Origin of the sequence: Lentimicrobium sp. S6 (assembly GCF_013166635.1) — a bacterium.
Classification (GTDB): Bacteria; Bacteroidota; Bacteroidia; order Bacteroidales; family UBA12170; genus UBA12170.
On record NZ_JABKBZ010000001.1, the window covers coordinates 173,015 to 230,685 of the forward strand.

48 protein-coding genes (2 of these 48 running past the window's edge) are annotated in these 57,671 nt (G+C 36.3%); 9 read left to right on the forward strand and 39 right to left on the reverse strand.

Annotated elements, in window-relative coordinates; genetic code table 11:
• From HNS40_RS00745 to polA, 14 genes are all read right to left on the reverse strand, one after another.
• Positions 1 to 169: the start of a TonB-dependent receptor gene (locus tag HNS40_RS00745; protein ID WP_172276195.1), read on the reverse strand. 2,132 nt of this gene lie to the left of the window's left edge; the window shows 169 of its 2,301 coding nt (coding positions 1-169); its start codon is at positions 167 to 169; its stop codon lies beyond the left edge, outside the window.
• Positions 170 to 377: 208 nt separating this feature from the next.
• A complete protein-coding gene (locus HNS40_RS00750; RefSeq protein WP_172276197.1) occupies positions 378 to 722 on the reverse strand; it encodes a hypothetical protein in 345 nt (114 codons plus the stop codon).
• A gap of 167 nt (positions 723 to 889) precedes the next feature.
• Complete coding sequence (locus HNS40_RS00755) at positions 890 to 1,597, reverse strand: SDR family oxidoreductase (protein ID WP_216664146.1); 708 nt, start codon at positions 1,595 to 1,597, stop codon at positions 890 to 892.
• An 18-nt stretch (positions 1,598 to 1,615) separates the two neighbouring features.
• Complete coding sequence (locus HNS40_RS00760; protein ID WP_172276199.1) at positions 1,616 to 3,316, reverse strand: glycoside hydrolase family 9 protein; 1,701 nt, start codon at positions 3,314 to 3,316, stop codon at positions 1,616 to 1,618.
• A 152-nt stretch (positions 3,317 to 3,468) separates the two neighbouring features.
• On the reverse strand, positions 3,469 to 4,176 hold the full coding sequence (locus tag HNS40_RS00765; RefSeq protein WP_172276201.1) for a hypothetical protein: 708 nt from the start codon (positions 4,174 to 4,176) through the stop codon (positions 3,469 to 3,471).
• On the reverse strand, positions 4,177 to 4,878 hold the full coding sequence (locus HNS40_RS00770; RefSeq protein WP_172276203.1) for a hypothetical protein: 702 nt from the start codon (positions 4,876 to 4,878) through the stop codon (positions 4,177 to 4,179). It lies immediately after the preceding gene.
• Complete coding sequence (locus HNS40_RS00775; protein WP_172276205.1) at positions 4,878 to 5,726, reverse strand: ABC transporter ATP-binding protein; 849 nt, start codon at positions 5,724 to 5,726, stop codon at positions 4,878 to 4,880. Before HNS40_RS00775 ends, HNS40_RS00770 begins: the two co-directional genes overlap by 1 nt.
• Positions 5,723 to 6,382: a TetR/AcrR family transcriptional regulator gene (locus tag HNS40_RS00780; RefSeq protein WP_172276207.1), complete on the reverse strand. Its 660-nt coding sequence runs from the start codon at positions 6,380 to 6,382 to the stop codon at positions 5,723 to 5,725. Before HNS40_RS00780 ends, HNS40_RS00775 begins: the two co-directional genes overlap by 4 nt.
• A gap of 214 nt (positions 6,383 to 6,596) precedes the next feature.
• Complete coding sequence (locus HNS40_RS00785) at positions 6,597 to 7,235, reverse strand: hypothetical protein (RefSeq protein ID WP_172276209.1); 639 nt, start codon at positions 7,233 to 7,235, stop codon at positions 6,597 to 6,599.
• A 204-nt stretch (positions 7,236 to 7,439) separates the two neighbouring features.
• Positions 7,440 to 7,709 (reverse strand): VF530 family DNA-binding protein, encoded by a 270-nt coding sequence (locus tag HNS40_RS00790; protein WP_172276211.1) that lies wholly within the window; start codon positions 7,707 to 7,709, stop codon positions 7,440 to 7,442.
• Between the two features lie 12 nt (positions 7,710 to 7,721).
• Entirely contained in the window at positions 7,722 to 8,573 is an 852-nt protein-coding gene (locus tag HNS40_RS00795) for a restriction endonuclease (protein WP_172276213.1), read from the reverse strand.
• A gap of 78 nt (positions 8,574 to 8,651) precedes the next feature.
• Positions 8,652 to 9,848 (reverse strand): M28 family peptidase, encoded by a 1,197-nt coding sequence (locus tag HNS40_RS00800; protein ID WP_172276215.1) that lies wholly within the window; start codon positions 9,846 to 9,848, stop codon positions 8,652 to 8,654.
• 135 nt (positions 9,849 to 9,983) lie between these two features.
• Positions 9,984 to 10,952 carry an alpha/beta hydrolase gene (locus HNS40_RS00805; protein ID WP_172276217.1) on the reverse strand — a complete coding sequence of 323 codons (969 nt, stop codon included), beginning with the start codon at positions 10,950 to 10,952 and terminating at the stop codon, positions 9,984 to 9,986.
• Positions 10,953 to 10,973: 21 nt separating this feature from the next.
• Positions 10,974 to 13,760, reverse strand: coding sequence for a DNA polymerase I (gene polA, locus HNS40_RS00810; protein WP_172276219.1), 2,787 nt, complete (start codon positions 13,758 to 13,760; stop codon positions 10,974 to 10,976).
• Positions 13,761 to 14,064: 304 nt separating this feature from the next.
• On the opposite strand from polA, the gene HNS40_RS00815 reads away from it, so the two are divergent.
• Positions 14,065 to 15,153 (forward strand): chorismate mutase, encoded by a 1,089-nt coding sequence (locus tag HNS40_RS00815; RefSeq protein WP_172276336.1) that lies wholly within the window; start codon positions 14,065 to 14,067, stop codon positions 15,151 to 15,153.
• A 61-nt stretch (positions 15,154 to 15,214) separates the two neighbouring features.
• A complete protein-coding gene (locus HNS40_RS00820; RefSeq protein WP_172276221.1) occupies positions 15,215 to 17,296 on the forward strand; it encodes a tetratricopeptide repeat protein in 2,082 nt (693 codons plus the stop codon).
• 24 nt (positions 17,297 to 17,320) lie between these two features.
• Here the strand turns inward: HNS40_RS00820 and hisS are convergent, their stop codons facing one another.
• From hisS to HNS40_RS00855, 7 genes are all read right to left on the reverse strand, one after another.
• On the reverse strand, positions 17,321 to 18,688 hold the full coding sequence (hisS, locus tag HNS40_RS00825) for a histidine--tRNA ligase (protein WP_172276223.1): 1,368 nt from the start codon (positions 18,686 to 18,688) through the stop codon (positions 17,321 to 17,323).
• Positions 18,689 to 19,366: 678 nt separating this feature from the next.
• On the reverse strand, positions 19,367 to 22,420 hold the full coding sequence (locus HNS40_RS00830) for a DUF2723 domain-containing protein (RefSeq protein ID WP_172276225.1): 3,054 nt from the start codon (positions 22,418 to 22,420) through the stop codon (positions 19,367 to 19,369).
• Between the two features lie 20 nt (positions 22,421 to 22,440).
• The gene (locus HNS40_RS00835; RefSeq protein WP_172276227.1) at positions 22,441 to 23,226 is read right to left on the reverse strand and encodes a bifunctional 2-polyprenyl-6-hydroxyphenol methylase/3-demethylubiquinol 3-O-methyltransferase UbiG; all 786 of its coding nucleotides are present in this window, start codon (positions 23,224 to 23,226) and stop codon (positions 22,441 to 22,443) included.
• A gap of 1,978 nt (positions 23,227 to 25,204) precedes the next feature.
• Positions 25,205 to 26,254, reverse strand: coding sequence for a CapA family protein (locus tag HNS40_RS00840; RefSeq protein ID WP_172276229.1), 1,050 nt, complete (start codon positions 26,252 to 26,254; stop codon positions 25,205 to 25,207).
• 725 nt (positions 26,255 to 26,979) lie between these two features.
• The gene (locus tag HNS40_RS23050; RefSeq protein WP_172276231.1) at positions 26,980 to 27,558 is read right to left on the reverse strand and encodes an alkylphosphonate utilization protein; all 579 of its coding nucleotides are present in this window, start codon (positions 27,556 to 27,558) and stop codon (positions 26,980 to 26,982) included.
• A 2-nt stretch (positions 27,559 to 27,560) separates the two neighbouring features.
• A complete protein-coding gene (locus HNS40_RS00850) occupies positions 27,561 to 29,294 on the reverse strand; it encodes a Na/Pi cotransporter family protein (protein ID WP_172276233.1) in 1,734 nt (577 codons plus the stop codon).
• 109 nt (positions 29,295 to 29,403) lie between these two features.
• Entirely contained in the window at positions 29,404 to 31,434 is a 2,031-nt protein-coding gene (locus HNS40_RS00855; protein WP_172276235.1) for a glycoside hydrolase family 65 protein, read from the reverse strand.
• Positions 31,435 to 31,693: 259 nt separating this feature from the next.
• Between HNS40_RS00855 and ahpC the strand changes: the two genes are divergently transcribed.
• Positions 31,694 to 32,257 carry an alkyl hydroperoxide reductase subunit C gene (gene ahpC / locus HNS40_RS00860; RefSeq protein WP_172276237.1) on the forward strand — a complete coding sequence of 188 codons (564 nt, stop codon included), beginning with the start codon at positions 31,694 to 31,696 and terminating at the stop codon, positions 32,255 to 32,257.
• Positions 32,258 to 32,349: 92 nt separating this feature from the next.
• Positions 32,350 to 33,900 carry an alkyl hydroperoxide reductase subunit F gene (ahpF, locus tag HNS40_RS00865; protein WP_172276239.1) on the forward strand — a complete coding sequence of 517 codons (1,551 nt, stop codon included), beginning with the start codon at positions 32,350 to 32,352 and terminating at the stop codon, positions 33,898 to 33,900.
• Between the two features lie 127 nt (positions 33,901 to 34,027).
• Here the strand turns inward: ahpF and HNS40_RS00870 are convergent, their stop codons facing one another.
• The 4 genes from HNS40_RS00870 to HNS40_RS00885 all read right to left on the reverse strand — a co-directional run bounded on the left by HNS40_RS00870 (position 34,028) and on the right by HNS40_RS00885 (position 38,147).
• On the reverse strand, positions 34,028 to 34,528 hold the full coding sequence (locus HNS40_RS00870) for a hypothetical protein (protein ID WP_172276241.1): 501 nt from the start codon (positions 34,526 to 34,528) through the stop codon (positions 34,028 to 34,030).
• Between the two features lie 3 nt (positions 34,529 to 34,531).
• Positions 34,532 to 34,996: a DUF1456 family protein gene (locus tag HNS40_RS00875; protein ID WP_172276243.1), complete on the reverse strand. Its 465-nt coding sequence runs from the start codon at positions 34,994 to 34,996 to the stop codon at positions 34,532 to 34,534.
• 64 nt (positions 34,997 to 35,060) lie between these two features.
• Positions 35,061 to 35,708 (reverse strand): outer membrane beta-barrel protein, encoded by a 648-nt coding sequence (locus HNS40_RS00880; protein WP_172276245.1) that lies wholly within the window; start codon positions 35,706 to 35,708, stop codon positions 35,061 to 35,063.
• A 282-nt stretch (positions 35,709 to 35,990) separates the two neighbouring features.
• The gene (locus HNS40_RS00885; protein ID WP_172276247.1) at positions 35,991 to 38,147 is read right to left on the reverse strand and encodes a S46 family peptidase; all 2,157 of its coding nucleotides are present in this window, start codon (positions 38,145 to 38,147) and stop codon (positions 35,991 to 35,993) included.
• Between the two features lie 862 nt (positions 38,148 to 39,009).
• Between HNS40_RS00885 and hemW the strand changes: the two genes are divergently transcribed.
• On the forward strand, positions 39,010 to 40,137 hold the full coding sequence (gene hemW, locus HNS40_RS00890) for a radical SAM family heme chaperone HemW (RefSeq protein WP_172276249.1): 1,128 nt from the start codon (positions 39,010 to 39,012) through the stop codon (positions 40,135 to 40,137).
• 50 nt (positions 40,138 to 40,187) lie between these two features.
• On the opposite strand, the gene HNS40_RS00895 is transcribed toward hemW, so the two are convergent.
• From HNS40_RS00895 to HNS40_RS00920, 6 genes are all read right to left on the reverse strand, one after another.
• Positions 40,188 to 41,039, reverse strand: a complete 852-nt coding sequence (locus tag HNS40_RS00895) for a hypothetical protein (RefSeq protein ID WP_172276251.1) — start codon at positions 41,037 to 41,039, stop codon at positions 40,188 to 40,190.
• Positions 41,040 to 41,168: 129 nt separating this feature from the next.
• Complete coding sequence (locus HNS40_RS00900; RefSeq protein WP_172276253.1) at positions 41,169 to 41,450, reverse strand: DUF427 domain-containing protein; 282 nt, start codon at positions 41,448 to 41,450, stop codon at positions 41,169 to 41,171.
• A gap of 344 nt (positions 41,451 to 41,794) precedes the next feature.
• Entirely contained in the window at positions 41,795 to 42,778 is a 984-nt protein-coding gene (locus HNS40_RS00905; protein ID WP_172276255.1) for an L-histidine N(alpha)-methyltransferase, read from the reverse strand.
• A gap of 32 nt (positions 42,779 to 42,810) precedes the next feature.
• Positions 42,811 to 44,094, reverse strand: coding sequence for a rhodanese-like domain-containing protein (locus HNS40_RS00910; protein ID WP_172276257.1), 1,284 nt, complete (start codon positions 44,092 to 44,094; stop codon positions 42,811 to 42,813).
• Positions 44,095 to 44,328: 234 nt separating this feature from the next.
• A complete protein-coding gene (locus HNS40_RS00915; protein ID WP_172276259.1) occupies positions 44,329 to 44,802 on the reverse strand; it encodes a thioredoxin family protein in 474 nt (157 codons plus the stop codon).
• 2 nt (positions 44,803 to 44,804) lie between these two features.
• The gene (locus HNS40_RS00920) at positions 44,805 to 45,416 is read right to left on the reverse strand and encodes a peroxiredoxin-like family protein (RefSeq protein WP_172276261.1); all 612 of its coding nucleotides are present in this window, start codon (positions 45,414 to 45,416) and stop codon (positions 44,805 to 44,807) included.
• Positions 45,417 to 45,512: 96 nt separating this feature from the next.
• On the opposite strand from HNS40_RS00920, the gene HNS40_RS00925 reads away from it, so the two are divergent.
• From HNS40_RS00925 to HNS40_RS00935, 3 genes are all read left to right on the forward strand, one after another.
• Positions 45,513 to 47,243, forward strand: a complete 1,731-nt coding sequence (locus HNS40_RS00925; protein WP_172276282.1) for a tetratricopeptide repeat protein — start codon at positions 45,513 to 45,515, stop codon at positions 47,241 to 47,243.
• Between the two features lie 163 nt (positions 47,244 to 47,406).
• A complete protein-coding gene (locus tag HNS40_RS00930; RefSeq protein ID WP_172276284.1) occupies positions 47,407 to 47,562 on the forward strand; it encodes a hypothetical protein in 156 nt (51 codons plus the stop codon).
• A gap of 6 nt (positions 47,563 to 47,568) precedes the next feature.
• The gene (locus HNS40_RS00935) at positions 47,569 to 49,731 is read left to right on the forward strand and encodes an Omp28-related outer membrane protein (protein WP_172276286.1); all 2,163 of its coding nucleotides are present in this window, start codon (positions 47,569 to 47,571) and stop codon (positions 49,729 to 49,731) included.
• A 66-nt stretch (positions 49,732 to 49,797) separates the two neighbouring features.
• Here HNS40_RS00935 and HNS40_RS00940 read toward each other — a convergent pair whose 3' ends face one another.
• The 4 genes from HNS40_RS00940 to HNS40_RS00955 form a co-directional block, all read right to left on the reverse strand.
• Positions 49,798 to 50,040, reverse strand: a complete 243-nt coding sequence (locus tag HNS40_RS00940) for a GlsB/YeaQ/YmgE family stress response membrane protein (protein WP_172276288.1) — start codon at positions 50,038 to 50,040, stop codon at positions 49,798 to 49,800.
• 63 nt (positions 50,041 to 50,103) lie between these two features.
• A complete protein-coding gene (locus HNS40_RS00945) occupies positions 50,104 to 51,279 on the reverse strand; it encodes an endonuclease/exonuclease/phosphatase family protein (protein WP_172276290.1) in 1,176 nt (391 codons plus the stop codon).
• 233 nt (positions 51,280 to 51,512) lie between these two features.
• The gene (locus HNS40_RS00950) at positions 51,513 to 52,247 is read right to left on the reverse strand and encodes a T9SS type A sorting domain-containing protein (protein WP_172276292.1); all 735 of its coding nucleotides are present in this window, start codon (positions 52,245 to 52,247) and stop codon (positions 51,513 to 51,515) included.
• 254 nt (positions 52,248 to 52,501) lie between these two features.
• Complete coding sequence (locus tag HNS40_RS00955; RefSeq protein WP_172276294.1) at positions 52,502 to 53,200, reverse strand: Crp/Fnr family transcriptional regulator; 699 nt, start codon at positions 53,198 to 53,200, stop codon at positions 52,502 to 52,504.
• A 149-nt stretch (positions 53,201 to 53,349) separates the two neighbouring features.
• Between HNS40_RS00955 and HNS40_RS00960 the strand changes: the two genes are divergently transcribed.
• Complete coding sequence (locus HNS40_RS00960) at positions 53,350 to 53,784, forward strand: OsmC family protein (RefSeq protein WP_172276296.1); 435 nt, start codon at positions 53,350 to 53,352, stop codon at positions 53,782 to 53,784.
• 54 nt (positions 53,785 to 53,838) lie between these two features.
• Here the strand turns inward: HNS40_RS00960 and HNS40_RS00965 are convergent, their stop codons facing one another.
• The 4 genes from HNS40_RS00965 to HNS40_RS00980 all read right to left on the reverse strand — a co-directional run.
• A complete protein-coding gene (locus HNS40_RS00965; protein ID WP_172276298.1) occupies positions 53,839 to 54,354 on the reverse strand; it encodes a DUF6265 family protein in 516 nt (171 codons plus the stop codon).
• 73 nt (positions 54,355 to 54,427) lie between these two features.
• Positions 54,428 to 55,402 (reverse strand): electron transfer flavoprotein subunit alpha/FixB family protein, encoded by a 975-nt coding sequence (locus HNS40_RS00970; RefSeq protein ID WP_172276300.1) that lies wholly within the window; start codon positions 55,400 to 55,402, stop codon positions 54,428 to 54,430.
• 17 nt (positions 55,403 to 55,419) lie between these two features.
• Positions 55,420 to 56,169: an electron transfer flavoprotein subunit beta/FixA family protein gene (locus HNS40_RS00975; protein ID WP_172276302.1), complete on the reverse strand. Its 750-nt coding sequence runs from the start codon at positions 56,167 to 56,169 to the stop codon at positions 55,420 to 55,422.
• Between the two features lie 385 nt (positions 56,170 to 56,554).
• Positions 56,555 to 57,671 carry the 3' portion of an acyl-CoA dehydrogenase family protein gene (locus HNS40_RS00980; protein ID WP_172276304.1) on the reverse strand. 23 nt of this gene lie beyond the right edge of the window, so 1,117 of the gene's 1,140 nt are visible here — the last part of the coding sequence; its start codon lies off the right edge, out of view; its stop codon occupies positions 56,555 to 56,557.

Consider the following 57,671-nt stretch of genomic DNA (forward strand, 5'->3'; position numbering starts at 1 on the left):
TAATGGAATAGGATTTCTTTTTTGTTTGTATGGACTCGAAGCTCAAATGAGCATAAGGAATGGGTTTTAGAGTTTCGATATCAACAATTTCAATCGTGCTTTGTGCTATTCCCTGTAGAGCAACTAGTAATATAGTTGAGCTCAACAAAAATGCAATAATGCTTTTCATAGTGTTATTTTATTAACAATAATTTATCAGGTAATACTTCTGATGGTCCGTGACCTAAGAATGATGGTTTTATTGGTCCATTTTCTAGCACAGAGATTTCTTAAGGACTAAGAAATTGATCTTTTAATATTTTGGGTATACAAACCTATCACTTGATACCAAATTGGTATTCAGAAGGGGTTTCAGGAATATTAAAAGATCTAATAAACTAAAGGATGGCTGGGGGTCCCCGCAAGCATCGGGTGTCTATGTATACCTGTTTGGCAGGTGTAGAAACATTTAGACTAGTCAATAAAGTATAAGCGGTATGTATATTTTTATTAATACTAGTTTCTGAAGCAAAAACATTAGAATGAAAATCTATTTTTAAACCAATGGTAGTATCTTTTTTGGAGAAGGTTTTATTCTCAGTTTTAATAAATGCTAAACTTTCAAATACATGGTCTCCATGCATTCTCTCCACGTGAAACTGAATAATAGAGGCAAAGGAAACCCAGAGAATTGCAAAAGCAATCACTAAATTAAAACCATTCTGTTTCCTCTGTTTATTCATGAAGCTAAATAGCAACAAAAATTCTGTTATTTAAGTAACAGAACACCAATATCTTTCTTATTTAATTTTGTTATAAATTAGGAAATGGTCCGAGTGAAATTCTTAAATGATAAAACTAAATGGTCAAAATAGAGCAATAAAATACTGTCTTTTTATTTATTGGCAAGCTATTTCATATGATGGTCAATGGCTGAGAAAAAATGTCCATTGGGGCCGTCATCACCTATTAAAGCAGGCGCTAATGCACCGGGTAAAACTGCTTCTACAGGATGGTCAGCAAATTCTCCACCTAAATCTGTACGTAGCCAGCCTGGATCAAGAGTGTTGATTTTAACAGCGGTGTCTTTCAGTTTTGAGGCAATATCGTCAGTAAGTTTATTTACTGCCCACTTGGAGGCACCGTATGGAGCCAATTCAGGTTCATCTTTAATTCCAGAAGTCAGATTAATCACACGCCCAAAGTTTTGTTCCATCATATCTGGGATAAAAGCTGCACAAAGGCTATACATGGCCATCACATTTACCGTGAAGGATGCAGACCATTCTTCCCAGCTGTGCTTCCAAAAGTCTTGATGATAAGGACTCATGATGGCAGCATTATTATACAAGATATCTACTTTTACATTCAAATTCTTTACCTGCTTAATGATATTTTTCACCTGCGACTCCTCCGACAATTCACCATAAACTATATCAACCTTTATGGGATACCTTTTCAAAAGTTCTAGACTTGTTTTGCAGCTGTCTTTTTTTCTTCCATGAAGAATAATGTGACATCCTTTTTTTGCTAATCCTAGAGCGATTTGTTGTCCGACACCTCTACTGGAGCCAGTAATGAGGGCTGTTTTACCCTCGATATTTATCATTGAATACATCTTGTTTAGTTTTATGGGTTATTTTCTATTCTCTTGAAGATAGGCTAAAACATAAACTGCAGGAGCATTCCAGTTGATACAAACTTCGTTAGAGGCATAAGAAGCTTCCACATCCATATAAGATTTTGCTGAAAATTCTGAAGTATAGGACACCTGTGATTTATCTTGACGGTGAGCGTTTGGTCCACCTATGATAAAACCAGGAATAGGATCTTCAATGCCATCGGCACCACTAGGTCTGTGGTGAGGGAACATCACTCTTTTAGAACCAAAACCAGTTAAGAAACAATAGGCTGTTGCATTCTTTCCGTAGATATAGTCGTTGATTTGCTCTGCACCAATCAAATATTTCTCCTCTCCAGAAATTCTATGGGCCACACATAAAATCATAGCTTGATTGAGTACATCGCTATTAGAACCCCATTCGTATCTTTCCAAGGCGACTTGATATGGATTTTCTTTTATTTGAGCTAAAATACCATCCGCTAATTTCAAATGACTTTGTTTTAATTCTTGTGCGAGTTCTAGGTTTATCAAATCTGTGTTTTCCAATAAAGAGTGAAAAGCATTATTTCTAATAAAAAACTTCCAAGAATTAGTAAGCTGGTGTTGGTATTCTTGAGGGTATTCTAAAATATAATTTAAATATTTTTGGTCTTTTGTAGTAATGAATAATTCACTTGCAGCCCAATAAAAGTCATCTTCAAATATATCATCATCGTAAGGGCCTGTACTCACATCTTCAGGATTGCTATAAGCTATATCATTATTAGCCATGGCCCATTTCCAGGCTTTTTTTGAGGAGGCTAAAGCTTTTGAGGACCATTCGGGATCAATAGTTTGGTAGAGACGAGAAGCTTGAGCCAAAACAGCAGCAAAGTTTAATGTAGCATCAGTTCCTTTTCCTATAATCATGCGCTCTAGGTCATAGTTCTCAGGCATAATGAAACCGCTAAAACCTTTTGCCGTTAGTTTATGATAAACGCCGCCATCCTTATCTTGCATAGTACTGATCCAGTCTAACTCGTATTTTAACTCGTCCATTAAATCACTTACTGAATTTCCACTCTCAGGAATATTCAAGGCTCCATCTTTAATGGCTTCGGGATATTGCTCCACTAAATATAACATTTGCCCAGTTGATAAAGCAGCATTTACAATATATTTACCATAATCTCCTGCATCGTACCATCCTCCTGGAGAGTTTAATGTTCCTTCACTTCTTCCACTTGAAGGGTGATAAGTACAATTGTCATCTGGATGCCCAGCTGCTCTTGCGAATTCACCTCCGTGTTTTTCAACAATAGCCATGGAAGCTCTTTGAAAATAATAGCTTTTAATAGCAGAATGGAGCGCTTCTTGGTAAAGGTTTTCCTTTATTTCAAAAGGATATGATGCTAATTCATCATCTATCAGAATAGTATAATTCCCAGGTGTTTTAAATTCGGAAAAATCTCCCATCATTACTTTTTCACCCGATGCCTGCCATGTGCCTTTATGGATTAGCTTTCCTGAGAAAACTACTTCTTTTTGGGCATTGAGAAGTTCGAAGCTTTCACCTTCAATATCAGCCAAAACAAATTCCTTAACAGAATGAGGATAATATCCTATCTGATTTATTCTGATGGCATCAGATATGTTAGTTTTATTGGGCTTTGGGCCATTGCAAGAAAAAAGTGCAAACGCAAGAATAAGGCTTAGAAAAATAGTCTTTTTCATAGTATCGTATTTAGTGTCATTAGTTTTGTAGTTCGCTTATTTCTCATAAGAGATTAAGTTGGTCAAATTTACAATAAATACTAAAACCCCTTGCCTTTTCTGTTGATTTATTTATCTAAGTGATACTATATATGAGTTTTATGAAATTAAATTTAGGAGAAGTGTGATTTTGAGAAGCGCCATATTAAAAGATAAAGTAAGCCGATGGAAAGCCCAAAACCAATTATAATAGGCATTAGAATCATTTCTCCCAAAGCCATACTGTTCAGAGTTTCAAAAACCCAATAAGTAGGAATAATAGCAAAAGCCCAAGCGCAGCATGGAATAAAAAAACCAACCAAGGGTATAGAAACCAATAGATTCATAAGCTTAAACCAAGTCATTCCTTCCATTTTATTCTTTGAGAACAAAGTCACAGAAAGGCTGAGAAGAGGAGCAAATAAGCCGCAAAGTAGGGAAAACAAAATAGCATCCTCTATTTTAAAGATATAGAAGGATTGTACTTGGAGGAGTAGAAAGGTGACAAGCGCAGAGAGAGTAAATGGAATCACTTGTCGGCTTGCGATAAAACCCATTTTTGAAACGGGTAATACCCCGTAAACTTTAGCCACTTGTATGTCTTTTTCATGGATAAGAACCATGCTATATATAAAGCCAAACATGGTGCTGGTTTGTAAACTGGCCCCCATCAATATATAGGAAGCATAATGCTGAACAATAGGGTATTCCTCAATAAGAGCAGGCAATCCAAATAGCACCATAGCTATAATCAATAGTGGCATAGCTAAGAATATACGTAAACTGGAATCACGAAATATCAGCTTAAAATCTGTGATGGAAAGTAAAAGGAGATTTTTCATTTAGCTTGCTTTTATAATTCGTTTCACAAAGGTTCTATAAACCACAAAATAGAGGAGGGGTATCCAGATGATGCTAGAAAGATAAGCCCAGATTATTGGCCATATTTCAGTTTGAGTATCAAAAGAAAAAACAGTTAGGTCAAGTGGTCCTTGAATGGGAGAAAACTGGAATAAGGAAATATCGCTTAGACCAAAATAATTGAATAAAGGAAGACTGAATGTTAACATGAGTGGGATAGATCTAAGCATAAAGCTTAAGAATTCGGTCGTAAAGCTCACCACAAATAAACCCAGCAAACTGAATATGATGCAAGTAAAAAATACTCCAGCCGAAAAATGCAACCACTGAACATCAAAACCCAGGATAGCCAATGTCATTCCGCTGGCACAAGCCCAACCCACTATAGAAAGTGCTATGATTTTAGAGAGTAAATAATGATGATAAGAAACAGGTGTCACGAATAAAGCAGGCAATACATTTTCGTTATGTTCCATAATCACACTTAAACCTATAAAGAATAACCCAATAATAGCTGGATCAATGTAAATTAGTAGCGTTAAAAAGGGTTCTACATTTGGTAGATCTTTAATCAAATAGAAGATGAGCGCATAAATGGCTGTAACAGCAATGCTAATGGCAATCAGGTTGTTCTTATATAAAATGACAAATTGCCAACGGATTTGAGTGATAAAGCTCTTCATTATTTTAAGTTTTTGCCCGTTATTTTTATAAAAACCTCCTCTAAACTTGCTTCTTGAGTGTGTATTCTCAGAATTTCTTTTTCCTTTATAAACTTACCGAATTCCAAATTCTCTCCCAATTTAGTCAAAGGGAATTCTGCATTCTTTCCATTTTTCAATTCTACCTTTACCAGGTCCCTACCGTGTTGGAGTTTTAGATCTGCCGGTTTTTCGGTGATGATGATTTCTCCATCTACAATAAATGAAACCCTATCACAGAGTTCATCAGCAGTGGCCATATCGTGAGTGGTGATGAAAATGGTTTTACCTAGATTTTTTAAGCTGAGGATATGTTGTTTGATGGTTTGTGCATTTATTGGATCTAAACCCGAAGTAGGTTCATCGAAAAACAAGATATTCGGATTATGCATAATGGCTCTCACATAATTCAATCGCATTTTCATTCCTTTTGAATAGGAATCTACTGGCTTGTTCGCTTCTTTTTCTAATCCAACAATTTCTAATAAGGAGTTTAGGTTCTGCACTTTTTTGGAGGAATAAAAGGCGGAAAATAATTGAAGATTCTCCAAAGCAGTGAGTTTTCCGTAATGATTGGGCAATTCAAAACCCACTCCAATATCTTGAAAATAATCGCGACCCCATTCTTTTAAATCTTTATTGTCGATACTGATTTCCCCATTATAATTACCAATGATTTTATAGAGGATCTTCTGACAAGTACTTTTTCCAGCGCCACTTGGCCCAAGAAAACCAAATATTTCTCCTTTTTCTATTTCAAAATTTAGCCCTTTTAGAGTTGGAGTTTCTCCTTTTGGATAGCTATAATCTAGGTTTTTGACTTTGATCATGATTTGTTGAATGAAGGTTTTAGTAAAATAATATAGGCATCAATGGATTTTAATAAGGACTCTTGGGTTCCTTGCAATAAGGGGAGTTCCTGATCTAAATTCTTGCCCACATCAACCTGATGTATTCTCTCCATATACTCACCAATACTAATACTGATGGTATATAGAAAGTGAGCCATTGATAATAAAGGCACATCGTTTCTAAAATGCCCCTCCTCTATTTCTTTTTTAATCATGGCTTGCATCATGACTAATGCTTTTTCTTTCCAGCTTTTAGCCAATTCTTTTATAGCTGTTGAACTTGTTAGGAAGTTGATGTGGTAGAGGAAACGGCTTTGAAGAGGATGTTCTTCATCAAATTTAATTCCTTGAACATAAAGTTCGCGATAATAGCTCCAAAAATCGGGATAGTTGGCTCTGTTTAGATGCATGATGTATTGCATCTTGGTTTGTTCGCTTTCTTCCTTGAGATAAAGAAACAGATCTAGTTTGTCTTCAAAATATTGATAAATGCTTCCTTTGGCAATTCCAAGCTTCTTGACAACAGCTGTTATAGAAGCATCCTCATAAGAGTGATGACTAAATTCGAATAAGAATGCCTGAATGATGGCCTCTTTTTTCTCTTCTTTGAGTTTGAAAAATGTTTGTTTCGGCATGAATGTGACTTGGTGGTCACAAATGTATATTAATTTTTAATACAAAATGATTATGTGGTCATGTCTTTTTGCCACGAATGCCCGAATGGAATCTTAAATGAGTTATAATATTTCACGAATTTTTAATTACTAACTCCTGGTAGTGGAATTTTACACGCAAACTTGAGCTAGCTGGAAGTAGTATTTTCTTGTCTACTAAATTTAAATACTGAATTCAATCAAAATTTATCTTTATATCACCTTCTCTTAGAAGTTCAGCTTCTCCAAAATCATGAAATAAAATAATACTCTTATTTTCTGGTATCTCATCTGAATTTACATATTTAGTTATATGCAATTTATTATTCTTTTTCTTAATTAACAAACCAGGATCTGTACCTGAAATAAAACCTTTTGTTTTAGGATAAAGTTTTTTCAAAATAACAGTTTCACCATCATTGTCTATTGGTTTCAAAGTAAAACCACTGATATCATATGGTTTAATTCCACTATAAAATACAAATACTATTAATTCATCATTATAATGACAAAAGTATTCAGGCATTACTAGATCAAAATAAGATTCATTTCGTATTACACCCATTGTAAAGCAAGTATCTTTGGAATCATCATCTAATGAATGATATGCTGAAATAACAAACACGCTATATGAGTAAAAAAAAGGTCCACTGTTTTTGTCTTCTTCAATAAAATCATCGAGAACCTCTGAGATGTTTTTACCTGTAATACTAGAGCTGGTATTTTGAGCTACAATAATAGTTGTAAGCATTAGTAAAATTATTAGAAGTCTTGGTTTCATTTTATTTTTATCAGTTTTATCTTTGCGAATCAACCTAGCTAGTGTGGGATTCATCTGTAAATAGGGAATTATAATATATCTATAGCACTAATAGATTCATTTCTTAGCGTCCTTCGCGATTAATCTTAGCGTTCTCTGCGTGGAATTTTTATATGATTCTATTATTCTTCATCAACTGCTAGATTATTCGTGTAATCGCAGTAAAAAAGGTTAGAAATTTATTCGTGAATTTGTGGCCAAACTTCTAATACTCTAAAATTACTTCTTAACTTTCTGAGGAGGAATAATCCCATCATGAAGTAATTCCAAATACAGTTCTTCTACTTGCGCTTTGGCCCAAGGAGTTCTTCGTAGAAACTTTAGGCAGGAGCCAAAAGAGGGTTCAAATTGAAAGCAATTTATTTTGACTCTTGTAGCCATCATTTCCCAGCCATAATGCTCCTCCATATGTGCTAACATGTCTTTTAGCCTCACTCCGTGAAGTGGATTATTGGGTTGTTCTTCTTTTTGGCCTTCGTTCTTTTTCATGTTGGTCTCAAATTATCCGCAAATATGGTGTAATTCATCCAATAAACGGGTCTGTTTTTTAATAGGTAAATTTAGAGGAGTTAGTAGATCCTGGTTTTTCAACAACTGCTCACAGCTTATAATATCTTTGTCCATTAAACTCAGTTTTTCTTTCTTGGTGAGCTGAGTAAGAACAGTAATTGGGAATACCTTCACTCGTTCTATCATGTCTTTTAAACCATGGCCTTGAGGATAATCCCAGGCTAGGAGCTTCATACCACTGCAATTCCCATACTTTATGGAATCTGGCGAAAAGCGAGTGTTAGTTACCACCCATGCTTTAAAAGAAAGGCCTTCAAATTCGGGCATTTGTTCTCGCTTTCTGATGATGTCATTCACACGGGAACGCACATATAAGGGAACTTGTATGCTCACCGTTTTTCCTTGGTCTTTATGGTATTTGCATTCCATAATATGCTGAATATGTTTCTTGGTAGCTACCACATCCATCTCATGAGACAAACAGTGGCCATTAACCACCACGCCAACTTCTATTTCATATCCTTGCTTGGCAAAAAGCTGACCCATATATTGCTCAAAGGGATAGCCAGTTGGACCTAACTCAAAAATCGCCTTTTTGAGTTTGTAACGCATGGCTGAACTACCCTTGTCACGCTTGAGTAGTGAGAAAGCTCGAGAATATATTTTCTTAGTGGTGACGCCATCATAAACCCAATTTTCAATATCATGAACTACACGCATGATAGATTTTCTGTCGGCTCCCGAATTATGCAAAGAGCGTTCGAGTTTGGAAATCTCGAATATTTCCTCATCTCCAGAAGCTTTTCTGATGATGATATTTTTATGAAGGATTGTATTGGTCATATCTACAAATTTAGAATCCTCTTTACCCAAATAAAATTAGAAAAAGAGGATTCCAAAAGTACGAAATCTTATGCTTTATTATTTCACTAATAATTTTTCGGTATTACTAAAATTTGTTGCTTCTATCTTTACAAAATATAAGCCTTGAGATAAACCCTCTAGAGGAAGCTCAATTTGAAAAATTCCACTGGTCATTTCACCTTGATGTAATGTAGAAATAGTTTGTCCCATATTGTTAAGAAGGCTAACTTCTGTATATTGATTTTGTTCTAGATAAAAATTAATTCGAGCATTAGATATGGCAGGGTTTGGAAAGATTTCAATCTTCCCATTTTCAGTTTTTGGCATTTCAACGGTAGATGTATTCAATATAGGAGAACACATAGATGCTAAGCTACCAATACATAGTTTCGATGCTTCAAAGAAATAATCCATGTTCAAAATAGCAATTCTATCTTGCTCTGTATGATAATAAGGATTAAAATCACCACCATAATATTCTTCTATAATTAGAACCGCTGCATAGTCATTATTCCAAAAACTAGCATGGTCAGAATATACTGTTCCTGGCAATTCAAGAACGGGAACGATATCTAGTTCATAGATGTCATTTATTTCCACAATATAATCAGCCAATTGAGTAGAATTTGCAGTGTTAGAAGTATGAATTTCAAGTACCATATCCTCATCTTGATCCCAGGAAATCATATCCATATTGATAACGGAGTGAATGACATCTCCATTTGAAGCTGCTCTTGCTGCATAATCAGCACTACCGATTAAACCAATTTCTTCTTCATCCCAAAGTGCATAAATAATAGAATATTCAAACTCCATAGTACTTAAGATACGAGCAGCTTCAATAACAGCAGCAGTTCCACTAGCATTATCATCAGCACAGTAATAATCTACTGCATCGTAATGGCCACAAATCATATAATACTCGTCAGGATAAACTGTTCCTGGTTGCACTGCATAAACATTAATACCATCCAAACTATAGGCATCCCAAGTCGTTTCTAAACCTAGAGATTCTAAAGATTCGAAGATATATTGGGCAGCAAGGTTATTTCCCCAATTGCTCACTCTGTGTTCTATTGTTGTTGTTTCGCCATTTACAATGACTTCATCTTCACCACTTAGGTTCCTCATTTGATAGATAAGAGAATCTAAATTTACAGTATTGATGACGTTTTCAATCTGAGAGTCATGGCTTTGAGCAAAAGAAAAAAGGCCTGTAAAAAGGCAGATCAATAAAAAGGAAATGTGTTTCATGGTAGGTGTGTTTTGTGAATTTTCTAAAAAATAAGCAGGTGCTAAGATAAAAAAGAAAATCTTTAAGCACTGTACAATGACCAATATATCAGTAATTTGGAAAAATTCTAAGCAAGCATGATATTAATCCTATTCTTATGGATTATGTTGCTGCCTAATAAACGAAGCAATCCAGTTTTCAACTTCTTCATGTTGTTCAATAGAAGCACCAATAAAAGCATGATCCATGTTTTTAATTTCATGGTATTCATAGTTTAAGTGCCTTTCATCAAGCTTAGTTATCAGAACACTTGACTGCTGAAGAGGTACTATTCTATCTTGATTACCATGGATGATGAGTAGTGGAGGTATTTGGGGATGAAGATAGCTTATTGGAGAATATCGAGTTGTGAAAGCCTTGGTTTTTAGGCTGTCTGCTTTTGGGTTAAAACCAAATAATTGTTCGGGAATATTGATGCAAGCTTGTAGTCTTTCTGGAGCTTTTTCTATTAAAGAAGTGATGCTATCCACCAAAGTTGTCTCATATAAACTTTCCAAATGAGTAGGGCCATAAACATCTACTACATAATCAAGCTTGATTTCCGATTTAGAACTGGGAGAAAAATCATTAACATTGGAAAAGGCCACCATCAGAGCAATATGAGCTCCTGCAGACTCCCCAAAAACACCCACATTTTCTAAATCAAACTGATACTTATCAGCATGAGTTTCTACCCATTTTATGGCGTCAAAAGCGTCGATAATGCAAGCTGGAAAAGGAGATTGTTCTCGGCTTGCTAAGGTGTAATTTGCACTCACAATAGCATATCCGTTTTCTCGCAACTGGTTGATGGTTCCATTAAATCTATTGATATTGATGGCCTCTTTGGCTCCGCCTATCCAAGCACCACCATGATAGAATATTACAACTGGATGGTTTTGATAAACCTCCTGTGTAGGCATATAGATATCCAAATTCAGGTTAGCTTTATAATTCACCTGACGAAATACCTCACCTTTAATAATAGGGGCTTCATTGTAAATAAAGAAATAGGAAAAGCCTCCTGCGATAATCAAGAAAAAAGACAGGAGGATGAAAACAAAATTTCTCAGCTTCTTATTCATGAAAATTAGTTTTAAAATAGACTAATGTGCATCCAACCAATTTTCACCTGTATTCATATCCACAACTACTGGTACTTTGAGTTTTAGTGCTTCTCGCATTTCCCTTTCTACAATGACTTGCAATGTAGGAAGCTCCTCTTTTAAGGCATCAAACACCAATTCATCATGTACTTGTAATATCATTTTCGATTTCAGTCCTGCTTTTTGCATGGCTTCATAAATACGAATCATAGCTACTTTAATCATATCGGCAGAAGATCCTTGAATGGGAGCATTAATGGCATTTCGCTCTGCAAATCCTCTAACAATAGCATTTCTAGAGGTGATGTCTTTTAAATAACGACGACGTCCCATCAATGTTTCCACATATCCTTTTTCCTTGGCAAATGCTACAGTGGAATCCATGAAAGATTTGATGCCGCTGTATTTCTCAAAGTAGTTTTTGATGATGGTAGCAGACTCTTTTCTTGGAATCCCCAACCTCTCACTCAAACCAAAGGCAGAAATACCATAAATGATTCCAAAGTTGACTGTTTTTGCATTTCTTCTGATATCGCTGGTCACTTCTTCTAAGGGCACATCGTAAACTCGACTTGCAGTAGCCGTATGTATATCAATTCCTTCATTAAAATCGTGAATCATGGCTTCATCGCCACTCATACTGGCAATAATGCGGAGTTCTACTTGTGAATAATCCGCTGCAAACAAAATATGCTCTTCATCTTGGGGAACAAAGGCGCGTCTGATTTCTTTTCCTTTTGGGGTCCTAATCGGAATATTCTGAAGGTTGGGATTGGTGGAACTCAACCTTCCTGTAGCCGCCACTGTCTGATTATAGCTGGTATGGATTCTACCATCATTTTTATTCACCAATTCGGGTAAGGCATCAACATAGGTCGACTTGAGTTTGGTGAGGGAACGATAATCGAGAATATCGCGAATAATAGGGTGCTTACCTTCTAATTTCACCAAAATTTCTTCACCAGTACTGTATTGTCCTGTTTTGGTTTTTTTGGCTTTCTCAGATAGCATCATTTTGCCAAATAAAATGTCTCCCAGTTGTTTAGGGGAGGCTATATTGAAGGATTCGCCTGCGTGTTCATGAATTTGGGTTTCTAAAGCCCTGATTCCTATCGCTAGTTCCTCCGAGAATTTTCCTAAGGCAGAAACATCTAATTTCACTCCATTTCTCTCCATTTCTGCCAATACTTTGATTAGAGGCATTTCTACTTTGGCAAATAGCTCCAATAGATTTTTCTCGGCCAATAAGGGCTCGAAATGCATTTTGAGTTGCAATGTAATATCAGCATCTTCGGCAGCATATTTGGTGATGGTTTCCATGTCCACATCTCTCATGCTTCTTTGGTTCTTTCCTTTTTTGCCAATCAAAGACTCTATGCTCATGGGTTTGTAATTGAGATAGGTCTCAGATAATAAATCCATATTGTGGCGCATATCGGGTTGAAGCAGATAATGAGCAATCATAGTATCAAAAAGCTGACCTTGTACATCAATGCCATAGGATGCCAAGAAGGCAATATCAAATTTCAGATTCTGCCCAATCTTACCAATCTTGTCCGACTCAAATACCGATTTAAACTCATTCACTATTTTATTGGCCTCCTCTAAATCGTTTGGAAGTGGCACATAAACCCCGGTGTGAGGATTAAAAGAAAAAGACATTCCAACCAGCTCATCTGTTAAAGAATCCAGCCCCGTGGTTTCTGTATCGAAGCAAAAGGCCATAGCACTATTCAAAGTTTCTATCAAATTGGCTCTTTTCTGAGGAGTGTCTGCCACTTCATATTTATGCTCAATATCATCGATGGTTTTAAGAGTAGTCGCAAATTCTTCTACTACTTCTTCAGCACCACCAAACAGGTCGGTTTGCATTCCTGCCGAAGGAGCTGCAGCAATTGGGCTAGCTGTTTCTCCAAAAACTCGTTTAGCAAAGGTTCTGAACTCTAATTCGTTGAATAAGTCGTTTAGCTCTTCTCTTTTGGGTTCGTCCAATAACAGCTTATCCAATTCGAGTTCAACAGGAACATTCAACTCGATGGTGGCTAATCTTTTAGAGATTAATACAGCTTCAATAGCATCAGCTACTTTTATCTTCAATTTAGGATTCTTAATTTCATCCACATGAGCCACCATGTTTTCCACACTATCAAATTGTGCTATGAGTTTACGAGCAGTAACAGGACCTACTCCAGCAATACCTGGAATATTATCTACACTATCACCACTCATTCCTAGAAAATCGATAACTTGTTCGGGTCTTTTGACTCCAAAATTCTCACATATTTCTTTTGGACCTAAAACCTGAGCTGGGTTTCCGCTTTTGGCAGGTTTCACCATAAAAATATTCTCACTTACCAACTGTCCATAATCCTTATCTGGAGTCATCATAAAAGTATGAAGACCTGCTTTTTCAGCTTTTTTCGATAAGGTTCCAATCACATCATCAGCTTCAAATTTCTCCACCTCTATACGCTCCACTCCCATGCCATCGATTAGGCTTTTAATATAAGGGATGGCAGCAGTGATATCTTCTGGTGTTTTTTCTCTGTTGGCTTTATATTCAGGAAAGAAATCGCTTCTAAAAGTGAGGCCTTTGGGATCAAAAACTACCGCCATATAATCGGGCTTTTCATTTTGAATGACTTCTAGTAAAGTATTCGCAAATCCTAGAATAGCAGAGGTGTTAAGCCCCTTTGAGTTGATTCTTGGGTTCCTATTTAAGGCGTAATAAGCCCTGTAGATGAGTGCATAAGCATCTAATAAATATAGTCGTTTTGGTGTTGGCATATCTAGTTTTTAAATTGAGGGTAAAGATATGGCTTTTTGAGGAATGCCAACATTGAATAAAGTTAGATTTTGGGGTCTATAAGTATCTGTCATAAAAGGAGGATTCGGGCTTTATCAACAAACACTAAATAGAAGCTACACAAAACACATTTTTTTAGGTCTTTGATAAGAAAACGTCAAATATGAGGCTTTGGTAGTTTTGAAAAACAAGGAATTTACTTTTGTAAATGACAGTTTTCAAAACAAGAGTAACGAAGTGTTTGGCGTCTTCTTGAAAAGACTAAATAATCACTACTTTTGCAGCATGAGTCATGAATTGGATATTTTACCTTTAGAAGAATGGTGTAATGAGAGCCGCCAGCCCTTATATATTAGTGGACCTTGTAGTGCAGAAACTGAGGAGCAAACTATAGCTACTGCAAAAGAGATTGATACCATAGGGAAAGTGAAGATTTTTAGAGCGGGAGTTTGGAAGCCTAGAACTCGGCCCAATTCTTTTGAAGGAATGGGAGAGGAGGCTTTAAAATGGTTGCAAACTGTAAAAGCGGAAACATCATTAAAAACTGCAACAGAGGTGGCACATCCTAAGCATGTAGAATTGGCTTTAAAATATGGTGTTGATGTATTGTGGTTGGGTGCCAGAACAGTAGTGAATCCTTTCTCTGTGCAGGAAATTGCAGATGCGTTAAAAGGGGTTGATATTCCTGTGATGGTAAAAAATCCATTGAATCCTGATGTTTCATTATGGGTAGGTGCTTTAGAACGAATCAATCAGGCAGGAGTTAATAAGTTGATGGCAATTCATAGAGGATTCGATTTTCTGAAACGCTCCCCTTACCGAAACGCACCCATGTGGGAGATTCCCATTGAACTCAAACGAAGAATTCCAGAATTACCTATTATCGTTGACCCCAGTCATATTGCTGGAAAAAGAGACTTATTGTTTGATGTGGCTCAACGAGCATTAGATTTAGATATGAATGGTTTAATGATTGAAAGTCATATCAATCCAGAACAAGCATACACAGATGCTGCCCAGCAGCTTACACCGGAAAATCTGGGGATTATGTTGGAACGTTTAGTAGTAAGAAGGCAAAAAGGGAATTATGACTTCCAACATAAACTAGAAGAATACCGATCAGAAATTGACAAACTGGATGGAGTATTAATTGAAACCTTAGCCCAAAGGTTTAAAATTATAGATGAAGTAGGCGATTATAAGGTGAATAATAATATCGCTATTTTTCAGGTCAAACGATGGTCGAATATTCTATTAGACAGACTGGAAAATGGTGAAAATCAGGGTATAAGCAAGAATTTTTTATTAAAGGTCTTGCAATTGGTACATAAGGAATCTATCATTCGACAATCCAAGAAATATAAAGAGGAATAAGGGGCTTTTCTTTTTGCATTTTTCCATATATTTGACGTTTAGAATTTTATCCTGCTTACCTATGAAGAAGACGCATATATTTTTCATCCTCTTATTTGCTATTCATTCCTTTTCAATAGCAAATATCACTGACAGCTTGAAGATTATCCTTCAACATCCCCGAATTACTCCTATTGAAATGGCTGAAATACAGCAAGAAATAGCTCAGAACTATTTTGAGGAGAAATTATATGATAGCGCTGTGATTTATATAAGGAAATCGGTGCAGGCTTATGCTATTGAAGGAACATTACAACAACAAGCTTCTGCTTTGCAATTAAATAATAGGATTTTAAGTAAGCTGGGCTATAATAAGAAATATCTTCCTTCTCAACATCAATTGATTAAGCTTTTGATTCAAATTGGAGATTCTAATGCTTTGGTTTCTGGATACGACAAATTGGGCTATGCATTTCATCAGCTCTATATATTTGATAGTGCCATCTATTATTATAATGAGGCTTATAAAATAGGGTCACTACTAGGCGACCAAAAGTTTCTGATGGATTCTTATAATAATATCAGTCAGGTATATCAATATCAAGGAAATCATGAAAAGGAGTTAGAGTTTTGTAAAAAGGGTTTAAAACTAGCACAAGAGAGTGAAAACCTTTTTGATCAGGGAACCTTTTATCATAATGCCGCCATCGCCTTTAAATTTTTAGGCCAAAACGATAGTGGATTAATTTATGCAAAGAAAGCATTAGCCATTAATAAAAGTATTTCAAATACTGATAGAGAAGCTTTAAATAGAACGGCTATTGGGATGCTTTATGCCATGAATAACCAGATTGAAAAGGGGATGGAGCTATTCCTAGAGAATCTTCAATACCATACCAAAGTAGGTAATCAAATGGAGCTTCAAATGGATAACTATAACTTATCTTATAGTTATTATTTCCTAGGAGAATATGAAAGTGCCATTAAATATGCCTTTGAATGTTTGAGGATTTCTAAGCTCATTTCCGATGTAAACCTAGAAATGGAAGCATATGATTTATTATCACAATCCTACAATGGTTTAAAAAATGATTCCAAAGCATTAATGTATTTTAAGAAATACCATTCTTTAAATGATAGCCTAATCAGGAGTACCAATTTTGAAGTGCTTTCAAAGATTCAATCAGAATACGAATACGATAGAAATGAAAGCGAGATTAAACTTCTAAGTACTGAAAATCAATTAAAGGAGAGGCAGGTAAATAGTGTAATATCTACTTTGGTTATTATTGTGATTAGCTTAATCATTCTTATCGGTGTTTTGCTGGTATTATTTAGGAAATTCAGAAGGATAGAGGAGTTGCATGGAAAGCTCAATAAGAGTTATCATGATATTACAAAAAGCCATGAAAAGTTGAAGGAATTTGAAACCAATACTTCAAAAGAGTTAGCGTTTGCAAGATCACTTCAAGATAGTTTCTTTAATGACTCTTCTGATTTGGATAAAATATTTAAACATGTTTATTATAAATCCTATTCAGAAAAGCCTATTCAGAACTCCTTCCTATGGGGACATAAACTGGGTAATAAACTATATTGGGCCATAGTAAACATTGAACAAAAGCAGATTAAAGGAGCCTTCACTAGCATGTACCTTTATAATATGCTTAATAATGTATATTTTGATAAGAAATATTCTAATGTAGAGTCATTTATGAGATTTTTTATCAATAAGGTGGATGGGCCTTTTTCGGAGGAAGCTGATTTTGGAGGTATACAGATGTACTTTTCATGTTTAGATACCAAGAAACTAGAGCTGGAATTCGTAAATATTGGTGTTCAAACAGAATTGCTTAGAAATACCAAAGTTTGGAATTTCAAACCCGCTTCTATGACTATGGAATCAGATGCTCAGCAACAGTTAAAGGTTCATCATGTACAATTACAAAGTGACGATCAGTTAATGTTATTTAGTAAGAATTGGAGTCAAAGAAAAGATTCGGATGCCTACTCTGCCGCTTTCGCTATGGATAAACATACGGATATAGGATCTTCTGAAACGGAAAGAATAGAACAGTTTGTAAAAGAGATACAAAGTGATTCCGAAATAGATGAATTCATGTTTTTCCACCTATCTGGAATTAAAAGTAGTTTAGACCATTAATCTTGGTAACTCGAGGATTTGAGGTTATTTGCTGGCTAGTTTAATAAGTTCTTCCATGGTCATATTGCACTGTTCACCAGTTTCCATGTTTTTAACTGATAGGACATTTTTTTCCATTTCGTCTCCACCAATCATCACTACAAAAGGAACATTTTTATCATTGGCATATTTCATCTGCTTCTTCATTTTAGCTGAGCTAGGATAGAGTTCGGCATTGATGCCATTTTTGCGAAGTTTAGAAACTAATGGAAGACAGTATTTCTCTTCATCACTACCGAAGTTCACAAAGAATACCTGAACAGAATCCTCAGTATGTTCAGGATATAAGTCTAATTCGTTTAATACATCATAGATTCTGTCAGCACCAAATGAGATTCCAACACCACTAACATCGGGCATTCCAAAGATACCCGTAAGGTCATCATAGCGACCTCCTCCAGTAATGCTTCCAATGGCAACATCTAAGGCTTTTACTTCGAATATGGTTCCGGTATAATAGTTTAGTCCACGAGCTAGAGTGAGGTCTAGTTCTACTTCGTTTTTTACTTCTAATCCTTCCAGGTAGTCTAAAACAGTAGTCATTTCTTCTACTCCTTTTACTCCGATTTCGCTACTGGCTAAAAGCTCTTTTAGTTTTTGGAGTTTTTCAGCGTTGGTACCCGATAAATTGATGATGGGTTGTAATTGTTCTATGGCTTTAGGGGATACTCCTTTGACTTCCATTTCCTTATTTACGCCTTCTAAACCTACTTTGTCTAATTTGTCAATAGCTACAGTGATGTCAATGATTTTGTCAGCTTCACCTACAAATTCGGCTATTCCGCTTAAGATTTTACGATTGTTTAGTTTAATAGAAACATTAATCTTTAAATCTTGAAATACATCATCAATAAGTGAAACCAAATCCACTTCATTGAGCAGAGAAGTGCTTCCAATCATATCAGCATCGCACTGATAAAACTCACGGTAACGGCCTTTTTGAGGACGATCGGCACGCCAAACAGGTTGTATTTGGTAGCGTTTGAAAGGGAAGGTGAGCTCATTGCGGTGCTGCACTACAAAGCGAGCAAAAGGCACTGTTAAATCATAACGTAATCCTTTTTCACTAATTTTAGTAGTGAGTTTATTGCTGTTTCTCTTGTTCAACTGATCCTCAGAAACTTTCGAGAGGAAGTCACCCGAATTTAAAATCTTGAATAATAATTTATCACCCTCCTCTCCATATTTACCCATTAAGGTAGACAAGTTCTCCATAGCTGGAGTTTCAATGGCACTAAATCCATAACGTTTAAAATGCTTTCTAATAGTGTCGAAGATATAGTTACGACGAGCCATTTCATTCGGATTGAAATCTCTAGTTCCTTTAGGTATGCTGGGTTTTTGTTGTGCCATTTGTCTTATTTTTATTGGATTGCAAAAGTATAAAGAAAAGATGGAATAGTGGAGGAGAAAGTTTTTTTTGAATTTAATAGTAAACAGTGAAAAACGAACAATTATTAGCGAATCAATAGTGTCCTATTGATTAATAGAGATTTCTCGCTACGCATTGAAATGACGGTGTTTTGGCAAAGAACAGGAAGAAGGGGCTTGCTTTTGACATTGCAAAAAGCAAGCCCCTTCTTCCTCTCTATCACCTTATAATACGCTGTATTTCTGAACGAAATGCATTGAAGTGAAGAATCTTTTTTAATAGGAAACTTGCTTTGGACGGTATTGTTAGCGAACCGTGAATGACTTACAGTTAGTGGTTTTTAAATCTTGTTGATTAAGATGTCTTAAAAAGTATGCTATAAAAATGTAGCCATATGCCCTTTTGAAGAGGATATAGAGGGTTTTTGGATAGAATATCTTTTTCGAAGAGGATATAGAGGGTTTTGGAAATACAGAGTAGAGGATATGTGAGTTTAGCAATATTCTCCTTGTTTTTTGCTACCAAATATATACAAAAGCCTTACCAAAGCCTTTTGAAAATTAACTGCAGACAACTTTGGTAGGACTTTGGCATACCTTGTTATGGCTGAAAAAAAGGCCACCAAAATGGTAGCCTTTCAAATATCATAGGTAAGAGGACTAATAAAAATTAATCTCTTCTTTAAATGTACTGTCTATTTTGGTGCTTATATCTAGTTGTTTATACTGACGAGTGGATTGTGCCATACGTTGTAAAACACCTAAAGCTGTTTGTTGATCCTGCAATAATAGCTTTTTATACTCTGGACTTAATGAATTGATATAATTCAATTCATCCACAAAATAATCATATAAAATCTCTACTACCTCATTCCCTTTTTCAATAGCTCCAGCTTTATAATAAGCCTCGGCATAGGGTAACATATACATATCGTAATTTACCTTGTGGTGTGGATAGTTTTTTTGATAAGTATCTAATGCCTTAATGGCTTTTTCCATCTTACCTTGTTCTATCAATACTTCAGCCACTCTGAGGAAGTTGTTTTTAGGGATACCACTGTTTCTAGAGCTTTCTCTATCAATAGTTACATCGTCTTTATAAAGATTACCCCAATTGGCTTTGTTGACCAATAAGTCATAAGCTTTTTCAGCATTAACACCACCCATGCCTTTGATTAAACCATCGGCTTTATAAGGCAATAAACGATAAACAAATCCTTCTAAATGCATATAATCACCAAGGCCAAGAACCTTTCTTACTGCATTTGGATTGGCGAAATATATTGGTCTTTCCCAGTTATTAGTGGCTATGAGGTCCAGTAACATTAAATCGTTTTTATAGATGGCGCTTCCGCTTAAGTTCCACTCCAGTGCTTCTGGTACCTCATCAACTTTATCAGCAGGAACTAGACCTGCATTGATCAGATATTCCTTGTCCAATGTTAGTTTCACTTTTCGAGTAGGGATATAATTCATTTTGTCTCCTCGCTGTGTTCCTAATTTAGTAGACGGATCGTCACTCTTAATGAAATCAACTATTTGTCTGAGCTCAAAGGTGCCTTCCACTTTAGGATAAATAGGTACATAGGAATTGACGCCTTTATTATATTTTTCTGGCTCAATAGAAAGCGGAACTTTCTCTGAATCATAAATCTTTCTTTGTAATTGGTGAACATACCAAGGTCCCGAAGAAAGCATATAGTTCACCACTCTAATGTCTGTTCTGATGCCTTCTACTTCTTGAATATACCAAAGTGGGAAAGTATCATTGTCACCATTCACAAAAAGAATAGCATTGGGTTCACAGGATTCTAAATAGTTGATGGCAAAATCTCTTGCTGTAGTTTTTCCACTTCTGTCGTGATCGTCCCAACCTTCGCTGGCTAATAATCCAGGAACAGCCACCAAGGTGACAGCAAATACTCCAGCCGTAGCCATCCTCATATTCATTTTCTTGCTCAAGGCATCTATGAGTGCAAAAACTCCCAGTCCAATCCAAATTGCAAAGGCATAATAGGAGCCCACATAGGCATAATCCCTTTCTCTAGGCTGATATGGCGTTACATTGAGGTAGACGATAATGGCAATACCAGTCATCACAAAGAGCAGGAATACCACCCAAAAGTCTTTCATGTTTTTATTGAAATGGAAGATGAATCCTATCAATCCTAAAATGAGCGGTAGGAAATAGAAAGTATTACGAGCAGGATTTTGAGCCGCAAATGGTAATTCGCTTTGATTACCCAATCGCATAGCGTCGATGAATTCTATTCCACTTATCCAATTCCCATTCCTGATATTGGGTTGTGACTCAATATCATTCTGACGACCGACAAAATTCCACATAAAGTAACGGAAATAGGAATGACCAAGTTGATACTGGAAGAAGAAGCGGAGGTTATCGCCAAAGCTTGGTTTATATTCTATCTTCTCTTGTCCATCGGCTCCCATCACTCTTACCGCTCTTCCTTTGGAAGTTAAATAGTTTTTGTAGATGCTGATGTGCTCAGGCTTGGTATTGCTCCACATTCTTGGAAAAACAGAAGATAATTCTGGATTATACTGAGGCTCTGATTGCTCTCTTTTATCAGTAATCACATATTTTCCGGTATTCTCATCTCTAACATAAACTGGTGTTCCGTCTTTCCATTCGGTAACATCGGCATTATAATATTGCCCGTGTCCTAAAGGCCAAGAACCATACTGCTCACGCAATAAATAAGATAATAAACTAATGGCATCTTTAGGATCGTTTTCATTAATTGGAGGATTGGCATTGGCACGAATGGCCAAAATAAAGAAAGAAGAATAGCCAATCATAATGAAAGTTAAGCCAATAACTGCAATATGAGCAATTTGGTATCTTCTCTTATAAGTAAACATCCATGCCCAAGCAATGGCAGCTATAAGTGTGATGATGAATATAAAAGAACCAGAGTTAAATGGTAAACCTATGGAGTTGACAAAGAAAAGCTCGAAGCTTCCGGCCATTTTTACCGTCATCGGAATAATTAAATACATGATAAAGGAGAGAATGATAACTCCAATCAAACCAGCTAAAACAAAACCTTTGAGGTCAACTTTTTTATATTTCTTGAAATAAACTACGTAGGTAATAGCAGGGATAGCCAACAAGTTCAATAAGTGAACTCCAATAGATAATCCCACCATATAGGCGATTAAAATCAACCAACGATAAGCATAAGGTGTATCCGAAACTTCTTCCCATTTTAATATGGCCCAAAATACTACAGCGGTAAATAAACTGGACATGGCATAAACTTCACCTTCAACAGCTGAGAACCAGAATGAATCGGTAAAAGTAAAAGCTAAAGCACCAATAATACCAGAAGCGAAGATTGCATAAGCTTTATTATCAGTCATTTCGCCACTGGTTAGTTTGCGAGCAAAACGAGTGATAGTCCAGTATAAAAGCAAAATAGTAAAACTACTAGAAAGAGCCGACATGAGGTTAATCATATAAGCCACATACTGTGTGTTTCCAAAAGCAAAAAGGGTAAAAAAGCGGCCCAATAATTGAAAGAAGGGTGCCCCAGGAGGGTGTCCTACTTCTAGCTTATAGGCTGTTGAAATATATTCTCCACAATCCCACCAACTGGTAGTAGGCTCTAGTGTCAATACATAAACAACAGTGGCAATGGCGAATATTACCCAACCAATGATGTTGTTGAACTTTTTGTAATTGAGGGTCATAGTTTTTTATTTTGTAATTCTTAATCTTCTTTTTTCTGAGCAATCATAAACAAATCGAGGCATTGGTCGTTGGCATCGGCTAAATAATAATCGTTTAGTTTTACCGTAGTACTAAGGCCAGTATTACCTTTGTGTAGCTTCTTTCTATTCATCCTATTTAAAATATCATAGGGGATTTGAAGAATACTACGAGGTAATTTATATTGCAAATTGAGGACATCGAAGCGTGTGAATTTCCTCACCGATTTTTTATTGGCTTCGTAATATTCCATTACTTTTTCATTCCCAAATATGCCTTTCATTTCCACTTTGTGAAATATGCCATTAAGCAAGTCAAAAAGCTCCTCTGGTTTATACTCCCGAATATGCCAAGGGTTTCTCGTTAAAGACATCTTGATATTTGGAGTAGTTAGAATGAGTTTTCCCCCAGGTTTTAAAACCCTGAAGAGTTCTCTGCTGAAGAAATCATCATCTTCAATATGTTCAATCACCTGAAAGCTAACAATAAAATCGAAGGTATTGTCTTCTATTCCATCGAAAGGAGGAACATTCATTTGTTGAAAGGTGATTTTTGAGAAATCAGGAAGTTGGGGATCGATAGGTGTATTATACTTATCGATAGCCATATATTTAGTTGCTTTTGGCGCCAAAAGTTCCATTCCGTAACCTTCGCCACATCCTACTTCCAAAATATGTCCACTCACGAGTTGAGCAGCTTGGTCGTAGGCTATCATATGCCTTTGATGTAGCACATTATCGGTGATTACTTTTGCAGAATGCCTTTCAGCTGTTTGAAATGAAGCCATTATTTATTTTAGGTACATATAATAAAACGCACAAATTTAAAAAAATTAATGTGGCTTTCTTGAAGAAAATTTCACTCTTAACAGGGCTTAACTTAATTTAACAGAAGATTCCTGTAATCAGTGTGTTGTGATGGGTTTGTTAAGTTTGTATATTGATTAATATTAGATGGTGCTAGTTTTGTTTTAGGTTGTTTTGTCGGAGGAATGCACTTGCTGGGTGATAGTTTGGATTCAAGTTGTTTGCCGTCTCGTAAAAAGAAGAGGAACACGAATGAACGCTGATTGGGCGAATTATCACGGATTTTAATTGAATTATTGCTTGTTATAGAATGGCCACTAATGCACGAATGAATGGGAAGATTGGAAATGTTGGGATTAACACGAATTCTTGTTCGTTAGCTCACAAGGGGGAATCTCTAATTCGGTGGTCAAGATTATTTATTTTGGTCAGTGTTCAGCAGGCTCCCTTTAGGGTTTGGGGCAAAACTGCTGAATTGATTACTCAATAGAAGAAGAACCCTTGACGCTACGGTCAGGCTAAACGCGAATTTTCGCGAATTAAAGAGGTACTTGTTGCCACGAATTCACAAATGGATGATGGAATGTGAATGATTAGGATTTACACGAATGCTTGTTCCCTCAAAAAAAGAGGTCCGCTAATTTACGCGGATGATACTCGCACAGCTCGTAAAAGAAAGTTGCCACTAATGCACAAATGAATTGTATGACGTGATATACTTGGATTTCCACGAATGGTGCTCGCTGGCTCGCTTTAACGAGGAACCGCTATTGTCAGGGTTAAAACGTTAATTATAGTGGATTATACCCCAACATGGTCGTTCTGTTTGGCATGCAATCTGAAACACAACACAAAAGCCCTGAAGGGGCGACTTATGCTAGCATGGTGCGAAACGAAGTGAAGCGCCATGATAGTGATGTAGAATAATGTTAAAGAACCGCACGTTGGTGGTGAGTTACCAAACAGAAAGGTAAGCGGTGATAATGGAAATATAGGTAAACGCAGGAAGGGATTTCCGGCTGAGCAAGTTGCTAGGTTTTAAGCGACGGAGAATATTTCCGCGTATACTTGACTATGATAGAACCGATCCTCAATCCTCCGAGGGCATAGCGTGATGTGCTAGAGCCTTCGGAGGATTTGCCTTCGCCAGCTCTCCAACTCGTTTTGTAATCCTAATCTTCTAGGTATACTCAAATTTAACTTTGAACCATAAGTTGCCACTAATTCACGAATAATTATATGACATGATATGTTGGGATTTACATGAGTGCTTGTTAGCTCAAAAAAAGAGGTCCGCTAATTTGCGCGGATAAATTGAATTTACGCGGATGATACTCGCACAGCTCGTAAAAGAAAGTTGCCACTAATCTATCTGGCTACGCAGCCTGTCTGACTTCGCAGCAAGGCAGGCTAGACAGGTGCACGAATGAATTGTATGACGTGATATACTTGGATTTACACGAATGCTTGTTCGCTGGCTCACAAGGGGGACCCGTATTGCTGCGATCAAGTTTACAACTTTATTCAGTGTTTAGCAGCCTCCCTTTAGAGTTTGGGGCAAAACGGCTGAATTGGTTGCTCAATAGAATAGGAGCCCTTGACGCTACGGTCAGGCTAAATGCGAATGAACGCTGATTAGACGGGTTCTCACGGATTAAAATTGGGAACTCATTTGCTTGTTTCTTTGGATTTGGGTTTATCCATTTTAATAATACCTAAGGTATTTAACAGTATAATCTCAGGCTCTAATTAAAATTCCATGGGTTTCAACGCACGGAAATGATTTTCTCATGTTGTTTGGGTCGGCTAGAAAAAGCTTGTTTGGAAAATAGTTTTGGTGCCGACCTATGGCTGTTTATTTGTATGAAAGTGTTTAGTCCCTAATGATTTTTCAAGGAACCAAGGACGCTATCCCCTATGGGGCTATCATCCTTTAGTTTACGTCTTTTAATTTAAAACTTATTTCAACAATACAGACCCATCATCCAAAATATTCAATTTCCCCTCTGGAAAATCTTGCTGTGTAAGAGTCTGTAATTTCTTAACAGCACGATTACGAGAATCTAAGGTAGCTCCACCTTCTCCAATTTGTTGGGCAGAGAAAATCTTGCCATGCAAGAATTCTCCTTCGGTATTGGTATAGACTTTGACAATAGGAGCCAAACCATTGGGGCCACTAAGATTAAAGCGAGCATAGGTACAGAAATTGCCAAGACTATAAGCAATAAATCGGTCTTTATATACTTCTATAGCTCTGGCAACGTGTGGACCATGACCAAAAATGATATCGGCACCTGCATCTACCATGAGGTGGGCAAACTCATATACATTGCCTCGGTCTTCTCCATAAAACTCCTCTGTTTCTCGGGTTACATGCTCGTGCTCTCGTCCTTCTGCTCCACCATGAAAAGATACAATAACAATGTCGTTTCTAGATTTTAAGTCGGCTACTTTTTCCGAAGCCATCCTCAGGTTTAACATATCTAGGGTTGCTCTAATGGGAGCAAATGCGACAAAGCCATATTTCACGCCATCAATCTCGAACTCAGCAGTAGGTTTTATCTCCAATCCTCCATAATGAATCCCTACAGAATCGAGGAGTCTCATGGTATTTTTTCTGGCTTTCATTCCGAAATCACCAGAGTGATTATTGGCCAAGCTCATCACCGTAAAACCAGCATCCGATAAGCAAGGAGCATAGCGATCTGGCATTCTGAAAGCATAACATTTTAAGGTGTCTTTGCAGTTTTTAGTGGTTGGACCTTCGTTTAAAAAACAACCTTCAAGATTCCCAAAGGTAACATCTGCATCTTGTAATATTCCTTTAACCTCAGAAAGTAGCGGAGAACAATCGTCATTTGGAGGAAGGTATTTAGCAAGAGGATATGCCGTTCCTAGCATGACATCTCCTACACCAATAATACTGACCGTGTCAGGTTTTTGAGCAAAGGAGTTGAATGAGCCAATGAGAAATACGAGTATCAAGTTCCAAACGAAAAATTGTTTCATGAGATTGTTTTTTGCAAAAATAGGAAAAGAAAGGAGAATGGCGAGCATGAACCAGTGGTTGCGTGGTTACGTGATGACGTGATGACGAGTTGACGAACTGGCGAGTTGGCGAAGGGGTGAGTAGGCGAGTCTTTTATTGTAGGCTGATTTCTTTGATTTAATGTTCAAAGTTCCAAATTCAAAGTTTAATGTTGAGCTTCCAATTAGCAATTTACTCTAATTTCTTCTGCGTGCTTTGTAATTTTTCTTTGCGTGTTCTTTGCGTGGAATGGTAAAGTATAGTCAGGATCAATCGAGCTGGAGAGCTGGCGAAGGGGTGAGTAGGCGAGTCTTTTGATTTCTTTAATGTTCAAAGTTCCAGATTCAAAGTTTAATGTTGGGGTTCCAATTAGCAATTTGCTCTATTTTCTTCTGCGTGCTTTGCCCTTTTTCTTTGCGTTTTCTTTGCGTGGAATGGTAAGTATAGTTAAGAGTTGCTTGAAGCGAGTAGTGCAACCCTCCTGAATTGAGGCTGTTTAGTGTGAGACTAAACCTATCTAGGAAATATGTGGTTGGGTGGTTGGGTGGTTGTGTGATTGCGTGGTTACGATGGTTCTAGTATTGCAGCAATGAATACCATTGAAAAAAACTCCAGAATTAAATTCAACTATGGATATTCCAAAGCCAAAAATAAATTCTGAAGTTTTTAAGCCAATAGCCAATCGCTAAAAGCCAACAGCAATTTTCTAGCTTGTTTTCTTTACAAACTTAGTCAAAATCACAATGTTTTGTCCTTCTACTTTACCTTCAATATGTTCGTGATTATCATCAACCAAAGTAATTCTTTTTACAGAAGTTCCTCTTTTGGCGGTCATACTGGTTCCTTTTACATCTAGGTTTTTGATCAGCGTTACACTATCGCCTGATTTTAAAAGGGTACCATTGCAATCTTTATGTTTAGGACTATCATCATCAGTGCCATCCCCATCTGCTTGAGCAAACTTAAGGGTGGCATCATCTAAATATAACATATCTAATAAATCGCCTGACCAATCTTCATCTTTCAATCGATTCAGCATGCGCCATGCCATAGCTTGAACCGCTGGAACGGTACTCCACATGCTGTCATTTAAACAACGCCAATGGTTTCCGTCCATGGTTTCTGGTTCTTCAATTTGGCCTTTGCATGTAGGGCAAACCACTACGCTTTCATCCATACTCTCTGTAAAAGCCGGAGGAAGGTTATAAAACCCAGGATTCTCTGTGGATCCACAGAGCTCGCAGGTGTTGCCACTTCTATCTAATAAATCTTGCTTAACACTCATAATTAATCGTTTTCTTGGTATTCTTCAATAGCTTCACTCACGTTAATGATATAATCTCCAATCTTTTCTGTGATGGAGAACATATCGCTATAGAAAGTTCCCGTTTTGTGCTTGTATTTCTTTTCTTTTAAATCTTCAACATGTTGCTTGCGTAACATATTACGTTTCTTGTTGATCTTCTTTTCAATTTCAGTAGCTCCAGAAGTATCGGCGTCTTTATATTCCTGATCTAGGTTCCTACGCATTTCTTCAAAGGCACGGTCTATCAATTCAAACATTCCATTAAGTGAAGCAATTTGATAGTCGGTAAACTGAGATTTACTCTGTTTATAATTATCGAAAACTAAAGACAATTGATAAATAGCATCTCCAACGCTTTCCATATCATCAATCATTTTCAACATGGTTCTGATTTTCTTAGAACTTTCATGACTGATTTCACCTTCAGAAACTTTGGTTAGATAATTGGCAATTTCAACTTCCATATTATCTGTAATGTCTTCGTATTTCTCAATCTTAGCGAGGGTTTTATAGTATTTTTTGTTGTGCTCTTCTGTACTAAGCTTTTTAATAAAACCAAACATTTTTTCTAAACGAATGGCAAAGCTTGCAATTTCTTGACGTGCTTGAACCAATGCAATTTCACTAGTGGAAACAAAGCTAGTACTAATAAACTGTAATCTGAATTCCTCATCATCCTCACCTTTGTCAGGGACCATTCTGGTTGCAACTTTAGCAATAAAAGGAGCAAAGCCCAGTAAGGCAGCTGTATTGATGATATTAAAGCTGGTATGAAAAACAGCTAGGCCAATTGGGTATAACCATTTGATGCTATCGAAATCGGTAACAGATAGGTTGGTATTTAATAGTGATGCACCATGGCGTTCTTGTAAAAACCAATCTATTCCTCTTAAGAATGGATGGAATACAATGAGCATCCAAACTACTCCAAATATATTAAAGATGAGGTGAGCTCGTGCTGCGCGTTTTGCTGATACATTGGCCACATAGGCTGCAATATTTGCCGTAATGGTTGTTCCAATGTTTTCCCCTAAAACCATAGCTGCTGCCATTTCAAAGGTAATCAGTCCATTATAACACATCACCAAAGTAAGGGCCATGGTGGCACTGGAAGATTGGATAATAACCGTTAATATGGTTCCCACCATTACAAATATCAATGTGGATATAAAGCCCATATCTGTTAGGCTTGATAAGAAACTTAAGGTTTCTGCATTGTCAATGCCAGGAACGTTCTCTTTCAAAAACTGAAGTCCAATAAATAGAATAGCGAAACCAATAATAAATTCTCCCCAAGATTTTCTGGTGCTATTTTTCGAAAAGAATAGAGGGAAACTAATACCAATCAAAGGAAGTGATAAGAAACTTAAACTTACTTTAAAGCCCAAGATGGCTATAAGCCATGCGGTTACTGTAGTTCCAATATTTGCCCCCATAATTACTCCTACCGAAGCTACCAAAGAAATTAAACCTGCGTTTACAAAGCTCACAATCATTACGGTAGTTGCAGATGAAGACTGAATGGTTGTGGTAACCAAGAAACCAGTAAAAGCTCCTTTTAAAGGGTTACTAGTCATAGCGGCCAGAATTTGGCGCATTTTGCTACCAGCTACCTTCTGAAGAGCCTCGCTCATCAATTTCATCCCATAAAGAAAGAGTCCCAAAGAGCCTATTAGTGTTAGGATTTGACCTAAGATGTGAAAAAAGTTACTCATGTTGTTCTAAGAATATTTGAAGCGCCAATATTAGTGACTTTATTAATATTGAAAAAAGAATATGGTCTATTTAAAACCTCTCAAAATAAGGAGGTTCTAAATCTTTAGTTTATTTGGTGTATGTTTCTTTTTCTAGCCCTATTCCTGTCATCTTAATTGACTTCCACCCCTTAGGAAGTTTAGTGTTCAATTGTTGAATACCTTTTTCATTAATTTCTAATCCACCAAAACCAAATAATACTGCCTGAAGCATTCCTCCTGCACCAGTAGCAAAATATGGATTTGTACCATTTGCTGTTTCCGCTAATACAGAAAAAGGAGCTACTTCATTGTTTTTATAGCTCTTTTTAAATAAATCAAAAGCTTTGTCGGCTTCTCCCAGTCTAGAATAAATTACGGATAGAATGGCACTTCCCATTGCAGGACCTCTTGGAGAAAGCTTAGGTTCATAATAGTTCAAGTCTTTACGAATACTTTCTTCATCATCGATAATACTTAAGGGGAAGGCAAGCAGGTTTACATCGGCTTGTTTTATGATTTCACCATCATAAGTCTCGTTCTCTCTCGTAGTACCATCCTCAAATTTTAGGATGGGGATATTTGCAGCCACTTGTCGCCATTCAGGATTTGCTTCCTGACCTAATTCCTCAGCAGCTAGAGCACAATATTCCAACACTGTTGTTACCATTCCATTGGTGAAAGCATTATTGTTGATGTTCTCTTGGTATTCATTTGCACCAATTACATTATTAATTTCATAACGATTTGGACTTTTTCTTTCCACTCTACTCATCCAAAATGCAGCCACTTCTTTTAAAACTGGATATCCTCTAGTTCTTAGCCACTCTTTATCCTGACTTAACTCGTAATACTTCCAAAAAGCCCAGCCTATATCAGCCGTAATGTGTTGTTGAAAAGGACCTGTTAAAGCCCATACCGGTGTTTCTTCTGAGCCATCCTCAGCTGATTCCCAAGGAAACATAGCGCCATCAAATCCATGAGCAAAAGCATTTTCTTTGGCTGCTTCTAATCTATTGAATCTATACTCCAAAAGTGAACGAGCAATGTCTGGTTGAGTTAGTAATAGAGGAGGGTACATCCAAATTTCAGTATCCCAAAAAACATGACCATTATAACCCAATCCTGATAATCCCATGGGAGAAATAGAGAGGGCGCTGCCCTTACGAGCAAATGAGTATAAGTGGTAAAGAGCAGAACGAATGTCTCTCTGCGATTCTAAATCTCCATCTATAATGATATCACTTTCCCAAAGTTTTTCCCAAGCTTTAATATGTGCCGATTTGAGTCTGTCTATCCCTTCCAAATTAGCATAAATACTCAACCTTTCCACTTCGTTTCTAGGGTCATTATTATGAACAGAGCTTAAACTACTTCCAATAATAGCAAAAGTGTATGTGTCACCAGCTTTAATTTGGGTTTTAAACTTCATGGAATGTTTGTTATAATCCCATTCTTGATGGATGATTCTTGCAGGTTTTATACTTTCTTCGGGGAAGATAAAAGAAGTGGAGGCACTCAAGGTTTTTCCTCCTGGACTATAAGCCTCTGATGTTAACAAAGGTATTTGGGCATGAGGTCTATCAATTTCAGAGTAATAATTTCTATTATCAGAGAGATGATTTGGACTTATGATATTGTTGATGGCTGTAATTTCAATGTCTTCATTGGCTGATACAGTAATGATGCTCAAAGCACAATAAGGTAGATTGCGAAGCGACAAAAGTTCGTGATGTATACTGGCTTTATTTTGAAAGGTGAATTCTGTGACTAATGTAGCCGTTTTCATATCCAATGTCTGACTGAAATTATCAATACTGTGCCTATTGGTATGCTGACCATTAATCTCTAGGTCTAAATTCATATGGCTAAAGGTTTTGAGGATATTGCTCACTCTACCTCTCTCATACTCATCATATACGCCATTGAGAACTACATCTGCAATTTTCATAGGTTCTGGAGAAGATACCAAGCCTACCATACCATTGGCCAAAGTAATGCCATAATAATTTTGAGCATCGAAGTCTTTAGCTTGAATATGCCAAGGAGAAGAAGAAGAGTAATCCTGTGCTTGTAGGCTAAAAAAGCTTATCAGGAAAATGGCAATATGTGTAATTCTCATTTTATTTGTCTTAAAAGAGGTTTGAAGAATCAAAAATAGTCATTGTGTCGCTGAATTGCAAAAGAAACCTTAGAGATCCTCATCATTTTTATTGGAGTACCTGGATATTCTTCCTTGGCAATTTGCTCTTCTTTATATTGTTATACAATATAGAAAAAATCTATTATAATATAAATAATATTGATTTGACTGATGTTTGTTTTGCCTGTAGTTTTGCCATCAGAAAATTCAAATTAAAAATAATATAAAAATAAAAATTATGTCACAGATTGGAAAACAGATTGTAGATTTTAAAGTAGAAGCATTTATTAATAACGATTTTAAAACAGTAAGTAAAGAGGATGTACTTGGAAAATGGTCCGTATTTTTCTTTTACCCAGCCGATTTTACTTTTGTTTGCCCAACAGAGTTAGAAGATTTAGCCAACAAGTATGATGAGTTTAAGGCTACTGGTGCTGAGATATACTCTGTATCTACCGATACTCATTTTGTACACAAAGCATGGCACGATACTTCAGATACCATCAAAAAAATTAAATACCCAATGCTAGCCGATCCTACTGGTGTTTTAAGCCGTGGATTCAATGTCATGATTGAAGAAGCAGGATTGGCAGAAAGAGGAACATTTATAGTAAACCCAGCTGGTGAAATTGTAGCCTATGAAGTAGTAGCCGGAAACGTAGGTAGGAATGCCGATGAATTATTAAGAAAGCTAAAAGCTTTACAGTTTGTAGAAGCTAATCCTTCAGAAGTATGTCCTGCAAAGTGGGAAGAAGGTAAAGCAACCCTAAAACCAGGTATCGATTTAGTGGGAGTTATATAAATCACCTTAAACACAAGAATGATGGGGGAGGCTATTGTCAAAACCTCCTTCATTTCAAACCAAGTAGAAGTATTCACTAAAAACCCAAAGCCATGCTGGATCAAAATATAAAACAACAAGTTACAGGCATATTTGCTGAACTTAAGAACGAATACACATTCAAAATTCAAGCTTCTGAAAACCATTCTAAAAGAGACGAACTGACAGCGCTCCTCAAAGATGTGGCATCTTGTTCTTCTAAAATAAAGGTGGAAACTGAAACTCAGGAGGGGTTTTCTTTTGAAATTTTGAAAAATTCTGAGCCGACCAATATTGTTTTTAAAGCCATTCCTACTGGGCATGAGTTTTCTAGCCTTTTGGCAGCTATTCTTAATCTAGATGGCATTGGGAAAAACCTACCCGATGAAACCCTTAGTCAAAGAATAAAAAACCTGAAGGGGAAAATAGAAATTAAAAGCTATATCAGTCTCACTTGTACCAATTGCCCTGAAGTGGTGAAAGCATTAAATGTCATCAGTATTTTAAATCCTAATGTACGACATGAAATTATAGATGGGGCTCTCTACCAAAAGGAAATAGAGAAACTGAATATCCAAGCTGTGCCCACTGTTTATGCCAATGGTGAAGTCTTGCATATTGGGCGCTCCTCATTGGGCGAATTAATAGATAAATTGGAAAAACTGGTAGGCTCTGAATTTTTAGCCAGTACAGAAACCAAAGAGTACGATGTGGTGATTGCCGGAGGAGGGCCTGCAGGAGCAGCAGCTGCTATTTATTCAGCAAGAAAAGGATTCTCAGTGGCTGTGGTAGCAGAGAAAGTGGGTGGACAAGTGGCTGAGACCGTTGGTATAGAAAACTTGATTTCTGTTCCCAAAACCACAGGAAAAGAGCTCACTGCCAACCTGATGAAACATCTCCAGGATTATCCAATAGATATTTTTGAAAACAGAAGAATTGAATCCACTGAAATTATAGATGGCAAGAAATACCTTCATACTTCCTTGGGCGAGAAGTTTGCTGCACCTGCTTTAATTATTGCCACAGGAGCCAGTTGGAGAAAATTAGGTGTTCCTGGTGAGAATGAGTATTTAGGCTCAGGAGTAGCCTTCTGTACGCATTGTGATGGACCTTTCTATAAAGACAAAAAAGTAGTGGTAGTGGGTGGAGGAAACTCAGGTTTAGAAGCTGCTATCGACTTGTCATCTATCGCCACACATGTAACTGTTCTGGAATTCCTAGAGGACTTAAAAGGCGATCAAATTCTTCAAGACAAATTGAATGAGATGCCTAATGTGGATATCATCACCAATGCCGCCAGCCAAAGTATTGATGGGGATGGCCAGAAAGTAAGTGCCCTGCAATATCAAGATAGAACAACAAAAGAAGTAAAAACCATTGATACCGATGGCGTATTTGTGCAAATTGGCCTCAAATCGAATAGCGACGTGTTTAAAAACATAGTTGATACCAATAGATTTGGGGAAATTGAAATTGATGCCCATTGCCGTACCAGTCAAGCTGGAGTTTTTGCAGCAGGTGATGTTTCAATAGTTCCTTATAAGCAAATTGTAATTGCCATGGGCGAAGGTTCCAAAGCTGCTCTATCTGCCTTTGAGGATAAAATTAAGAATCGCTTGGGTTAATATAATTAAGGGTTTCGATATTTGCTTTCTTTGTTTTCCCCAACCCCAAGGGGAGCAAAAAAAGCACTGACTAAAGTTGCTTTTCAATGAAATAAAAGATTAACATTTAATCAATAAGGGTTCAGGCTCAAGATGCATTTAAATCTGAATGTGTTTTGAGCCTGTTTATTTTTCTGTAAATAAGATATACCATGCCCAGAAAAGCTATTAATTCACCGCCGATATTGATAGTTATATGTGCTAAAAAATGATCTGTAGTTAAAAGCGCATAGGCTTGGTTTATTTTTTCATCATATTCGGAACCTAATCGACCATCAATAATGGGAATGATGAACCAAATCAGTTGGATAGCCAAATTAACACCTACGCCCATGAAAAATAACCTTTTTACCTGTGGAGCTTTAGAATAATCAAACTGTAATAAATAATTCATCGTTCTACTAAAAATATATACAGCTACTGCTGCCGCAACAAAAGAAGCTATACCACTTGCGAAGAGTATATTTAAATCTATATAAAAAAGAAGCCTCTCTAAAAGCTTAAATATCAAATTATATATCCCTATTGGAAACAATGCACCAAACAGAATTCCAATGGAGATTTTGATGTATGTTTTGTTCTTGTCCATTGATTATTTTTGATCAACAGATTTCTTTTGCAAGGCATTTAAGAAATTCCTCAGATACTGATCTAACACTGGTCGATATGATTTATGATTGGGTTTGCGGAAAAAGGCACTCAATTCTGGTTTTCCCACTTTTATATCAATGGAAGCAAAGAGGGTAATGATATCTTCAGCCTTTAAATCCAAGGCAATTTTTAATTTCCTGAGGATGATATTATTATTTAAATGCTTCTCGGGATCCGGCGCTGGTCCTTCTCGTTTCCCGCGCTTCTCTACTATTAATCCATTCAGGAAAATAGCCAGTTCCTTATCTGAAATCTCTATCAAAAAAGGATCCTCCGTTTTTCTTAGCCAATCTATTACATCAGCCTCCTCTACTTGATAATCAGCTTGTTTAAAAATATCAACCATTTTAGCATCGCTATAGTTAAACAGATAGCGGATTCGTCTTAATATATCGTTTTTGGTCATTTGTCATTTGTTGTTTTTGTTTTGTAACATTTGATAGCACTATTTTAGTGCCAATACTATCGATTTATATTTTCATTCCAACACTAATTCTATAATACTTATTGGTAATTTTATCATAATATTCATGAATAGGCCTTAACCCATACCTATAGTCTGACTTTATAATTAAAGTAGTATTCGATATGGGACTCATGAAACCTAAACCCACACTAAGGCCAAGGTTAGTACGTATCTGGCTGGCTTTTTCATCAAAGTCATTTGTTTTATATTCCGGATGTCCTTCCTCATTAGGTAAACAAGAATGTGATGTTCCTTTTTTTCTCGCAGAGAGCGGAATGTCTACAAAAGCTCCTGACTCTATGAAGAACTTAAATCTTTCACCAAAATAAACTCTTGCATTCAAAGGAATAGAAAACCAGTTAAAACTATACTTTATATCTGTTGTATGTGCATAATGTCCACCATACATTCTATTTTTTGTTTGAGTGGTTTTATTATACTCTAGGCCAAATATAAGCTTCACCTTTTTGGACATAAGAAACGTCTGGTAAAGTCCCAATCCAAAACCATTGCCATTCTCAGTATTCTGATCTTTAAGGTTGGTTCTATTAAAAGAAACCATCACTTCTACAGAGTTTTCTGACTCTTCTTTCTGAGCCCATAAGACACCTGTGTAAAAGGTGAGTATGAATAGAATAATAGCATTTCTCATATTAATAATTTCATGACCACTCCTCATCTGTAGAATACTTTCGAATATTATTATAATGTCAAATTATATTTGCTCCAAGTGTTTTATACCTATTTAATATCGAAATGAGGCTTTGGTTCAATTCCTCCCAAAGCCTTTTTCTCAATACTTTTCTGTGTTTACTTAACTCATCCCAAATATAGAAATTATCAGTTACCGTATAACAATGAAAATATAGTATAAAAAAAGAGCGACCCAAATAGGTCGCTCCCACATATATATATATTATGTTTTTGATCTCGATTATTTCACGATAGTCAACTCGTCGATAATGTTTTGTGCACCACCTAATTTGTCGATGATGAATAATACATAACGAGCATCTACGTTGATAGTTCTTTGCAATTTAGGATCGAAAGCAATATCACCACTCATGGCTTCCCAGTTACCATCGAAAGCTAATCCGATTAAGTTACCATGAGCATCCATAATTGGACTTCCTGAGTTACCACCTGTAATGTCATTATTACTTAAGAAAGCAACTGGCATCTCACCTTTTTTATTGGCATAAGGACCAAAGTCTTTAGCTAAAATCAATTCTTTTAGTTTAGCTGGAACTACGAATTCAGGATTTGTAGGATCTTCTTTTTGAAGAATACCATCAGTAGTAGTATAATATTTGAACTCCTCAGCATCAGCTGGGCTATATCCACCTACAGTACCATAAGTTAAACGCATGGTGAAGTTAGCATCAGGATAATATTTTGTATTTGGATTTTGTTCTCTTAAACCAGCAACGAATAAACGGTTTGCTTTAGCCATTTTATCAGCAACAGGCATAGCCATTGGCTTGATAGACATATAAGTCTCAAAGAAACCATTCCAAATTTGAATAGCAGGGTCATTATTAATCGCATCAGCTGTAGGATTGTCTAATAGCGCTTCAACGCTTGCTGCATCAGCAAAATGTGTAGCTCTGAAAAGGTCACCAGCCCAAGCTATAAAGTTACCTTGGTATTTCTTAGCATTCTCAACAAGAACAGTAGGTTGTTGTTCTGGTGCAATATCCCAGAAGTATAACTTCATAGTTTCAGAGAATAACTTCTCGTCTAATGGCTTATAATAATCTTTGAAATGATCATCTTTTCCAGTTCTTAGCTTTTCGATAGCAGCATCTACTTTTTCTTGATCTACAGTATCAGCACTTAATAGTTTTCCTAATTTTTTAAAAGAGGCAGCATAACGTAATAGCTCAGAACCACTATAGAAAGCTTCTCTAAAATACCAGTTGCTTAAGTTGTAATCTCCTGATGCAGTGTAAGCCTCATCAAACATATTTACCACTTCACCATATTTAGCTTTACGATCTTCATTAGCATCAGCCCAAGCTTGGAAACTGTCTTCGATTCCTCTTTTCTCATCAGCAACTTTTAATTGCTTTAAAGCTTTAGTTTGACCTTGGAAATATTTCCAATAGTTAGCGGTGCGAGCAAATTTGGAAGAGTATTGTAAACGAACTTTTGGATCAGTGCTCATGAATTCTCTCATCACGTCTAACTTGGCTGTTCTGATCTTTACAACAGCAGGGTTGCTTTCGGTGATAGCTTGGTCGATACCATAAGAAGTTAAATATCTATCAGTAGAACCTGGGTTTCCCATGATGAAAGCGAAGTCACCTGGTTTTCTATCTTTAATAGAAACAGGAAGGTAATGCTTGCTTTTGTATGGAAGGTTATCTTTAGAATATTCAGCTGGCTTACCATCTTTTCCCATATAAACACGGAAAACAGAGAAGTCACCAGTATGGCGAGGCCACATCCAGTTATCAGTATCAGCACCATATTTACCAACGGCTTCTGGAGGAGTTCCTACCAAACGAACATCAGTAAATACTTCGTAAATCACTAAATAAAATTCATTACCTGCAAAGTAGCTTTCAACGATAGCTTTATAATGGTTATCTTTAGTAGCTTCTTCAATTAAAGCCTCCTCATTTTTAGCTAAAACTTCACTTCTTTGTCCTTCTGTCATGGTATCAGAAACACCATCTAACATTTTAGCAGTTACATCGTCCATACGAACTAAGAACTTCACAGTTAAACCCTCAATAGGAATTTCTTCGTCTTTGCTTTTCGACCAAAAACCATCAGTTAAATAATCGTGCTCAATAGTACTTACTTGTTGAATCGAACCATATCCACAGTGGTGGTTGGTGAAAATAAGACCTTCAGGAGAAACGATTTCACCAGTACATCCGCCACCGAAAATGATGATGGCATCTTTTAAGCTTGATTTATTAACGCTATAAACATCTTCGGCTGAAAGTTTAAAGCCTTGCTTTTTCATGTCCTTAATGTTCAACTGCTTGAGGAACATTGGAACCCACATACCCTCATCAGCTTTCAATGCAGGCTGCAATGCAAGAACAAGAGCAAAAGTTAAAATGATTAATTTTCTCATTATTATTTGATTTTATTAAAATTTCTAGGGCGCAAAGTAAACAATAATTTTGATAAAATCCACACTTTTAGTCCACTAAATGAGCTATTTAGAGCATTATTAACACAGATAATATGTACGCCTGTGAACACTTTTTTATAACTTTCTCATTTTATGATTCCTATAGCAGTATTTTTTAATGTCTTTTTATCAGAAGAATAAGTTTTTGTTTTTTAATTGTGAGGTGGATGTGGTGGGTTTGAGTGATTAAGGGGCGTTTTTATGAATATATGCCATCTCAATTGACTCCAAGGGAGTCAAATATACATGACCATGGGTTTTTAATATGAAATGCTGAGCTATAAGTCGGCATTAAGATAATTCTCCGAATTAAAATGATCTGGCCGACTTGAGGAAAATGGGGGGATTCAATTACCACGGGTTAAAACCATGTGGTAATTTTAATAGAAGCCTTGGTTAATTGTCTTGAATATCTCTTGTATTCTATAATTTGAGATTTAATTATTGCCAATTTAGAAGAAACAAAATTCTGATATTTATTATCTGAAAGTCAAAAGATTCAGCTTATGTAAAATACGAATATTCAGAATTATATCAGGCTATAAGTTAAAAAAATGAGCTGAGTAGAAATTATCCGTTATCCCAATGAACTCTAAAAGAGTCAAATATAATTCACCATGGGTTTTTAACCCGTGGTAAATATATGCACGAGGATTATAGCGGCCGTCTGGAAAACCTAAGGAATAAAACAAAAAGGCAAGGCGGCTGAGTGTGGACCTAAAAAAACGCCCTCCCAAAAAAATGCAAACAAAAAACTCAAAGCCCAATTAAATGCTCCAATTGCTTATCATTGCAAAATATTATGGCTGGAATTTATATACATATCCCCTTTTGCAAAAAGAAATGTCACTATTGTAATTTCTTTTCATTGGCAACCACTCGCTATCGTCCAGAGTTTCTGGAATCGCTATTGCTTGAAATTGAGCAGAGAAGAAACTATTTACCCTCCCCAAAAATAAATAGTATTTATCTTGGAGGAGGAACTCCTTCATTATATTCGGCTTCGGATTTAAACCGAATATTTGAAAAATTAGAGGAGGTTTTTGATATCAATTCTTCTGCTGAAATTACATTAGAGGCTAATCCCGATGATTTATCGGCTGAGTATTTAAAGTCATTAAAAAGCACAAGCATCAACCGGCTGAGTATTGGAGTGCAGAGCTTCTTCGATGAGGAGTTGATATCAGTAAATAGAGTTCACAGTGGACGAGAAGCCATTGAGAGTGTAAAACTGGCGCAAGACAATGGTTTCAATAACTTGAGCTTAGATTTGATTTATGGAATTCCGGCAAGTACCATAGAGTCTTGGGAGGAAAACCTTAATATACTCCAACAACTGCAGCCTACTCATCTCTCTGCTTACTCCTTGACTCAAGAGCCGCAAACAGCTTACGATGTATTGGTTAAAAAAGGCAAACTACAAGCTCCCAACGACGAAAAAGCCATTCAACAATACGAAATGCTTCAAAATTTCCTTCCTCAGGTTTCCATGGAGCAATATGAGATTTCTAATTATGCTAAAGATGGTAAATATGCCCAACATAATACCAGTTATTGGCAAGGTGTACCCTATATAGGCTTAGGTCCTTCGGCACATAGCTATAATGGAACAAGCCGCCGCTGGAATAAAGCCCACCTGAGCGATTATATCAAATCATCGGAAAACGAAGGCGTCTCTTTTGATGAAGAACAGTTAAGCCTAAGTAACCAATGGAACGAATGGGTGATGACTGGTTTAAGAACCAAATGGGGTGTCAATTTAGATGCTTCCCCAAAAGAATTCCCAAAAGAGTGGTATGACTTATTTCAACTCAAAGCACAAGGTATAATCCAGCAAGAATGGCTTCAAGAGCAATATGGTGTTTTTAAACTCACCAAAAAAGGCAAGTTCTTTGCTGATGGTATTGCTGCTGAATTTTTTGTGGAATAAAAAAAGCATGGTCTAATACCATGCTCATATTTTTAAATCTATTGTTGCGATTAGTATGGAAAATAGGCTTTCAAAACATTTAATCCAGAACGATAAAAATCCATTACCATTTGGTGTTGAATTTGTGATGATTGTACCTTCAAAATATCGTTCTGTGTTAAAACAGCACCATTCCATTTAGGAGTCATCCATTTCCCGGCAAGCAGTTCCTCAGGATTTTCTAGGTCTTCAATTTTCTCTTTCGACCAAAAGCTAAGGTAGAAATAAGGAACATCAATCATATCATCTGGAATAGCCAAACCAATACCAATATACTTCAATAGCTCGCCATCTTTTCCATATTCAATAGGAATTAATGCTCTTGTATCAAAATGATGAGGCCAAATTCTAATATCTACTTTCTGTCTCATTTGTTCTAAAACTTCTTTTAAAACTAATTCAGCATTATGTCTTAATATGACATTTTCCTCAAAGCCATCTATATCATCAAAGGTCACAAAAGCACCTCGATCTAAAGGATGTTCCTCCAGTTGATAATGCATCTCCATCTTCATATGATCCGCATTGATACCTACACCAAACAACATGGTTTTCATCCATTTGAATATTTTGGCTTTAGTTTTTCCTTCTAATGCAAATTTATTAAGAATTTCTGATTTGGAATTTAATATCATCATATCTAACTCAATGGCATCAATAGCTAAGAAGTGTCCATTGGATAAAGTCTTACCAATAAACCAGCTTCTGTCGGTATCAAAAATAATATTTGTATGACTGTCATCCGCCTTTTCTGTGGTGAGATATTTCCCAACCATGGCTAAAAACTGAATGACTTGATGTTGTATTACCAAACCCATTTTGGTGTGTTGCTCGTACTTAGAGCTAATGGCTTTCCATTGCATGCTTATCCCTTCTTAATTTTTTAATAAAAAATACTCTAGCTCATTCTCTTAGTAATCGTGGGAGTATTTTGTTCTGATGGTTGTTCTGCAAAAATAGGATTAATAAATGAATTAAGACAATACTTTCCTTTATTTTTCTATCTTAACACCTCTCCAAAAAGCAACATAGTTTTTTGTCTTATCGGCTAGTGATGATGGACTTGGGTAATACCATGCTGCATCTTTGTTCACTTCGCCGTTCACTATCACATCATAATAGGTTGCTGAGCCTTTCCAGTGGCATACAGTATGGTTTTTGCTATTCTTAAGAAACTCTGTATTTACAGATTCTCGAGGGAAATATTCATTTCCTTCTACATTAATTGTTTCATCACTTTCGGCGATTATTCTATCATTCCAAATTGCTTTCATAATTTTGTGTTTTTGAAGGTGCAAAATATTTGTGGTTTACAGAAATAAATTGCAACAGAATTGTTTAATGTAGTCGTTCTTAGACACTATAACTTACAATCTATATTAACAAAACATTAGGAGTGATTCAAATTATGAAATAATTGCTTTTCATTTTGAGGTGAAATTTAGCACCTATATATACCTATTTATCAATACTACACCATCAGTTATGTTTTTAAGCGTCTACTTCTATAGAGGAATCAAAAAAGAAATCATTCAATAAATTATAATATTCTTCAAAAAAAGCGATGTTTCAGAAATAGATTCTTAATAATCAAAGCCTTAAGAATTACACAACAGTTTTATTCATTTAATTCCCAAAGCGAGTTTAGGTAGTAATGGCGGCTATCGTAAAAGCTATGGCTTACTTTAAAACCTGAAGAATTTGCTAAATCATTAATCATGGCCTCATCGTATTTCTGGGATATTTCCATAAAAATACTTTCTCCTTTTTCGAAAGAAACTTGTTCTTCTAACTTTAATAGATAAACCATTTGTTTCTTTTGGCTAATCAAGAAACTTTTGGTAGCACCACTTTCTTCATCGTAGGTTTCTAGATGTTTGAAAGCTGAAATATCGAAATTAGCCTCTAATTCTCTATTCATTCTACTTAATAGATTCAGATTGAAAGCTGCAGTAAGGCCATGGGGATCGCTATAAGCATTGAGGATGATTTGAGGGTCTTTTTTTAAATCGAAACCAATAAAAAGCTGATCGTGATCCTTCATTTGTTCTCTCAATTTACTCAAGAAACTCACTGCCTTTCCTCTATTAAAATTACCAATATTACTACCTAGAAATAATAAAACCTTGGGAAGGTCCTGATGGTTAAGCTCCTCTAAAAGATGGAAATAATCTCCTATTAATCCTCTGGTTTTTAGTTTAGGGAATTCTTGTTCCAAATCCACTAATAATTGATTCACTGCAGATTCTGAAATATCGATGGGTGCATATTCAAAGTCTATTTCTTTGTTTAGAAAATGATTGAGGAGGATTTTGGTTTTTAATCCGTCTCCGGCACCGAGTTCAACGAGTTCAAAGCTGGACGTGTGGGAGGAGAAAGCCTGATAAATATCTTCCTTTTGTTTTTCGAAAATTTCTAATTCACAGTCGGTCAAATAGTATTCGGGCATGCGCATGATGTCTTGAAAGATTTTACTTCCCCAGTGATCGTAAAAATATTTAGAGGATAAATATTTTTTATCAGCAGATAATCCATCCAAACAATCTTTTGCAAATGCGTTTAGTATAAGTTGTTCCAAAGTATTAGTTTTTGTGGTTTCCATTTGTTTTCTCTTTAGCATTTAAAGAAAATTCACTAGTCTGGTATTCCTGTCTCAAAAGGGTTTTCAGGATCGTTACTCCACTCAAACCATCCTCCGTCAAATACCGAAACTCTTGGAAAACCCATCAGCCATGCATTATAAAAGGCTTCACTACCACGCCAACCAGTACCGCAATAAAAAGCCAGATGTTTATCACCTGTCACTTCTATTTCATCCCAAATGGCTTTGGTTTCATGAAATTCTCTAACTGTATGGTCTAGGTTTCTATAATTCTCCATATGGTAGGCATCGGTACCACAATTGCCAAAAATAGCCCCCGGGATTCTACCTTTTTTCTCAATATAATTATAGCCACTCACCTCACCGATATATTCTGGCCAACTTCTTGTACAAATAATGTCTGCATCTTTTGCTGCTATCATTTCTTTGGCTTGTGGAACATCAACAGCCAATTCTGGTTTAGATGGAATCTGAACCCCAAAATCATTCACTCTAACTTTAGCAACATCTTCTTTGCTAATTTCAAATCCAGCATCTCTCCACGATTGAAATCCTCCATTTAAAACCCGTACATCTTTTACTCCAGCATACATCATAATAAAGGCATTTCTAATGGCGCCAATGTGACCAGCAGCACTTCCAGGGAAATCATCATCATTGTCAGGATCCATGAATTTCCCATATAACACTACTGTGGTATTACTGGTGATACCATGCGCCTCCAAAGCTTCTTTTAATTCTTCAGGAGAACGTCGGTTCCAAGTCTCTGGTGCTTCTAAAGCCAGGGTGTCCAAATCTATGGCACCAGGGATATGGCCGCTTAAATAAGCATCACGGTTGCGATAATGGGAGTGACAAATCACGAATTTATCATTATGATAGTGTTCAGGTTTCTCGCCTTTAATTAAAGCTTGAACCCAGTCTGGATAAACCAAGTGATTGAAACGAGCCAAGCGATCCATTTCAAGCTCTTCATTTTTGACCCATTCGCTTAAAAAATGAGGGTAGATGGCCAGTTTTTCGTATCCTGCTTTTTTGAAGACCTGAGCCAGTTTTTTAGCTTCATCACTCGTATAACTATAAATCACTATTTCTTGATCGGGAAGTATACCTTTGGAACGAATAATCTCTATCCAGTCTAAGTATTTGGTCCAATTTAATGGTAAACACTTGGCCCTTCTAATATGACCTCCTCGTTTTTCTCCTTGTAGAGCCCAGCCATTATAGGCTTCTGTTGGCCGCGCATCAATAAGCCATCCTTTATTATTATCTATAAAGTCTTTTAATTCATTTGTGGAAATTTCTCTGATGTTCATACTTTAATTTTTGGTAGATGTTAAAATTAGGAATTTATCTTGAGTATTGGGGGTATAAGGAGTTTTTTAATAAATCAAAGTTTAATAGTTTTTGTTTTCGGGCAGGGATGTCATCGCTTCAAGAGATGACATCCCTGCCTTTGGCGCACTTCGCGATTTCCTTTGCGTTTTCTTTGCGTGGAATGACGTATTGCATAACTGAAGGAGAAAACGTTTAATTTGTTTAGCCTAGAATCAATTCATTTTTTCCAATTCAGTAACTCCTTGTTTTCCTAGTTCAACGAGTTCTTCTGGACTATGAAACCCTTGCGATAGGAGGATTGCTTCACCTTCTGTGTTAAGAATATATAAGGAAGGATAAGCATCAACTTGAAGCTGACGAGCAATATTAATTCCCTCTCCTTTTTCTGCATCTAAGGTCACATTGATATAGTTTTTATTGAAATATTCTCCAGCTTTTGCATCAGGAAAGGTTCGGTGTTTTAATGCTTTACAAGGTCCACACCAAGAGGCATAAACATCGAGGAAGATAGGTTTGTTTTCTTCTTTTGCTAATTGTAGAATTTCTTCCCAGGAGTCTTCATTAAATTGAATTCCTTTGTCGGGGTTTGTTTCTTGTGCAAAGACGATGGTAGAAAACACCATTAATAATAAGGTGAATATGCTTTTGGTTTTAAGTCGGAAACGACTGCTGATATTTGTTTTCATCATTATAGTTTTTGAAGGTTTTCTATTATTTCTTTTACTGAAGAGCGAGATTTATAATTGGGGTCGAATTGTCGCCAAATAATTTCACCGTCTTTATTGATGATGAAGGTAGCGGGGATGGGTAGATTTTGAGCATCACTGCTATGTGATTTTTTAATTTTAGCACCCAAAGCTATATTATAAGTCATTAATTGGCTGCTCTTTGGTTTGTAATTGACATCGAAAGCGGTGGCGATTCGATAATTCTCATCGTAGAGGAGGGTGAATTGTGCACCAGATTTCTCCGACATTTTTTCTAAATACTCTGGTTTTTCTGGTGATATAGCAATGATGCTTGCTTCTGTTGCTTCTATCATCTGAAGACTATCCTGAAGAGTTGCCAAATGAGTATTACATACCGGGCACCAAAAGCCACGATAGAATACTAAAACCACTGGGCCATATTGTAATGCTTCTTTTAAGATAATGGTTTCATTATTGGCATTTAAAGCAGAAAAGTTTGGAGCCATTTCACCTATAGCTAATCCCTTGGCCTCCTCAACTGATTTTGTGGTTTGGCCTTGAGATATATTAAAGCTGATTATAATTAATATGATAGCGACGATTGTTTTCATTTCGTTTGTTTCTTTATTAGTAGTTTGAGTTTTGAATCCTTACAAATGCATCTTAGTTTTAAGAAATAATTACATTTGTACAAATAATAGAAACAATTGAAGATTAAACGGCACATACTCATTATTTCATTCTTACTGCTTGGGACATCCATTTCTATTGCTCAGAGTCAAAGTGTATGCGATAGCTTAAAACAAACTAGTTTACAGTACTTATCTCCTCAAGAAAAGTTAAATAGCCTATTTCATATCATCGACAGTCTCTACACCAGTAATCCAGAATTATGTTTGGGTTATGGTGAATGTGCTCTTGAATTAGCGGTGAAGAATAATGATGAAAAAGGCAAATTAGGAGCCATGAATAAGCTGGCACATATCTATTGGCAGCAGTCGGATTTTAAATTGGCTTTGTATTATGCTAATCAAGTAAAAATAGAGTCAAATAAGCTTGGATTGAAAAAGGAATATGCCGATGCCTTAATAGTAATCAGCCAGACATACTCTGATCTTGGCGATTATGATAAAAGTTCTGAAATGAGTTTTGAAGCCTTGAAGCTTTTCGAAGAATTAGAAGATAAAAAAGGAATTAGTAAAGCTTTATATCGCGTTGGGAATATTTATTTTGAACAAGAAAAGTGGCAGAAGTCATTGGAATATAATCAACAATCATTAGATATTTCTCGTGAGATAAACGATATCATTGGTATTGCTAGAGGATTGAATAATGTGGCAGCAGATTATGGGAATATGGGTGAGTTCGATAATTTTGAAGATTACATTCGTAAAGCCATTGTCATTAATAAAAAATCAGGAAGAAAGCTTTGGGAAGGAATAAATTACCTTAACCTAGCTATTACTAACCGAGAGAAAGAATCCTATGACACTGCATTCTATTATTATAACAAGGCAGAGGCTCTTTTTGTTGAAATCAATCATGTTCCAAAGCGATGTGCCATTAACACTCAATATTCTAAATATTATGAGGAACTTGAAGACCTAGATAAAAGTTTGGTTTTTGCTAAAAAGGCCTATCAACTTGGCAAGGAAAACCACTTAAAAAAGTCCATTTATGTATCGGCCATGCGATTGCACTATGTTTATAAAGGCCTAGGGAATATAGATAGTGCTTATAAGTATAGCCAGATTCAGTATCAGTTGAAAGATAGTCTGGATTTGGAAAAAAGCATGAACCGCCTATTACAGTTGGAATTACTTTCTGAATTTGAAAAGCAAGAACAGCTGCGAGAAATTGAAAGGGAAAGAATCCAATTTCAATATATCATTACAGCTGTTATAATCGTATCGTTCTTTGTTTTTATCATTCTCATTTTGGTGGCTCGCCATCGCTTAAAAGCCAAAAACGCCATTATAAAAAGGAAAGAGTTAGAAGGTAAACTGGAATCGAAAAACAAAGAGTTAACCTCTAATGTGATGGGCCTGATGCGCAAGAATGAAGTCTTATCAGAACTGGCCACTAAGTTGATGAAGGTGAGAGACGATGCTGTAAAAGATGATACTAAGCTAGCCATTCAAAGAATTGCAAGTGAATTAGAACAATCCACGAATAAAGAAATTTGGGAAGAATTTGAAGTTCGCTTCCAACAAGTTCATACTAGTTTCTACGAAAACTTATTGCAAGAATTTCCCGAGTTGAGTTCTAGTGAACAACGTTTGTGTGCCTTCCTCCGACTCAATATGACCACCAAAGAAATATCAGAATTAACCGGACAAAGAACCTCCTCACTTGAGATAGCACGTTCTCGTCTACGCAAAAAACTAGGAATTACCAATACCAAAGAGAACCTTTCTTCATTTCTCTCTAAGTTTTAAATTTAGCCTCTTCTGTTTTTTTATTCTATAGTTAATCAAATAGTTATTGTTTTTGTTAAGGATTTGTATAGGTCACATTCACATCCATCTAAGGATTTGTATAGGTTGTTTTTTTGTCTTTTGTCCTTCTGAACTTCATCTTTGCTTCGAAAAAATATTGCCGATGGAAAAAGATGAAAATGTCTTAAAACAAGAGAATTCCGATGAATTAAAACTTTTCATTGAGAAAAAGAAAAATCAAAATGAAGTCTTGAAAAAGATGATGGAACAATTGCAAATTCTAAAGCCATCAAATAACAAAAACAACAATAAAAAATAATTCACTATGAAAAAATTTACTTTACACTTGTTACAAACGACTTTAGCACTTTTTATAAGCCTTGGTTTATTCGCTCAAAGCAATAAAAATGTAAATGATGAAGTTCCATTAATACCGCTTTTTGAACTATTTACTAGCTCTACTTGCCCTCCTTGTGCTTATGCCAACCCTATTTTCGATGCCCTCTTAGAAGATAACCCTGGTACATATAGTGTTATTAAGTATCAAACAAACTTTCCTGGAGCTGGAGACCCATATTATACTGCGGAAGTTGGAGCTAGAACATCCTATTATGGTGTCTCATCTGTTCCTTCTTTGTATGTAAATTCAGATCAAATGCATCCAAATGAGTGTACTCAGGAAGTATATGATAGTTATCAGGGTCAAACTACTTATTTAGATATAGAAGTATCTACTGCAGAAATAGACCCTGATAATAATATCACAATAGCAGTTGATTTAAATGCTCTTGCCGACTATCCTGCAGGTCTTAAAGCACAAGTTGTTGTAGTTGAAGGTAGAACATTTGAAAATACAGGAAGCAATGGTGAGTTAGAATTTACACATGTAATGATGAAAATGTTTCCTGATGCCTCTGGTACTACTCTGCCTGCATTAAGCAATGGCGATACCGAAACTTTAAATTTTTCTTATGATATGAGTTCTACTAATATGGAAACTCAAAACGACTTACACGTGATTGTATTTGTTCAGGACGACAGCGATAAAAGTTTGGTTCAATCAAAACAAGTTCCAGTAGTGAGTAGTATGACAGATTATACTATTACAATAAATGTAGTAGATGCCAATAATACTCCAGTTGAAGGTGCCGAACTATTTTTAGAATATGGTGGGGTGAAATTTACTGATGCTTCAGGTCAGATTATGTACGAAGCTGTTTTACCTGGTTCTTATGATTATGAAATTGTTGCATCTGGTCTTATTCCAGCTGAAGGAACTATTGATGTAGTTGATCAAGACGTTATAGAAGTTATAATTATGGCTGATCCGGGTTATTACTACTATGAAGATTTCACAACCGATATCCCTGATAGTTATACTGTTATCAATGAAACGGGTGGTAATTATATTTATCATTATGATGGTAGAATTCTCTTTTTTAGACAAAGTGATGATTTATCACCAATGATTATGGCAACTGAACAGATTAACATTACCCCTGGAGAAAAGATATTTTTTGATATAGGTGAAGATAGTGGTTTTCCAATGGAAATGGTTTTTGGAATCATGTCGGATCCAACAGATCCAGAATCATTTGTTGATATTATGACTATTATTCCAACAACAGAATGGGAGACATATGAACTTCTATTGGAGGATCTCCCAACAGAAGACACAGATATTTTCTTTGCATGGAAACATAACTCCTTAGAGGGTAACTGTAGCTTTGATAATATTAAAATCAATTATAAAGAGGGAACAGAAACTTATGAAGTAGCGTTTAATGTTATTGATCAGGAATCAAACGCTATTGAAGGTGCTGAGGTAAATTTAGAGTCTTATGGAATATTAACTACTGATGACTTGGGCTTTATCAATTATCAAGATGTGACACCTGGTATTTACGAGTTTACTACTACAAAAGATGGTTACGAGTCAGCTAGTGGATCGATTACTGTTATTGATGATGATATATTCGAAGTTGTAGAAATGACGGCTTTTGTTTCTCATTATAGCATAAGCTATACAGTATTAGATGGTTCCATACCCCTTGGAGGAGCTGAAATCACCATCGATGGAGAAACACAAACCACAAATGCTTCAGGCCAAACCACATTTGAAAATTACGAGGATGGTACCTATGATTACTCAATAAGTTTAAATGGCTTTGAAGCCTTTGATGACCAAGTTATAGTTGATGGAGAAGATGTAGACATAGAAGTGAATTTAGTAATTGATGGGCTTGTAAATATGAATAATCAAAAACTATTGCTATATCCAAATCCTAGCTCTGATTTTATGAATATAAAACTTGACAAAGAAATTCGGTCTATTGCACTATATGATATGACTGGTGAGCTATTGAATACTTTCCAAGTCGGAACAGAAGAGTTTAAATTGGATGTTTCTAAGTATAGAAAAGGAATTTATTTATTGATACTAAATACAAATGAGATTGTCATCACTAAAAAGGTGATAATTGAGTAGGTTAATTTCATGATGGATGGAGAGCTAGCTCGGTAAAAGGGCTGGCTTTCCTTTTTTATGGAGGCCCTATTTTTTAAAGAAATTCACTACAAAAATAATAATTACTGCGCCTGCCGTTGCAGCAATTAATGTTCCTAACAAACCATTTCCAAAATTAATTCCGATCAAGGAAAAACCCCAACTTCCTAATAGTGAACCAGCAATTCCAAGGATTAGATTGATGATCCATCCAAAGCCAGTTCCTTTTACTAAATATCCCGCAATAAAACCGGCAAATAGGCCAATAATAATAACTCCGATAATACTCATAATTGTTCTTTTGGTTAAATAAAGAACTAAAGATAAGAAAAATACAGATGAAATTGCAATAGCTTATTGGGTTATAATGAGGATTTTCCCCGAAGAAATAGTTTTGTCATCTACCCTAAATTGAGAATAATAAATACCATCAAGTTTATTTTGAGGATGCCAAATAATAGAGTTTGTGTTCTCAGGAATCATTATTTTCTCTAAAAGAATCCCACTAGAATTAAAGATACTGATTTCGCCATTAGTACTTTGAGCAGGGAAAGTAAAAACAGTAGATTGAGTAATGGGGTTGGGGGCATTTTTTAGCCTTATATTGGTGCTGCCGAGATTGAAAATTCCTTGAGCTTCAGCTTTGATCCTAATTCCTACGGGTCGATGATCGCTCACCTTGTTTTCATACTCGTTAAATCCACCATAAAAATGATCATCTAATCTGATAACCTCACAAGAAGAACCATCTTGTTCCACCTGTTCAAACAATTCGTTGGTCAACAAGATATGATCTAAATGCGATGGCCAATCAGGATAAGACCATCCAGAACTACTGCTTTCAGCTATTCTCATATCGGCAAAACTATATTTGCTAGGTTTAGAAAGGAAAGTGGTGAATACATTATCTTGGGATCTATCTGTGATTTCATCGTTCATATCCCCCAATACTATCACCTTATCATTGCTTAAATTGCCTTCAATATAATCATCTAATAGATTACAAGCTCTAAGCCTTCTGGCTTCTTCATCACCTGTATCATAGGGATCTAAATTGCCATCTCCACAACATTTCAGATGATTATTGATGATATAATAAATCTCATTTCTGAACTTTATTTTTACAATCAAAGGAGAACGAGGAAAGGGACTCCAGTAATTAGAGGAAGTATAAATCTCATACCTATCCATCACTTGAACCTCCGATTTTTTAAAGAGGTAAGCCAAGCTCTGGTAATCATCATTTAAATAATAGCCATCATAATCAGCAAGTTGATTTATTAATTGCTGAAAAGAAGTTTTACTATCTACTTCCTGGACTGCAATAATTTCAGCATCCAATGCATCAACAATTCCCTTTACATTATTAATGGTAGTTTGCCCTTCTTTGGGAAACCATTCTATATTCCAACTCACTATATCTAAAGTATTGTCGGTCCCAAAATGTAAATCAGGAAAACTTTGAGTAAAGGCTTTATTGCTAAATATAAGTACGGCTAATACTAGTATGATGTATCTGTGTTTTTTCATAGCCTGTAAATGTCGGTAAAATATCTATTCCTTTTTATTGATCTGTTCTCGGCCTCAGAATCGAGTATTCTTCAGGGATAAATATGGTATGGCATCGTTACACTATTTGGAAAAAATCATTAAGCATTATAGAACAAGTGCCCTTTTCTTAACCATAAAATCGAAGGAATATGGTAACAGTGCAAAAAAAAGACCCGGATATCAGAGTCTCTTTTGCAAGATATATTGGCCGTTTATTTCAAGATTAATTTTGAAGTTCGGCCATAATTACCCTGGGATACAATACGATATAAATATACGCCTCGAGGAAGACTTCCTAGGTTTAGTTTTAAGCTAGATTCCCCTTTTAATTCCTGAACAAAAGATAATTCACCTAGTGCATTATAAACCTCAACGGATCCTTGCTCTAAATTCAACTGGGCTACATCAACATAAACTATATCTTGTGCTGGATTTGGGTAAACATCTACAGCTAAATCAGAATTAACTTCACCAATAGACGTTGTCGTACCATCATAAGTAAAGGTAACTGAAATGGTATCATTAAGATTATCAATATTAAAAAAGGTATAGCGAAGAACAGCATTTCCATAAACACCATTAGCCTGATAATGTGCCGAAAAAACTCCTGCATTACCAATCATTTCGCCTGCGGCAATAGGCCATGAGTTAGGTGTTTCCATAGTTCCTGGTGCAAAGCAACTTCCTAAACCACAGAAATAATTAGTAGATCCTTCAGGAACGGAAACCTCCTCTAATCTAATTTTAATTTCAATATCATTAGCTGAGATATTTTTAGCAAATAATTCTGGAGATACTGTTTCCCAATCAACAGGGTCTACAAGTATCACATGATTCTGACCATTTACAAATTCGTTATTATCATGATCAAATAATTGCAAACTCCCTTGTCCTAACAAAAAAGAGGCTTGTAGTAATAATACAAAAAAAAGTAGGTTTCTTTTCATAGGTATTTTTTTAAAAATTTAAATATTCATTAATTAAGCCTCAAAATTACATAAAAGTTTATTACATATTACAATTGAAGCATAAATTATTCGTAAAGTTAATATGACTTATTAAATTAATTATATAAGTTAGGATTACTAGATCAATAATAGCACATTAGATATCATTTTGTAATGTATCTGTGACTTAACACCAACTTGTATTTTATTTCCTGATTCGCAAGGTTAATAAGCTATAAATAGTAGTGAGATATCTATCCCGTTATACTGATTTGGATTAAGCGTTCAATATCGAGGATCTCAATGTGCTTATCCTGAACTTTCAATATGCCTTCTCTATTGAATTTGGATAGCGTATTGATAACACTCTCTTTGGAATAACCAAGCATTTTAGCTAGCTCTATCCTATTAACGGGTAAAGAAAAAGAGGTAGATTGATAAACCTGACTGAAATCATTGAGGATGATAGATAGAGCGCCATCAATATTCTTATGATTAAATCTTGTGATATGATGTACCAAGCGGTTGGTGATGGCAGAGGTGTGGCGAATGAGTTGACAAGCAAAGCTTCCATTATTCTGTACAAATTTTTCAAAGAGTTTGATATCGAAAATACTGATTTTTGTCTTTTCTAAGGCCATGGCCGAAAACTCAAAATTATGACTGGCAAAAGTACAGATAATTCCAACGAAGGACTGTGCTTGAATTAATCCAACAGTGGAGGTATGGCTGTCATTAACCACATCTAATTTGGCTAAACCTTCCTCTAAAAACATAATATTACTGGCCACAAAGCCTTTTTTGATGATGGTTTCTCCTGCTTCAAATTCGATAGTGACTTTACTATTAAAAAGCTCCTCCTTTTCTTCTTGACTTAAAGCCTCAAAGCAATTTTTGGCACTAACAGCTTGCTCAACTGGTTTCGAAATGGTATTAAATAGTTCGTCTAACATGGCGTTTGTGATTTAGATCATCATTGCATTAAATGATGAATGATGCAAAATTACATGATTTATCATGAAATCTTATGAATCATTTTATAATTTGAACTATCGCCTAAAAAATACCTTTGTGATTTAAATAACAACTAAAAAATATTAAAATGGCAGATTTAAAATTTAGAGTAAAAGCACATAGCGAAAACCCTACAAAAACCATAGTAAAGGCAAGAGGATTTGAAATTATTGTAGATGAACCTGAAGATTTAGGTGGCACTAATGCCGCAGCAAACCCAGTAGAATATGTTTTAGCAGCTTATGCAGGTTGCTTAAATGTAATGGCTCATGTGTGTGCTCAGGAATTGAATATTGCATTGAAAGGAATTAAAATAGACATTGTGGGTACCTTAAATCCAGATCGTTTATTTGGAAAATCATTTGAGGAAAGAGCAGGTTATAAGGAGATCAAAGTTACTTTAAAACCAGATTGTGAAGCTAGTGATGAGATTATTGAGAAATGGAAATTAGCCATTCTCGATCGCTGCCCAGTTGGCGATAATCTTAAAAACACCACTGAGATTGTGGTTGCGGTGAAGTAATACAAACTAATTATATATTGCGGAAGTTTGGCTAATGGGCTGGACTTCCTTTTTTTATTGAACCCGTTGATAAGGAAATTTCATTTCTTGCTGTTTTCCAGCATCTTCAATCACCACGTAGATATTGATTTCATCTTTGCTGATTCTTTCCAAGGTAAAGCCTTCGAAAAACACTTTATTGGGAGTCACTTTCACCAATTTAAAATCGTGGGTTTCGTCTTTCTCTTCCCATCCTTTTAGGTCTCCATGGAAGTGTTTTAGTCTTAAAATCAGGCTTTCTTCTTCTTCCGTGATGACCATGATCTCGTAAAAGCTAACCTGCTCGTCTACTAATAGCTTAAAAGAACCCATCATTGAATTGCCCTTTGGAGGTGTCCATAATTCTTCGGTAATGCCTCCGAAAGCTTCTCCCTGCCAATGTCCAGCTAACCATTTCACCACTTCCAAATTAGCCTTAGGTGAGGTTTCACCATCCTCTAAAAACGTAGTATTAGGGAATTCACTTTGTGACATTAATGTACTTGAGAAAGCTATAAATAGGATTCCTATAACAAATATTGATTTTTTCATAAGACGGGGTTTAAAAAAGGCTGTCCAAAACTAATGATCTCACATTAATGGGACAGCCCTCAAATACAATTATTTAAACCGAAGCTTTGAAGCTTTTTGCTGCTTCAACAAGCTTTGGTAATACTTCTTTTAAATCGCCAATAATACCATAGTCAGCAGCACCAAAAATTGGAGCTTCTGCATCGGTATTTATTGCTACGATTACTTTGGACGAGCTCACACCAGCTAAATGTTGGATGGCTCCAGAAATACCAAAAGCAAAGTATAAATTTGGAGCAATTACTTTTCCGGTTTGTCCCACATGCTCTTCATGTCCACGCCAGCCCTCATCAGAAACCGGTCTAGAACAAGCTGTGGCCGCACCCAAAACTTGGGCTAATTCTTCAACAGGTCCCCAGTTTTCTGGAGCTTTCATTCCTCTACCTGCAGAAACCACAATATCTGCATCGCTCAATAGTAATTTGTCTGTTACTTTATCCACGGACATCAATTCTGTTTTAAGCTCTTCGGCGCCTATGCCTGCATCAAATACTTCATGAGCAAAAGGAAGTTCATTTTCCATCAGCATAAAAGAGTTTTGCGCTAAAGTGATAACTTTATTTCGGGTATTTACTTGTTGTACTCCCTGTGCTTTTCCGCTAAACACATTCTTTTGAACTTGGAAAGGCTCTATAGATAAAGGAAGAGCAGTAGCTCCACTTACTAATCCAGCCTTTAGTCTAACAGCTACTCTTGGTGCTATTCCTTTACCCGTATTATTATTGGCCATCACTATAATTTTGCAGTCTTGAGTTTGAGCTGCAGCAGAAATAGTTTTAGAATAAACAGCATTATCTAGGCTTTTATAAATATCGCCTTTTGCACTTAATATTTTGGATGCTCCGTATTTGGAGAGTTCTTGTAATTCGGTTTCACTTACATCACCAATGGAGAGCACTGTGACATCCCCTCCTGTTTTTTCAGCCATAGCTTTGGCATAAGAAACCAATTCAAAAGAAGACTTCTTAAACTTTCCATCCCAATTTTCTAAATAAACTAATATTGACATTTTCTTCTTTTTTAGGTTTATAATACTTTGGCTTCTTCATGTAATAATCTGAATAAGTCAGCTATATTCTCACTATCCAGCATTTTTACTGGAGGTTTAGCAGGTGGCAATTCAAAGGAAATAAACTCAGAATTTAAATCTGAAGCAATTTCGGGAACCACTACTAAAGGCTTTTTACGAGCCATCATGATTCCACGCATGGCTGGTATTCTTGGGTCAAGAGCAATTCCTTTTTGTACCACAGCAACTACTGGCAACGCTATTTTTAAAGTTTCAGAACCGCCATCAACTGCTCTTTTCATTATTAAATCATCACCTTCTAATTCGATATTAGATACCGAAGAAACAGAAGGAATTTCTAAAAATTCAGCCAGCATTCCACCCACAGCTGATCCGTTATAATCAGCAGAATCAATTCCTGCCAAAATGAGGTCGTAATTATTTTCTTTAAGGTAAGCTGCAATTTGAGCTGCCACTTGAAAGTCATCACTAGGTAGACTATCTATTCTCACCGCGTCGTCGGCACCAACAGCTAGAGCTTTCCTTAAGGTAGGCTCCACCATTTTGTCACCAACGGTGATAACGCTAATCTTTTCAATCATTCCACCAGATTTTTCTTTTAATTCCAAAGCTCTGGTTAAGGCTAGTTCGTCCCAAGGGTTAATCACCCATTGAACGCCATTCATATCCACCGCTTTTTGATCACCACTGAGCTTAATCTTAGTAGTAGTATCGGGGACATTGCTAATACAAACTAATATCTTCATTATATTTAGGTTTAATAGTATTTAATTTTATCTCTATTTATTTTAAACGAGGTATTTGGGGTTTGTAGACTGAAGCTCGGAGCATGAAGTGAATTTCATACTCGTTCTAAAGCCTGAATTTCATTACAAACTTTCTTCATTACCTCTTTACCCTTTGCTCAAAACTCTTTGCCCTTTCATATTCAAAATTTCACGCAAAGAAAATGCAAAGATGAATCGCGAAGAACGCATAAGAAATTAAAGTATGAAGCTTATTCGAATGTCAAATTGAACTTTAAATATATGAACTTTGAACCAAAAATCGAACTTCTAACTCTTTGCTTCCGATTTCCCTTTATATTTCCAACTTCGTACTTCCATCTTCCCTCTATGCTCTTCCCTCATCTTATTTAATCAGGCTGCGAGAAATCACTATCTTTTGAACTTCAGAAGTGCCTTCGTATATCTGAGTTAGTTTGGCTTCACGCATTAATCTTTCCACATGGTATTCTCTCACATAACCATAACCACCATGAATCTGAACAGCTTCTGTAGTTACTTCCATGGCTATATCGGCTGCGTATTGCTTGGCCATGGCTGAAGCCACACCGTAAGGCTGGTCATTATCTTTTAGCCAAGCTGCTTTTAGGCAAAGGTTTCTGGCATTTTCAATTTTTACTGCCATATCAGACAGCTTAAAAGCCACCGATTGGTGATTGAAGATCTCTGTTCCAAATGCTTTTCTTTCTTGAGAATACTGTAATGCTCTTTCAAAGGCTCCACTTGCTATTCCTAGGGCTTGTGAGGCAATTCCAATACGTCCGCCTTCTAAAGTTTTCATGGCAAATTTGAATCCGAAGCCATCCTCACCTATTCTGTTTTCCTTGGGAACTTTCACATCGTTAAACATCACCGAGTGTGTATCACTACTGCGCATTCCCATCTTATTTTCATGAGGGCCTAAGGTGATTCCAGGACTGTCTTTCTCCACTATAAAGGCATTGATTCCTTTATGTCCTTTTTCAGGATGTGTATGCGCAATCACGATATAGGTAGATGCGGAGTTGGCATTGGTAATCCAGTTTTTGGTACCATTCAATAGATAATGGTCACCCATATCTTTGGCGGAGGTTCTTTGCATAGTAGCATCGGAGCCAGCCTCAGGTTCTGAAAGTAAAAAGGCGCCAATCTTTTCACCAGTAGCTAAAGGGCGCAGATATTTATTCCTTTGCTCATCATTACCATATTTTTCCAGCCCATAACATACTAATGAATTATTTACAGACATCACCACTGAAACGGAGGAGTCTATCTTAGATATTTCTTCCATGGCCAAAACATAGGAAATGGTATCCATTCCACCTCCATCCCATTCTTCGCCTACCAGCATTCCAAGGAAGCCGAGTTCAGCCAAGTTTTTGATATGTTCTGTAGGGTAAATGGCTTTTTCATCTCTTTCAATAACGTCTTTAATTAACTCACGCTGAGCATAATCTCTAGCGGCCTGCTGAATCATTATTTGC

Bases quoted from the DNA above. Each gene is read 5' to 3' on its own strand.
- HNS40_RS00785 (WP_172276209.1), bottom strand. From the start codon at position 7,235: ATGAATCCCACACTAGCTAGGTTGATTCGCAAAGATAAAACTGATAAA.
- HNS40_RS00805 (WP_172276217.1), bottom strand. From the start codon at position 10,952: ATGAATAAGAAGCTGAGAAATTTTGTTTTCATCCTCCTGTCTTTTTTC.
- HNS40_RS00920 (WP_172276261.1), bottom strand. From the start codon at position 45,416: ATGAAAACAATCGTCGCTATCATATTAATTATAATCAGCTTTAATATA.
- HNS40_RS00835 (WP_172276227.1), bottom strand. From the start codon at position 23,226: ATGGCTTCATTTCAAACAGCTGAAAGGCATTCTGCAAAAGTAATCACC.
- HNS40_RS00940 (WP_172276288.1), bottom strand. From the start codon at position 50,040: ATGAGTATTATCGGAGTTATTATTATTGGCCTATTTGCCGGTTTTATT.
- HNS40_RS00960 (WP_172276296.1), top strand. From the start codon at position 53,350: ATGGCAGATTTAAAATTTAGAGTAAAAGCACATAGCGAAAACCCTACA.
- HNS40_RS00965 (WP_172276298.1), bottom strand. From the start codon at position 54,354: ATGAAAAAATCAATATTTGTTATAGGAATCCTATTTATAGCTTTCTCA.
- HNS40_RS00800 (WP_172276215.1), bottom strand. From the start codon at position 9,848: ATGAAACACATTTCCTTTTTATTGATCTGCCTTTTTACAGGCCTTTTT.
- HNS40_RS00795 (WP_172276213.1), bottom strand. From the start codon at position 8,573: ATGACCAATACAATCCTTCATAAAAATATCATCATCAGAAAAGCTTCT.
- HNS40_RS00855 (WP_172276235.1), bottom strand. From the start codon at position 31,434: ATGAGAATTACACATATTGCCATTTTCCTGATAAGCTTTTTTAGCCTA.
- HNS40_RS00895 (WP_172276251.1), bottom strand. From the start codon at position 41,039: ATGCAATGGAAAGCCATTAGCTCTAAGTACGAGCAACACACCAAAATG.
- HNS40_RS00935 (WP_172276286.1), top strand. From the start codon at position 47,569: ATGAAAAAATTTACTTTACACTTGTTACAAACGACTTTAGCACTTTTT.
- HNS40_RS00830 (WP_172276225.1), bottom strand. From the start codon at position 22,420: ATGACCCTCAATTACAAAAAGTTCAACAACATCATTGGTTGGGTAATA.
- HNS40_RS00820 (WP_172276221.1), top strand. From the start codon at position 15,215: ATGAAGAAGACGCATATATTTTTCATCCTCTTATTTGCTATTCATTCC.
- HNS40_RS00945 (WP_172276290.1), bottom strand. From the start codon at position 51,279: ATGAAAAAACACAGATACATCATACTAGTATTAGCCGTACTTATATTT.
- HNS40_RS00770 (WP_172276203.1), bottom strand. From the start codon at position 4,878: ATGAAGAGCTTTATCACTCAAATCCGTTGGCAATTTGTCATTTTATAT.
- polA (WP_172276219.1), bottom strand. From the start codon at position 13,760: ATGCCAACACCAAAACGACTATATTTATTAGATGCTTATGCACTCATC.
- HNS40_RS00850 (WP_172276233.1), bottom strand. From the start codon at position 29,294: ATGAGTAACTTTTTTCACATCTTAGGTCAAATCCTAACACTAATAGGC.
- HNS40_RS00760 (WP_172276199.1), bottom strand. From the start codon at position 3,316: ATGAAAAAGACTATTTTTCTAAGCCTTATTCTTGCGTTTGCACTTTTT.
- HNS40_RS00750 (WP_172276197.1), bottom strand. From the start codon at position 722: ATGAATAAACAGAGGAAACAGAATGGTTTTAATTTAGTGATTGCTTTT.
- HNS40_RS00885 (WP_172276247.1), bottom strand. From the start codon at position 38,147: ATGAGAAAATTAATCATTTTAACTTTTGCTCTTGTTCTTGCATTGCAG.
- HNS40_RS00975 (WP_172276302.1), bottom strand. From the start codon at position 56,169: ATGAAGATATTAGTTTGTATTAGCAATGTCCCCGATACTACTACTAAG.
- HNS40_RS00910 (WP_172276257.1), bottom strand. From the start codon at position 44,094: ATGAACATCAGAGAAATTTCCACAAATGAATTAAAAGACTTTATAGAT.
- hisS (WP_172276223.1), bottom strand. From the start codon at position 18,688: ATGGCACAACAAAAACCCAGCATACCTAAAGGAACTAGAGATTTCAAT.
- HNS40_RS00950 (WP_172276292.1), bottom strand. From the start codon at position 52,247: ATGAAAAGAAACCTACTTTTTTTTGTATTATTACTACAAGCCTCTTTT.
- HNS40_RS00755 (WP_216664146.1), bottom strand. From the start codon at position 1,597: ATGTATTCAATGATAAATATCGAGGGTAAAACAGCCCTCATTACTGGC.
- HNS40_RS00930 (WP_172276284.1), top strand. From the start codon at position 47,407: ATGGAAAAAGATGAAAATGTCTTAAAACAAGAGAATTCCGATGAATTA.
- HNS40_RS00775 (WP_172276205.1), bottom strand. From the start codon at position 5,726: ATGATCAAAGTCAAAAACCTAGATTATAGCTATCCAAAAGGAGAAACT.
- HNS40_RS00840 (WP_172276229.1), bottom strand. From the start codon at position 26,254: ATGAAACAATTTTTCGTTTGGAACTTGATACTCGTATTTCTCATTGGC.
- HNS40_RS00765 (WP_172276201.1), bottom strand. From the start codon at position 4,176: ATGAAAAATCTCCTTTTACTTTCCATCACAGATTTTAAGCTGATATTT.
- HNS40_RS00780 (WP_172276207.1), bottom strand. From the start codon at position 6,382: ATGCCGAAACAAACATTTTTCAAACTCAAAGAAGAGAAAAAAGAGGCC.
- HNS40_RS00870 (WP_172276241.1), bottom strand. From the start codon at position 34,528: ATGGACAAGAACAAAACATACATCAAAATCTCCATTGGAATTCTGTTT.
- HNS40_RS00915 (WP_172276259.1), bottom strand. From the start codon at position 44,802: ATGAAAACAAATATCAGCAGTCGTTTCCGACTTAAAACCAAAAGCATA.
- HNS40_RS00880 (WP_172276245.1), bottom strand. From the start codon at position 35,708: ATGAGAAATGCTATTATTCTATTCATACTCACCTTTTACACAGGTGTC.
- HNS40_RS00905 (WP_172276255.1), bottom strand. From the start codon at position 42,778: ATGGAAACCACAAAAACTAATACTTTGGAACAACTTATACTAAACGCA.
- HNS40_RS00900 (WP_172276253.1), bottom strand. From the start codon at position 41,450: ATGAAAGCAATTTGGAATGATAGAATAATCGCCGAAAGTGATGAAACA.
- HNS40_RS00815 (WP_172276336.1), top strand. From the start codon at position 14,065: ATGAGTCATGAATTGGATATTTTACCTTTAGAAGAATGGTGTAATGAG.
- HNS40_RS00875 (WP_172276243.1), bottom strand. From the start codon at position 34,996: ATGACCAAAAACGATATATTAAGACGAATCCGCTATCTGTTTAACTAT.
- hemW (WP_172276249.1), top strand. From the start codon at position 39,010: ATGGCTGGAATTTATATACATATCCCCTTTTGCAAAAAGAAATGTCAC.
- HNS40_RS00790 (WP_172276211.1), bottom strand. From the start codon at position 7,709: ATGAAAAAGAACGAAGGCCAAAAAGAAGAACAACCCAATAATCCACTT.
- HNS40_RS00970 (WP_172276300.1), bottom strand. From the start codon at position 55,402: ATGTCAATATTAGTTTATTTAGAAAATTGGGATGGAAAGTTTAAGAAG.
- HNS40_RS00955 (WP_172276294.1), bottom strand. From the start codon at position 53,200: ATGTTAGACGAACTATTTAATACCATTTCGAAACCAGTTGAGCAAGCT.
- ahpF (WP_172276239.1), top strand. From the start codon at position 32,350: ATGCTGGATCAAAATATAAAACAACAAGTTACAGGCATATTTGCTGAA.
- HNS40_RS23050 (WP_172276231.1), bottom strand. From the start codon at position 27,558: ATGAGTGTTAAGCAAGATTTATTAGATAGAAGTGGCAACACCTGCGAG.
- ahpC (WP_172276237.1), top strand. From the start codon at position 31,694: ATGTCACAGATTGGAAAACAGATTGTAGATTTTAAAGTAGAAGCATTT.